The 55,085-nt window shown below is 67.7% G+C and carries 57 protein-coding genes and 1 pseudogene (1 of these 58 running past the window's edge); 29 read left to right on the top strand and 29 right to left on the bottom strand.

The features are described from left to right. On the bottom strand, positions 1-690 hold the 5' portion of the coding sequence (gene trpS / locus H162_RS0119550; RefSeq protein ID WP_020655185.1) for a tryptophan--tRNA ligase. Its footprint begins 333 nt before the window's first position; 690 of the gene's 1,023 nt are visible here — the first part of the coding sequence; it begins with the start codon at positions 688-690; the stop codon falls past the left edge of the window. Positions 691-1,006: 316 nt separating this feature from the next. Between trpS and H162_RS0119545 the strand changes: the two genes are divergently transcribed. The 3 genes from H162_RS0119545 (at position 1,007) to H162_RS0119535 (ending at position 6,055) form a co-directional block, all read left to right on the top strand. Then, a complete protein-coding gene (locus H162_RS0119545) occupies positions 1,007-3,328 on the top strand; it encodes a sugar nucleotide-binding protein (protein WP_020655184.1) in 2,322 nt (773 codons plus the stop codon). A gap of 180 nt (positions 3,329-3,508) precedes the next feature. Then, positions 3,509-5,266 carry a cation:proton antiporter domain-containing protein gene (locus H162_RS0119540; RefSeq protein WP_020655183.1) on the top strand — a complete coding sequence of 586 codons (1,758 nt, stop codon included), beginning with the start codon at positions 3,509-3,511 and terminating at the stop codon, positions 5,264-5,266. Between the two features lie 102 nt (positions 5,267-5,368). After that, complete coding sequence (locus H162_RS0119535; protein WP_156885705.1) at positions 5,369-6,055, top strand: hypothetical protein; 687 nt, start codon at positions 5,369-5,371, stop codon at positions 6,053-6,055. On the opposite strand, the gene H162_RS0119530 is transcribed toward H162_RS0119535, so the two are convergent. The 3 genes from H162_RS0119530 to H162_RS0119520 form a co-directional block, all read right to left on the bottom strand. Then, positions 6,042-6,329 carry a c-type cytochrome gene (locus H162_RS0119530; RefSeq protein ID WP_020655181.1) on the bottom strand — a complete coding sequence of 96 codons (288 nt, stop codon included), beginning with the start codon at positions 6,327-6,329 and terminating at the stop codon, positions 6,042-6,044. The genes H162_RS0119535 and H162_RS0119530 overlap by 14 nt on opposite strands. Before the next feature lie 131 nt (positions 6,330-6,460). Continuing rightward, positions 6,461-8,074: an NAD(P)-binding protein gene (locus tag H162_RS0119525; protein WP_020655180.1), complete on the bottom strand. Its 1,614-nt coding sequence runs from the start codon at positions 8,072-8,074 to the stop codon at positions 6,461-6,463. Next, the gene (locus H162_RS0119520) at positions 8,074-9,585 is read right to left on the bottom strand and encodes a polyamine aminopropyltransferase (RefSeq protein ID WP_020655179.1); all 1,512 of its coding nucleotides are present in this window, start codon (positions 9,583-9,585) and stop codon (positions 8,074-8,076) included. Before H162_RS0119520 ends, H162_RS0119525 begins: the two co-directional genes overlap by 1 nt. Positions 9,586-9,646: 61 nt before the next feature. Here H162_RS0119520 and H162_RS0119515 point away from each other — a divergent pair, with 61 nt between their 5' ends. From H162_RS0119515 to speD, 5 genes are read left to right on the top strand one after another with little or no spacing between them, the layout of a single operon-like run. After that, complete coding sequence (locus H162_RS0119515) at positions 9,647-10,033, top strand: DUF350 domain-containing protein (RefSeq protein ID WP_040787725.1); 387 nt, start codon at positions 9,647-9,649, stop codon at positions 10,031-10,033. A 39-nt stretch (positions 10,034-10,072) separates the two neighbouring features. Further along, complete coding sequence (locus tag H162_RS0119510; protein ID WP_020655177.1) at positions 10,073-11,098, top strand: SPFH domain-containing protein; 1,026 nt, start codon at positions 10,073-10,075, stop codon at positions 11,096-11,098. Between the two features lie 20 nt (positions 11,099-11,118). Further along, a complete protein-coding gene (locus tag H162_RS0119505) occupies positions 11,119-12,567 on the top strand; it encodes a DUF4178 domain-containing protein (protein ID WP_040787712.1) in 1,449 nt (482 codons plus the stop codon). Further along, positions 12,560-12,715, top strand: coding sequence for a hypothetical protein (locus H162_RS34175; RefSeq protein ID WP_020655175.1), 156 nt, complete (start codon positions 12,560-12,562; stop codon positions 12,713-12,715). Before H162_RS0119505 ends, H162_RS34175 begins: the two co-directional genes overlap by 8 nt. Next, a complete protein-coding gene (gene speD / locus H162_RS0119495) occupies positions 12,712-13,071 on the top strand; it encodes an adenosylmethionine decarboxylase (protein WP_020655174.1) in 360 nt (119 codons plus the stop codon). Before H162_RS34175 ends, speD begins: the two co-directional genes overlap by 4 nt. A 108-nt stretch (positions 13,072-13,179) precedes the next feature. Here speD and H162_RS0119490 read toward each other — a convergent pair whose 3' ends face one another. After that, the gene (locus H162_RS0119490; RefSeq protein WP_020655173.1) at positions 13,180-13,503 is read right to left on the bottom strand and encodes a hypothetical protein; all 324 of its coding nucleotides are present in this window, start codon (positions 13,501-13,503) and stop codon (positions 13,180-13,182) included. 136 nt (positions 13,504-13,639) lie between these two features. After that, entirely contained in the window at positions 13,640-13,843 is a 204-nt protein-coding gene (locus H162_RS0119485) for a hypothetical protein (protein ID WP_020655172.1), read from the bottom strand. Between the two features lie 175 nt (positions 13,844-14,018). On the opposite strand from H162_RS0119485, the gene H162_RS0119480 reads away from it, so the two are divergent. Further along, on the top strand, positions 14,019-15,137 hold the full coding sequence (locus H162_RS0119480; RefSeq protein ID WP_026354852.1) for an iron-containing alcohol dehydrogenase: 1,119 nt from the start codon (positions 14,019-14,021) through the stop codon (positions 15,135-15,137). Beyond that, positions 15,131-16,471, top strand: coding sequence for an amidase (locus tag H162_RS0119475; protein ID WP_020655170.1), 1,341 nt, complete (start codon positions 15,131-15,133; stop codon positions 16,469-16,471). The genes H162_RS0119480 and H162_RS0119475 overlap by 7 nt, the downstream gene beginning before the upstream one ends. Here H162_RS0119475 and H162_RS0119470 read toward each other — a convergent pair. Continuing rightward, positions 16,468-17,376, bottom strand: a complete 909-nt coding sequence (locus H162_RS0119470) for a LysR substrate-binding domain-containing protein (protein ID WP_020655169.1) — start codon at positions 17,374-17,376, stop codon at positions 16,468-16,470. The two genes, H162_RS0119475 and H162_RS0119470, sit on opposite strands and share 4 nt — an antisense overlap. Positions 17,377-17,599: 223 nt before the next feature. Here H162_RS0119470 and H162_RS0119465 point away from each other — a divergent pair, with 223 nt between their 5' ends. Continuing rightward, positions 17,600-18,205 (top strand): glutathione S-transferase family protein, encoded by a 606-nt coding sequence (locus tag H162_RS0119465; RefSeq protein ID WP_020655168.1) that lies wholly within the window; start codon positions 17,600-17,602, stop codon positions 18,203-18,205. Positions 18,206-18,241: 36 nt separating this feature from the next. Here the strand turns inward: H162_RS0119465 and wrbA are convergent, their stop codons facing one another. From wrbA to H162_RS0119450, 3 genes are all read right to left on the bottom strand, one after another. Then, on the bottom strand, positions 18,242-18,859 hold the full coding sequence (gene wrbA, locus H162_RS0119460; RefSeq protein WP_020655167.1) for an NAD(P)H:quinone oxidoreductase: 618 nt from the start codon (positions 18,857-18,859) through the stop codon (positions 18,242-18,244). A gap of 75 nt (positions 18,860-18,934) precedes the next feature. Beyond that, positions 18,935-19,882, bottom strand: a complete 948-nt coding sequence (locus tag H162_RS0119455) for a ring-cleaving dioxygenase (protein WP_020655166.1) — start codon at positions 19,880-19,882, stop codon at positions 18,935-18,937. A gap of 41 nt (positions 19,883-19,923) precedes the next feature. Beyond that, positions 19,924-20,607 carry a nitroreductase gene (locus tag H162_RS0119450; RefSeq protein WP_020655165.1) on the bottom strand — a complete coding sequence of 228 codons (684 nt, stop codon included), beginning with the start codon at positions 20,605-20,607 and terminating at the stop codon, positions 19,924-19,926. Between the two features lie 277 nt (positions 20,608-20,884). Here H162_RS0119450 and H162_RS0119445 point away from each other — a divergent pair, with 277 nt between their 5' ends. Beyond that, complete coding sequence (locus H162_RS0119445) at positions 20,885-21,778, top strand: tryptophan 2,3-dioxygenase (RefSeq protein WP_020655164.1); 894 nt, start codon at positions 20,885-20,887, stop codon at positions 21,776-21,778. Between the two features lie 45 nt (positions 21,779-21,823). Here H162_RS0119445 and H162_RS0119440 read toward each other — a convergent pair whose 3' ends face one another. From H162_RS0119440 to H162_RS0119420, 5 genes are all read right to left on the bottom strand, one after another. Beyond that, positions 21,824-22,723: a DUF4394 domain-containing protein gene (locus H162_RS0119440; protein ID WP_211223726.1), complete on the bottom strand. Its 900-nt coding sequence runs from the start codon at positions 22,721-22,723 to the stop codon at positions 21,824-21,826. Between the two features lie 257 nt (positions 22,724-22,980). Beyond that, positions 22,981-23,688: an anti-sigma factor gene (locus H162_RS0119435; RefSeq protein WP_020655162.1), complete on the bottom strand. Its 708-nt coding sequence runs from the start codon at positions 23,686-23,688 to the stop codon at positions 22,981-22,983. Next, complete coding sequence (locus tag H162_RS0119430) at positions 23,685-24,245, bottom strand: sigma-70 family RNA polymerase sigma factor (RefSeq protein ID WP_020655161.1); 561 nt, start codon at positions 24,243-24,245, stop codon at positions 23,685-23,687. Before H162_RS0119430 ends, H162_RS0119435 begins: the two co-directional genes overlap by 4 nt. A gap of 139 nt (positions 24,246-24,384) precedes the next feature. Beyond that, positions 24,385-25,980 carry a methyl-accepting chemotaxis protein gene (locus tag H162_RS0119425; RefSeq protein ID WP_020655160.1) on the bottom strand — a complete coding sequence of 532 codons (1,596 nt, stop codon included), beginning with the start codon at positions 25,978-25,980 and terminating at the stop codon, positions 24,385-24,387. Positions 25,981-26,192: 212 nt separating this feature from the next. After that, entirely contained in the window at positions 26,193-27,158 is a 966-nt protein-coding gene (locus H162_RS0119420; RefSeq protein ID WP_026354850.1) for a GlxA family transcriptional regulator, read from the bottom strand. 132 nt (positions 27,159-27,290) lie between these two features. Between H162_RS0119420 and H162_RS0119415 the strand changes: the two genes are divergently transcribed. Both H162_RS0119415 and H162_RS0119410 read left to right on the top strand, forming a co-directional pair. Further along, positions 27,291-27,908: a cysteine hydrolase family protein gene (locus H162_RS0119415; protein WP_020655158.1), complete on the top strand. Its 618-nt coding sequence runs from the start codon at positions 27,291-27,293 to the stop codon at positions 27,906-27,908. Positions 27,909-28,006: 98 nt separating this feature from the next. After that, positions 28,007-28,795 carry an SDR family NAD(P)-dependent oxidoreductase gene (locus H162_RS0119410; RefSeq protein WP_020655157.1) on the top strand — a complete coding sequence of 263 codons (789 nt, stop codon included), beginning with the start codon at positions 28,007-28,009 and terminating at the stop codon, positions 28,793-28,795. 16 nt (positions 28,796-28,811) lie between these two features. Here H162_RS0119410 and H162_RS0119405 read toward each other — a convergent pair whose 3' ends face one another. From H162_RS0119405 to H162_RS0119385, 5 genes are all read right to left on the bottom strand, one after another. Continuing rightward, positions 28,812-30,038 (bottom strand): MFS transporter, encoded by a 1,227-nt coding sequence (locus H162_RS0119405; RefSeq protein ID WP_020655156.1) that lies wholly within the window; start codon positions 30,036-30,038, stop codon positions 28,812-28,814. Next, the gene (locus H162_RS0119400; protein ID WP_020655155.1) at positions 30,035-30,907 is read right to left on the bottom strand and encodes a DUF6178 family protein; all 873 of its coding nucleotides are present in this window, start codon (positions 30,905-30,907) and stop codon (positions 30,035-30,037) included. The genes H162_RS0119405 and H162_RS0119400 overlap by 4 nt, the downstream gene beginning before the upstream one ends. 17 nt (positions 30,908-30,924) lie before the next feature. Then, a complete protein-coding gene (locus H162_RS0119395) occupies positions 30,925-31,701 on the bottom strand; it encodes a hypothetical protein (RefSeq protein WP_020655154.1) in 777 nt (258 codons plus the stop codon). Continuing rightward, entirely contained in the window at positions 31,698-32,207 is a 510-nt protein-coding gene (locus H162_RS0119390) for a hypothetical protein (protein WP_020655153.1), read from the bottom strand. Before H162_RS0119390 ends, H162_RS0119395 begins: the two co-directional genes overlap by 4 nt. Positions 32,208-32,271: 64 nt before the next feature. After that, positions 32,272-32,562: a DnaJ domain-containing protein gene (locus tag H162_RS0119385; protein ID WP_020655152.1), complete on the bottom strand. Its 291-nt coding sequence runs from the start codon at positions 32,560-32,562 to the stop codon at positions 32,272-32,274. Between the two features lie 231 nt (positions 32,563-32,793). Here H162_RS0119385 and H162_RS0119380 point away from each other — a divergent pair, with 231 nt between their 5' ends. The 3 genes from H162_RS0119380 to H162_RS31335 all read left to right on the top strand — a co-directional run bounded on the left by H162_RS0119380 (position 32,794) and on the right by H162_RS31335 (position 37,505). Then, positions 32,794-34,548 carry a glutamine--tRNA ligase/YqeY domain fusion protein gene (locus tag H162_RS0119380; protein WP_020655151.1) on the top strand — a complete coding sequence of 585 codons (1,755 nt, stop codon included), beginning with the start codon at positions 32,794-32,796 and terminating at the stop codon, positions 34,546-34,548. A 179-nt stretch (positions 34,549-34,727) separates the two neighbouring features. Next, the gene (locus H162_RS0119375; protein WP_229452153.1) at positions 34,728-36,581 is read left to right on the top strand and encodes a sensor histidine kinase; all 1,854 of its coding nucleotides are present in this window, start codon (positions 34,728-34,730) and stop codon (positions 36,579-36,581) included. A 246-nt stretch (positions 36,582-36,827) separates the two neighbouring features. Further along, positions 36,828-37,505, top strand: coding sequence for a glycine-rich domain-containing protein (locus H162_RS31335; protein ID WP_084677068.1), 678 nt, complete (start codon positions 36,828-36,830; stop codon positions 37,503-37,505). Between the two features lie 62 nt (positions 37,506-37,567). Here H162_RS31335 and H162_RS0119365 read toward each other — a convergent pair whose 3' ends face one another. The 3 genes from H162_RS0119365 to H162_RS0119355 all read right to left on the bottom strand — a co-directional run bounded on the left by H162_RS0119365 (position 37,568) and on the right by H162_RS0119355 (position 39,147). Further along, a complete protein-coding gene (locus H162_RS0119365) occupies positions 37,568-37,825 on the bottom strand; it encodes a hypothetical protein (RefSeq protein ID WP_020655148.1) in 258 nt (85 codons plus the stop codon). 187 nt (positions 37,826-38,012) lie between these two features. After that, complete coding sequence (locus H162_RS0119360; RefSeq protein ID WP_020655147.1) at positions 38,013-38,234, bottom strand: hypothetical protein; 222 nt, start codon at positions 38,232-38,234, stop codon at positions 38,013-38,015. A 22-nt stretch (positions 38,235-38,256) separates the two neighbouring features. Further along, a complete protein-coding gene (locus tag H162_RS0119355; protein WP_020655146.1) occupies positions 38,257-39,147 on the bottom strand; it encodes an NAD-dependent epimerase/dehydratase family protein in 891 nt (296 codons plus the stop codon). A gap of 159 nt (positions 39,148-39,306) precedes the next feature. On the opposite strand from H162_RS0119355, the gene H162_RS0119350 reads away from it, so the two are divergent. Both H162_RS0119350 and H162_RS0119345 read left to right on the top strand, forming a co-directional pair. Continuing rightward, positions 39,307-40,335 (top strand): CDP-6-deoxy-delta-3,4-glucoseen reductase, encoded by a 1,029-nt coding sequence (locus H162_RS0119350; protein ID WP_020655145.1) that lies wholly within the window; start codon positions 39,307-39,309, stop codon positions 40,333-40,335. Positions 40,336-40,432: 97 nt separating this feature from the next. Beyond that, positions 40,433-41,683, top strand: coding sequence for an MFS transporter (locus H162_RS0119345; protein WP_020655144.1), 1,251 nt, complete (start codon positions 40,433-40,435; stop codon positions 41,681-41,683). 157 nt (positions 41,684-41,840) lie between these two features. On the opposite strand, the gene H162_RS31330 is transcribed toward H162_RS0119345, so the two are convergent. After that, the gene (locus tag H162_RS31330; protein ID WP_020655143.1) at positions 41,841-42,392 is read right to left on the bottom strand and encodes a DUF2939 domain-containing protein; all 552 of its coding nucleotides are present in this window, start codon (positions 42,390-42,392) and stop codon (positions 41,841-41,843) included. A 142-nt stretch (positions 42,393-42,534) separates the two neighbouring features. Between H162_RS31330 and H162_RS0119335 the strand changes: the two genes are divergently transcribed. Then, entirely contained in the window at positions 42,535-42,909 is a 375-nt protein-coding gene (locus tag H162_RS0119335) for an HPF/RaiA family ribosome-associated protein (protein WP_020655142.1), read from the top strand. Positions 42,910-42,968: 59 nt separating this feature from the next. Here the strand turns inward: H162_RS0119335 and H162_RS0119330 are convergent, their stop codons facing one another. Then, entirely contained in the window at positions 42,969-43,781 is an 813-nt protein-coding gene (locus tag H162_RS0119330) for a helical backbone metal receptor (protein WP_040787709.1), read from the bottom strand. Between the two features lie 105 nt (positions 43,782-43,886). Here H162_RS0119330 and H162_RS0119320 point away from each other — a divergent pair, with 105 nt between their 5' ends. Both H162_RS0119320 and sbcB read left to right on the top strand, forming a co-directional pair. Beyond that, positions 43,887-44,849, top strand: coding sequence for a GGDEF domain-containing protein (locus H162_RS0119320; protein WP_020655140.1), 963 nt, complete (start codon positions 43,887-43,889; stop codon positions 44,847-44,849). A 58-nt stretch (positions 44,850-44,907) separates the two neighbouring features. Beyond that, positions 44,908-46,356, top strand: a complete 1,449-nt coding sequence (gene sbcB, locus H162_RS0119315) for an exodeoxyribonuclease I (RefSeq protein ID WP_026354849.1) — start codon at positions 44,908-44,910, stop codon at positions 46,354-46,356. A gap of 144 nt (positions 46,357-46,500) precedes the next feature. Here the strand turns inward: sbcB and pyrF are convergent, their stop codons facing one another. Then, positions 46,501-47,322: an orotidine-5'-phosphate decarboxylase gene (gene pyrF / locus H162_RS0119310; RefSeq protein ID WP_020655138.1), complete on the bottom strand. Its 822-nt coding sequence runs from the start codon at positions 47,320-47,322 to the stop codon at positions 46,501-46,503. A gap of 146 nt (positions 47,323-47,468) precedes the next feature. On the opposite strand from pyrF, the gene H162_RS0119305 reads away from it, so the two are divergent. Genes H162_RS0119305 through H162_RS0119295 form a run of 3 tightly spaced genes read left to right on the top strand, consistent with a single transcriptional unit; the run spans position 47,469 to position 49,433 of the window. Next, entirely contained in the window at positions 47,469-48,080 is a 612-nt protein-coding gene (locus H162_RS0119305) for a LemA family protein (RefSeq protein ID WP_020655137.1), read from the top strand. A gap of 1 nt (position 48,081) precedes the next feature. After that, the gene (locus tag H162_RS0119300; RefSeq protein WP_020655136.1) at positions 48,082-48,918 is read left to right on the top strand and encodes a TPM domain-containing protein; all 837 of its coding nucleotides are present in this window, start codon (positions 48,082-48,084) and stop codon (positions 48,916-48,918) included. Further along, positions 48,918-49,433, top strand: a complete 516-nt coding sequence (locus H162_RS0119295; protein ID WP_156885703.1) for a TPM domain-containing protein — start codon at positions 48,918-48,920, stop codon at positions 49,431-49,433. Before H162_RS0119300 ends, H162_RS0119295 begins: the two co-directional genes overlap by 1 nt. Positions 49,434-49,452: 19 nt before the next feature. Here the strand turns inward: H162_RS0119295 and H162_RS31325 are convergent, their stop codons facing one another. Beyond that, the gene (locus tag H162_RS31325) at positions 49,453-50,202 is read right to left on the bottom strand and encodes a hypothetical protein (RefSeq protein WP_020655134.1); all 750 of its coding nucleotides are present in this window, start codon (positions 50,200-50,202) and stop codon (positions 49,453-49,455) included. 244 nt (positions 50,203-50,446) lie between these two features. On the opposite strand from H162_RS31325, the gene H162_RS0119285 reads away from it, so the two are divergent. Both H162_RS0119285 and H162_RS0119280 read left to right on the top strand, forming a co-directional pair. After that, positions 50,447-51,145, top strand: coding sequence for a DNA-binding protein (locus tag H162_RS0119285; RefSeq protein WP_020655133.1), 699 nt, complete (start codon positions 50,447-50,449; stop codon positions 51,143-51,145). Between the two features lie 142 nt (positions 51,146-51,287). Then, complete coding sequence (locus H162_RS0119280) at positions 51,288-52,052, top strand: SDR family NAD(P)-dependent oxidoreductase (RefSeq protein ID WP_020655132.1); 765 nt, start codon at positions 51,288-51,290, stop codon at positions 52,050-52,052. Positions 52,053-52,789: 737 nt separating this feature from the next. Here H162_RS0119280 and H162_RS34170 read toward each other — a convergent pair. Further along, positions 52,790-53,140 carry a hypothetical protein gene (locus tag H162_RS34170; RefSeq protein ID WP_020655131.1) on the bottom strand — a complete coding sequence of 117 codons (351 nt, stop codon included), beginning with the start codon at positions 53,138-53,140 and terminating at the stop codon, positions 52,790-52,792. Between the two features lie 37 nt (positions 53,141-53,177). On the opposite strand from H162_RS34170, the gene H162_RS0119270 reads away from it, so the two are divergent. Both H162_RS0119270 and H162_RS32775 read left to right on the top strand, forming a co-directional pair. After that, positions 53,178-53,579, top strand: coding sequence for a VanZ family protein (locus H162_RS0119270; protein ID WP_026354847.1), 402 nt, complete (start codon positions 53,178-53,180; stop codon positions 53,577-53,579). 165 nt (positions 53,580-53,744) lie between these two features. Further along, complete coding sequence (locus tag H162_RS32775; RefSeq protein WP_020655129.1) at positions 53,745-54,296, top strand: hypothetical protein; 552 nt, start codon at positions 53,745-53,747, stop codon at positions 54,294-54,296. Between the two features lie 17 nt (positions 54,297-54,313). On the opposite strand, the pseudogene H162_RS35325 reads toward H162_RS32775, so the two are convergent. Next, a pseudogene (locus H162_RS35325) lies at positions 54,314-55,085 on the bottom strand (IS5 family transposase); the annotation flags it as partial.

Here is a 55,085-nt window from a genome sequence, read left to right as displayed (position 1 = left end):
ATAGACCATCTTGACCGCGGCGCGGATCTCGTCGGCGCTGGCGCCCAGGTTGATCGTGTTGCCGAGCGACTTGCTCATCTTGGCCTTGCCGTCGATGCCGGGCAGGCGGCCGACTTCCGGCACATAGGCCTTGGCCTCGACCAGGATGTCGCGGCCGGCGATGCGGTTGAACTTGCGCACGATCTCGTTGCACTGCTCGATCATCGGGATCTGGTCCTCGCCCACCGGCACCACGCTGGCCTTGAAGGCGGTGATGTCGGCGGCCTGGCTGGCCGGGTAGGTCAGGAAGCCGGCCGGGATGTCGCGCTCGAAGCCGCGCAGCACGATCTCCTGCTTGACGGTCGGGTTGCGCTCCAGGCGCGCCACCGTCACCAGGTTCAGGTAGTAGAAGGTCAGTTCGGTCAGTTCCGGGATCTGCGACTGGATCAGGATGGTCGTCTTGGCCGGATCGATCCCTACGGCAAGGTAATCGAGCGCCACTTCGACAACGTTCCGGTGTACCTTTCCGATGTCATCCATGTTGTCGGTCAGGGCCTGGGCGTCGGCCAGCATCACGAACTGGCGGTATTCGTCCTGGTAAGTGACGCGGTTACGCAGGCTGCCCACGTAGTGGCCGAGGTGCAACGGACCGGTCGGACGGTCGCCGGTCAGGATGATAGGCGTGGAAGCGGAAGGGGATTGCTGGCTCATCGGGTTTCCTCGGGTTTCTTTTTCCTATGCCCCGATCGTCCTGCGCCAACAAAAACGCCACCCGGATCGAGGCGGCGTTATGTGAAATGCACATCATTTCCTGTGGCCGCGCGCTGTCAGCGGCGCCACCAGGAAGGGAACAAACGATGTGCTTTCAGAAAATTCATGGACCGCATGGTTGCAGGTTGGCGGCCTGCTGTCAACCGCAACCGCGCCATGACACGGCAGGTTGGCTCCCCCAAGACTTTTTTTTCATCCGGGTTGCCACCTGAGTCGTTTATATTGTAAAAATACTAATAATTCATTGGTGAATGTTATGGATTCAAAAACGAGCTCGCACAACCCGACCCGTCCACTCGAACTGTGGGGCGGCCTTGAATGCACCGTCAATCGCGTACGCGACGAATATTTCAGCCAGCTGGACCGTAACGGTCATGCGGGCCGCGCCTGCGACATCGAACGCTTCGCCTCGCTCGGCATCCGCGCAATTCGCTATCCAATCCTGTGGGAACGCACCGCCCCCGACGGCCTTGCCAGCGCCGACTGGAGCTGGCCCGACGAACGCCTGCCCGCCCTGCGCGACGCCGGGGTCACCCCGATCGCCGGCCTGGTCCACCACGGCAGCGGCCCGCGCCACACCAGCCTGGTCGAACCCTGCTTCGCCGAGAAACTGGCCGAGTATGCCGGCGCGGTGGCCGCGCGCTATCCGTGGCTCGAGTACTACACCCCCGTCAACGAACCCTGCACCACCGCCCGCTTCGCCGGCCTGTACGGCGTCTGGTACCCGCACGGGCGCGACGACCGCACCTTCATCCAGGCCCTGCTGGTCCAGTGCCGCGCCGTGGTGCTGTCCATGCGCGCCATCCGCAAGGTGAATCCGGACGCCAAGCTGGTCCAGACCGACGACCTCGGCAAGACCTACGGCACGCCGGAAATGGCCCATGTGGCCGACTTCTACAACGAACGCCGCTGGCTGGCCTGGGACCTGTTGTGCGGCATGGTCGGCCCGGAGCACCGCCTGTGGAACTACCTGCTGGACACCGGCATCGCGCCCGACGAATTCCTCTGGTTCCGCGACAATCCCTGCCCGCCCGACATCATCGGCGTCAACTACTACGTCACCAGCGAACGCTGGCTCGACCACCGTCCGGAGCGCTATCCCGAACACCACCGCGGCATGACCGACGGCAGGCCCTGCGCCGACATCGAGGCCTCGCGCGTGCTGGCCACGCCGACGGCCGGCATCTCGCCGCTGCTGTCCGAGGTCTGGGACCGCTACCGCATCCCGCTGGCCGTGACCGAGGCCCACATCGACGCCAACCGCGAAGACCAGTTGCGCTGGCTGCTCGAGATCTGGGACTCGGCCCGGCAGTCGCGCGACAACGGCGTGGACGTGCGCGCCGTCACGGTCTGGGCCCTGCTCGGCTCCTTCGACTGGAACAGCCTGGTCACCCAGAACCGCGGCTACTACGAGCCGGGTCCGTTCGACGTGCGCTCGCCCATGCCGCGCCCGACCGCGGTGGCGAAGATGATGCGCGAGCTGTCGTCCGGCGCGCCGCTGTCGCACCCGGTGCTGCGCGGCCAGGGCTGGTGGCGCCGGCCGGGCCGCTTCCTGTGCCCGCCGATCGCCACGCCGGCCGCCCTCAGCTCGATCTCGGCCGACGGCCACCGCCTGGTCGGCACCGGCGCCGCCCCGATCCTGGTGCTGGGCGCGACCGGCACCCTGGGCCGCGCCTTCGCGCGCGTCTGCCAGAAGCGCAACCTGGCCTACCGGCTGCTGTCGCGCAAGGAGATGGACATCGCCGACCCCGACTCGGTCGAGCGCGCGCTGGCCCTGCACCAGCCGTGGGCGGTGATCAACACCTGCGGCTACGTGCGGGTCGACGATGCCGAGAACGAGGTCGAGCGCTGCCTGCGCGAGAACACCCTCGGCCCGGCGATCCTGGCGGCGGCCTGCGCGCGCCATGGCGTGCACCTGACCAGCTTCTCCAGCGACCTGGTGTTCGACGGCAGCCAGGACCGGCCGTATGTCGAATCCGACCCGGTGGCGCCGCTGAACGTCTATGGCCGCAGCAAGGCCGACGCCGAAGCCCAGGTGCTGGACAGGAACCCGTCCGCCCTGATGGTGCGCACCAGCGCCTTCTTCGGCCCCTGGGACCAGCACAACTTCGTCACCCTGGCGCTGGACGCGCTGCGGCGCGGCGAATCCTTCCAGGCGGCGAGCGACCTGACCATCACGCCGACCTATGTGCCGGACCTGGTGCATGCCTGCCTGGACCTGGCGATCGACCGCGAGAACGGCATCTGGCACCTGTCGAACGGCGGCGCGCTCACCTGGGCCGAGCTGGCGTTGCGCGCCGCGGAACGGGCCGGGGTCGACCCCAGCCGGCTGGAAGCCAGGCCGGTGGCGAGCTGCGGCTTCGCGGCGGCGCGCCCACGCTACTGCGCGCTGCACAGCGAGCGCGGGGTGCTGCTGCCCAGGCTCGACGATGCGCTGGGGCGCTACCTCGAACTGCGCGCGGGCGATCCGGTCGAGCTGGAGGAACTGCTCATGACCGCGGAAAGCCGGCAGCCGGTGGCGAGCGGGCATCGGCAGCAGGAGGCGACCGACGTGGCAGCGGTGCAGTCGGGGACCTGATAGGGGCCCGCAGCCTTTGCCTGTCATTGCTGCCACCGGCAGCAATGACTTGCTGCCACCGGCGGCGGTGACGGGTTGGGGTGCGGGCCGGAACGGGCTCTGACTTTTGCACCTGCCCGCCCCCCCGCCCCGCCAAGTTAAAATTCCGGCCAGACAATAACGCGACCCAGGCCCCTCCAAGTGCAAGAGCAACACGCATTCCCCTTCCTGCGGGAAATCCTCCTGTTCCTGATCCTCTCCGGCATCCTGATCCCGACCCTGCAGCGCCTGCGCATCAACCAGGTGCTCGGCTTCCTGGCGGTCGGCACCCTGGCCGGCCCCTTCGGCCTCGGCCTGCTGGCCGACGAGTATCCGCTGTTCTCCCACCTCACCTTCCCCAGCGGCCAGGGCGTCTCGATGCTGGCCGAGATCGGGGTGCTGTTCCTGATGTTCATGATCGGCCTGGAGCTGTCCGCCGCCCGCCTGTGGGCCATGCGGCGCTGGGTGTTCGGCGCCGGCAGCGCCCAGGTGGCCGCCAGCGCGGTCCTGATCGGCGGCGCGCTCTACCTGGCCGGGCTGCCGGGCCAGGCCGCCGTGATCCTCGGCCTGGTGCTGTCGCTGTCCTCCACCGCCGTCGTGATGCAGCTGATGGCCCAGCAGCAAAGCACCGGCACCCGCCTCGGACAGGCCGCCTTCGCCGTCCTGATGCTGCAGGACCTGGCCGTGGTGCCGATCCTGATCCTGATCGGCGCCCTCGGACGCGGCGGCGGCGACGGTATCGCCATGCTGACCCTGGTCACGATGGCCAAGGCCGCCGGCGCCATCGCCCTGATCTACCTGGTCGGCGGGCGCATCATCCATCCGCTGTTCCGCGCCTTCGCCCGGCACCGCCAGCCGGACGTGTTCATGGCCCTGATCCTGCTTTCCACCTTCGGCATCGCCGGCCTGTCGGCCGCCGCCGGGCTGTCGATGGCGCTCGGCGCCCTGATCGCCGGCCTGCTGCTGGCCGAGACCGAGTTCAAGCACGAGGTCGAACTCATGGTCGAGCCCTTCAAGGGCCTGCTCATGGGCCTGTTCTTCATGAGCGTCGGGATGCTCATCGATACCCGCCAGATCCTCGAAGCCCCGCTCTGGCTGGCCGCCTTCGTCGCCGGCCTGGTGCTGCTCAAGGCCCTGGTGGTCGCCCTGCTGTTCCGCGCCGGCGGCCTGTCCTGGGGCCGCGCCGTCGAAGGCGGCCTGCTGCTGGGCCAGGGCGGCGAATTCGCCTTCATCGTGATCGGCGCCGCCATGGGCGCGAAGCTGCTCGACCCGGCGCTGGGCGCGCGCGTCATGCTGGCGGTCGGCCTGTCGCTGTTCATCACGCCGATGCTGGCGCGCCTGGGCCGCTCCATCGGCGACCGCTGGGAACGCGACGAGCGCGAGCAGGCCGCCACCCAGGACGAGCGCGCCCTCGCCACGGCGCGCGGACGCATCATCATCGCCGGCTTCGGACGGGTCGGGCAGCAGCTCGCCAAGCTGCTGGACGAGCAGAAGATCCCCTACGTCGCCTTCGAGAACGACGCCAGGCTGGTGTCGAAGCTGCACGCCCAGGGCGTGCCGGTCTACTTCGGCAACGCCGCGCGCCCGGAACTGCTGCGCCGCGTGCACGCCGAGGAAGCGCCCGCGATCGTGCTGACGATGGACCACCCGGCGTCGGCCATGCAGGCGGTGCGCGGCATCCGGCGCGAATTCCCGCACGCGCGCCTGTTCGTGCGCTCGCGCGACGAAAAGCATGCGCGCGCGCTGCGCCTGGCCGGGGCCAGCGTGGTGGTGCCGGAGACGCTCGAAGCCAGCCTGCAGCTGTCCGCCTTCGTGCTGGAAGCGATGGGACTGGACGAGCGCGTGGTGGACGACATCGTCGACCAGGAGCGCGACCAGTTCGCCGCCAAGCTGCTGGAACCGCAGCAGCCGGCCGCCTGAGCCGCGCCCGCGACTGCCGAGTCGCGCACGCCAGACACGCCCGGGCCGGCGGCGCGCCGCCGCGCTATGCTCGATACCTCCATCACCGAGTCGAGGTGCGGCATGCCGGTCCGCTACGCTTTCGCTGTCGTCCTTGCGCTGGTCCTGTCCGGCCTGGCGCATGCACAGCAACCAGTCACGGTCACCCTGCGCAGTACCGGCACGATGACGGCCACCGAGCTGGTCCAGGCCGAACTCGGCTTGCCCGAGAGCTTCCGCTACGAGCTCGTCACGACCGCCCTGCTCGACCGCGACAAGGAATGGGGGCCGCTGCCGGCGATGGAGGGCGACCAGGCCGGCATGACGCTGATCGTCGGCGACCGCTCGATCCGCTTTCCGGACCGCGCCAGCCTTGCCACTACCTTCGCCACCTACGGTGCATGGGAGCTCGACGGCCGCCAGACCGGGTACTTCGAGCACGACTTCGACATCTTCACCCTGGACTGGTATTCGGTGGGCGGCTACCACCGCGGACACTGGCCCGACGGCAGCTTTCCCGGCTCCCAGGACTTCAGCCTTCAGGAATGGGCATTCGACGGGCCGCGCGCCGCCGACGTGTTCATCGTCCTGAGCACCAGCCTGACCGACCACGGCTGGCTGATCGGCGAGGCCGGGCATTTTTCCATGTCGATCAGCGCGGTACCGGAGTCGCGCCAGGGCATCCTGCTCGTTGCAGGCATGCTGCTGCTCGGTCTCGGCGGCGCCGTGCGCCGGGCGCGGCCCGCGCGGCCGCCGCTTACTTCAGCGTGAGGACCCACTTCGCCAGTATCCTGGCGTCGGCCTCGGATACTTGCGGATTGGCGGGCATGGGGACGGGCCCCCAGGCGCCGGTACTGCCTTTGAGCACCTTCGCCGCCAGCCTGGCTTCGGCGTCCGGCTGTCCCGCATACTTCGTGGCCACATCCTTGAGTGCAGGACCGACCACCTTGTTTGCAAGCGCATGGCAAGCCATGCAGTTCCTGGCCTTCGCCAGGTCGGCATTGGCCATTGCGCCCTGCGCCACGAACATCGTCATGGCGCCCATACCGACAATAAGAATACGCTTCACAGGTCCCCCGTTTCCATCTCGCGCATTCTAAGGTCTGGCGCGCTGCCTCGGCATTGATTCGATGAATGCCTGCCATTGACCGCACGCCGGCCGGATCCGCCGCGACCTCACCCCATGGCGGCCCGCTGCGCCGCCACGCAGCCCCACCACGCCGCTTCCTCGAACACCGAGAAGCCGGACAGGTCGCCGTGCGCGAACAGCAGCGGCCCGTCCGCCTCGCGCAGCGCGCGCAGGCCCGCATTCGCGCGGAAGCCCGGCTGCGGGATCGCCATCGCATGCGCGCGCACGGTGATGTCGACCCGCTCCACGCAAGGAGCCAGGGTCCAGCCATAGGCCTGCTTCAGGTCGGCGCTGGCCAGTGCCAGCAGTTCCTCCGCGCCCGCTTCCTGCAGCCAGCGCCGCGCGTCCCGGGGAGTGCGCTGCGACAGCGCCATGTAGGCGGTGAACACGGTCTTCGCGGGCGGGCGCACCCGGAGGTCCTGGTGGGTCGACACCACATAGCCCAGGCCCTGCCCCCCATGCACCACGTTGTCCCAGGACAGCGGCGCCTCGCCCAGCTCGCGCGGGAAATCGCGCATCAGGAAGTTGCTGACCATCCAGGGCGCGTAGGCCGGCAGGTGGCTGCCCGCATCGAAGCCCAGTTCGCCGATGCCTTCGACCACGCGCGCGGCGACGAACAGCGGCATCGCGCACACCATGCGGCGCGCGCGCACCAGGAAGCTGCGCGGCTTGCCGCCTTCCAGGGTGAAGCACAGGGCTTCCGCCCGGCCGTCCTTCACGCGCACGGAGGCCGCCGTTCCGGCGCGGCGCCGTCCCGCCGCGCGCGCCGCCAGCGCCTCGGCCAGCGGCGCCAGGCCGCCCGGCCAGGTCAGCAGCGCGTTCTCGTCCGCATTCGCGGCCTCGCCCCAGCGCCCGGCGAAGTAATGCACGCCGGCCCAGGCCGAGACGCGGTCGGCGGCCGCGCCATAGTCGTCGCGGCAGCAGTAGTCGAGGTACCAGCGCAGGCCGGGCGCGCGGTAGCCTTCGCGCTCCAGCCACTGGGCGAAGCTCAGGCGGTCGAGCTCCGCGAACGCCGCATCGTTCGACGACAGCACCGACGGGAACACGAAGCCGCGCCGCCCGTCGGCCCCGGCCTGGCGGCGCAGGCGCTCCATGTGCGCGAAGAAGCGCCGCTGCTGCGCCAGCTCGTCCGCGCTGGCGCCTTCCACCGGCAGCAGCCCGTCGTGCCAGCGGCCGTCGAGCAGCAGGCGTTCCCCGGGGCCGTGCAGGATGTAGCGCTCGTCGTAATAGGGCCGCGCGGCCATGGCATCGCGCCGGATCACGCCAAGATCGAGGAGCATCTCGCGCACATGGGCCGATTCCGGCCCCGGCAAGGGCAGGTAGTGCGCGCCGGTCGGGCAGGCGAATTCGCCGAAGCCGCTCCCGGCCGCGTTGCCGAAGGCTTCGGGGCCATCGAACAGCAGGAAGTCGCGCCGGCCCAGCCGGTCGAGCTTCCAGGCCGCGCTCAGTCCCGCGATGCCCGAGCCGAGGATGGCCACGTCGGTGTCGATGACTTCGGCAGGCGGCGGCAGTTGCGTGCGATCGCGCAGGACATGCCCTTCCACCCGTCCCGGATGGCTTACCTTGGGCGTGATCTCCAGCCAGTGCAGGAAACCGGCGCCGCCGGCCAGGCCGGCCAGCCCCGCCCCGCCGGCGGACATGAGGAAGGAACGGCGGTCCATCAGCGGATCACCCGGCTCCAGTCTTCCTCGAACTCGCGCACCAGCGACTGGCTGTCGAGGCGGTTGGGCGGCATGGCCAGGCGCTGCATGTCGGGCGGGAAGGCGAACATCGCGCGCGTGGTCTCGGCGTTCAGGTAGCGCATCGGCAGGCGATAGCGTTCGGGCAGTTCGAACCGTCCCTGCGGCGAAGCCAGCACGAAGCCCCATTCGCCGAAGGACGGCACGTACAGGTGGTAGGGCCAGGTGCGCAGGCCCACTTCGCGCAGGGTGGCGTCGATGGTCCAGTAGGCGTGCGGCGCGAAGAACGGCGAGGTCGACTGCACCGCGATCATGCCGTTGGCGGCCACGTGCTTGCGCAGCACGCCGTAGAACGGCACCGAGTACAGCTTGCCCAGCGCGAAGCTGGACGGATCGGGGAAGTCGACGATGGCCACGTCGTACATGCCGGCTTCGCGCTGCAGCCAGATCGCGGCATCGGCATTGACCACCTTGACCCGCTTGTCCTTCAGCGCGCCGGCGTTCAGCTTCACCAGCTCGGGCCGGGTGGCGAAGGCGCCGGTCATCTGCGGGTCGAGGTCGACCAGGGTCACTTCCTCGACCTGCGGATAGCGCAGCACCTCGCGCAGCGCCAGCCCGTCGCCGCCGCCCAGCACCAGCACCTTGCGCGCCCACGGCGCCGCATGCATGGCCGGGTGCACCAGCGCCTCGTGGTAGCGGTATTCGTCGCGCGAGGAGAACTGCAGGTTGCCGTTGATGTACAGGCGCAGGTCGTCCTTCCAGCGCGTGATCACCAGCCGCTGGTAGGGGGTGGTGGTCGAGTACACCACCTCGTCGCCGAACAGGCCGCGCTCGCCCCATTCGACCATCCGGTCCGACAGGCCGAAGCCCAGCGCCAGCACGAACAGCACCGCGCCGGCGCGGATCGCCCGCCCGCCCAGGTCGGCCAGCTCGGCGCGGAACACGTACAGGGTCCAGATGGCGACGCCGACGTTGAGCATCCCGAACAGGAAGCCGGTGCGCACCAGTCCCAGGTGCGGGGCCAGCACCAGCGGGAACAATAGCGACACGGCCAGCGCGCCAAGATAGTCGAAGGTCAGCACCCGGCTCACGATCTCGGCGAAGCCGGTGCGGCGCTCGTTCAGCGCGCGCATCACCAGCGGCACTTCCATGCCGACCATGGCGCCGATCAGGAACACGGTCACGTACAGCACGGTGCGGAACGGCGCCGCCATCCAGGTATAGGTGAAGAACAGCACGGCCGCCGACAGGCCGCCGATCAGGCCCACCGCCAGCTCGATGTCGATGAAGCGCGACAGCACGTCCTCGTCGCGTACATACTTGGAGACATGGGCGCCCACGCCCATCGCGAACAGGTAGCAGCCGATAATGGTGGAGAACTGCAGCACCGAGTCGCCCAGCAGGTAGCTCGACAGCGCGCCGGCGATCAGTTCGTACGCCAGGCCGCAGGACGCGACGACGAACACCGACAGGATCAGAATTTTTTTGGTCATCCAGGTTTTTTTGCTCTAAGATCGCGCTGCTGACAGTTTTATAATTTCTATGGAGAACGCCGTGCCCGCCATCCTAAACTATCTGCTGCACCTGACGACGGCTGTTGCATTGGTGATGGGATTTTTTGTGGTGTACACGCGGGTCACGCCCTATGATGAAGTCAACCTGATCCGCCAGGGCAACCGCGCGGCGGCGCTCTCGCTGGGCGGCACCCTGCTCGGCTTCTCGCTGACGATCGCCTCGGCCCTGATGCACACCGGCGATTACTACGAGTTCCTCGGCTGGGGCGCGCTCGGCATGCTGATCCAGGTGCTGGTGTACGTGATCGCGACGCGCATGCTGCGCATGTCGAAGGACCAGATCGAGGCCGACAACGCCGGCTTCGGCGGCCTGCTCGGCGCCATCTCGCTGTCGATCGGCCTGGTCAACGCCGGCAGCATTTCCTGATACAAGAAACACCCATCCCGCACGCATACGGAGGAGTCCATGTCTCTCGGTTCTTTCATCAAGAAGCAGTTTATCGACGTCCTGCAGTGGAACGAGGAGAGCGAGGGCGTGCTCGCCTGGCGCCACCCGATGGAGGACTTCGAGATCCAGAACGGCGCGATCCTGAACGTGCGCGAGTCGCAGGTCGCGGTGTTCGTGGACGAGGGCCGCATCGCCGACGTGTTCGGCCCCGGCACCCACCGCCTGACCACCAGCACCCTGCCGGTGCTGACCAACCTGAAGAACTGGGACAAGCTGTTCGCCTCCCCGTTCAAGTCGGACGTGTACTTCTTCAGCACCCGGGTGCAGACCGGGCGCCGCTGGGGCACCACCCAGCCGGTGACGATCCGCGACAAGGATTTCGACATGATCCGGGTGCGCGCCTTCGGCATGTATTCCTACCGTATCGCCGACCCGCGCAAGTTCTTCACCGAGATCAGCGGCACCCGCGCCCAGTACACCCGCGACGAGGTCGAGGACCAGCTGCGCGGCATCATGCTGGCGACCATGGCCAACTCGCTGGGCGCCTCGAAGATCGCCTTCCTCGACATGGCCGCCAACCAGACCCTGATGGCGCAGCAGATCCGCGGCGATCTCGGTGACGCCTTCGCGCGCTACGGCGTGGGCCTGGACGAATTCAACGTCGCCAGCGTCAGCCTGCCGGAAGAACTGCAGGGCGCCCTCGACGAGCGCATCTCGGCCGGCATGAAGGCCAGCCTGGGCGCCGACAAGATGGGCAGCTTCACCCAGTTCCAGGTGGCCAGCAGCATTCCGCTGGCGGCCCGGAACGAAGGCGGCATCGCCGGCATCGGCGCGGGCGCCGGCGCCGGCATCGCGATCGGCCAGGCCATGGCCCAGGGCATGACCGGCGCCTTCGCCCCGCCCCAGCCGCCCGCCGTTCCGGCATCCGGCGAATCGATCGAGGACCGCCTCGCCAAGCTCAAGGGATTGCTCGACAAGGGACTGATCTCGCAGGCCGACTACGACAGCACGAAAGCCGAGCTGCTCAAGAAGCTGATCGGCTGAGCGGCCGAACGACACACTCCATGCTGCGAGTTTCCTGCCCTTCCTGCGGCGCACCCGTCCAGTTCCGCTCGCACGCCTCCGTCATGGCGGTGTGCGAGTACTGCCGCACGACCGTGCACAAGGACGCCGGCGCGGTGCGCGACCTGGGCAAGCTGTCCGAGGTGCTGGAAGACTATTCGCCGATCCAGCTCGGCACCTCGGGCAAGGTGGGAGGACGCGGCTTCACCGTGATCGGCCGCATCCAGCTGCGCTATCCGGCGGGCCTGTGGAACGAGTGGTTCCTGATGTACGACGACGGCGCCAGCGGCTGGCTGGGCGACGCCTCGGGGCAGTACATGGTGACCAGCGAACGCCCGCTGCCGCCCGGGTGGCCGGCGTTCGATGCGATCCGGGTCGGCGGACAGCACGACCTGGGCGCCGGCCTGTACGTGGTCTCGGACAAGCGTACGGCCCGGTGCACCGGCGGCCAGGGCGAGCTGCCGTTCAGGGTCGGCGACGGCTGGCAGGCGCGCGTGGCCGACCTGCGCCTGGGCGCTTCCTTCGCCACCCTCGACTACTCCGACGGCGACACGCCGGTGCTGTACGGCGGCGTCGCCGTCACGCTGGAGAGCATGCAGTGCCAGCTGCTGCGCGACGACGAAGCCATCAAGGCCAGCGCGGGCCGCTACCGGGGCAGGGTCGCCCCGCTCTCCTGCCCCAACTGCGGCGCCGCCATCGCCTACCTGCCCGGCCTGGCGGGCAACCTGGTCTGCCAGGCCTGCGCCACCCGCATCGACGCCAGTGCGCCCGAGGCCGTGGTGCTGGAAACCGGCGAGCGCGCCGCCGCGGTGCCCCTGACCCTGGCGCTGGGCCAGGAAGCGAAGATCGGCGCGAACGACTACCGCGTGCTCGGCGCCATGAAGCGCATGGACGACGACGGCGAGGAATGGACCGAGTACCTGTTGTACAGCACCAAGGCGCAGTTCTTCTGGCTGGTGGAAACCGGCGAGGGCTGGTGGCGCTCGGACGTGATGGACGAGTGGCCCCTGCCGGGCACGCCGGCCGTGCCCGCGGCCACCCTGCAGCGCGTGTCCTACGAGCGCACGCTCGACTATCCGGCGCGCGTGACCTGGGCCGCCGGCGCCTTCAACTGGCGGGTGGCGGTCGGCGACCGCATGCGGGTGCGCGAATTCGAGCACGGCCAGGCCAGCCTGAGCGCCGAATCGAACGAGGAGGAACTGGGCTGGTCGCGTTCGACGCCGGTGGCCTTCGACCAGGTGCGCGCCTGGTTCAAGCTGCCCGCACCGCCCAAGCCGGTGAAGAAGGCGCTCGGCAAGGGCGACCTGAAATGGCGCTTCCTGCTGTGGATCGTCGGGCTCAACTTGATCCCTTTGCTCCTGAATTTCGGCGAGACCCTGGTCTGGCTGTGCGTGGCCCTGGCGGCGCTGTTCCTCCCGCCCGGCATCGTCAAGAAAGGCGAACATGAATAAGCGCTTCTTCGCCTACGCGCTGGCGGTGACCGTGATCACCACCATCCTCTGCTGGGTCAACATGTTCGATTCCGCGCGCAACAGCGGCGGCTTCCGGAGCGGCTACGGCTCGGGCGGCTCGACCTATTCGGGCGGCGGCCACAAGTGACGACCCCGCATCGCCCCGCCGGCATCCACCTGCTGGCCGACCTGGGCGGCGTCGACGCCGCCCTGCTCAGCGAACCGAGCCGGATCGATGCGCTGCTGCGCGAGGCGGCGCTGGCCGCCGGCGCCCGCATCCTGCACAGCCACTTCCACGCCTTCGGTCCCGGCATGGGCGTGACCGGGGTGCTGCTGCTGGCCGAATCGCACATCTCGATCCATACCTGGCCGGAACACGGCTTCGCGGCGGCCGACATCTTCATGTGCGGCGAGGCCCGGCCGCAGCGCGCGCTCGAGCTCATCGAGGAGGCCCTGCGCCCGGCCACGCGGACCGTCCGGACCGTCGAACGCGGCCAGCCATGATCGGTCTGCATCAAGCATCGATCGGCCGCATGACGCAATCCGGGACCGCTCCCTCCGCGCCGCCGCCCCTGCTCGGGCAGCACACCGAGGAGGGGCCGGGATGGTTCTTTAGTGCAGTTTGTGCTTGAAGTCGGACAGTTCGTCGTGCACGCGCATCACCATCGATGCGACCTGCGGTGACGGCTGGGCGCTACGGCAGACGCGCTTGGCCTCGTCGCCGATCGCTTCCAGGTTGTCGATGCACTCGATGATGTCGGACTCCTGGTTCGACTGCATGACGCTCTGGGCGCGGCCGGTTTCGTCGGCCAGTTTATGGATGCAGTCCCGGATCTCGCTCGGGATGCTCTGGTCGCTCTGGCAGACGCTTTCGGCCTGGTTCACGACTTGCTGGACTTGGCTGAAGCGCTGTTTGATTTCGGCAGGTTGCAACATGATTGACCTCCTGAAAGTTGTGCGGATTTCCGCTGGAGCTTACAAGCTGGTACCCCATCCGGTGCTTATCAAGCTCGCCACCGCATCGGTGGCGGGACAAAGACGGGGCATGACCTTCCCTGTTGACATTCCCCGGTCAGTCCCCGGGGCCCTCGCCCGGCATCGTGTCCGCCATCAAGCGTAGCTCTTCCGGCGTCAATTCTTCCGGTTTCTTGCCTTCCAGTCCGTCGAAGTTATCGGCGGACTGCACATGTGGCTGTACGTCCTGTTTCTGCTGCGGTTCCGGGGCCTGCGCCGGCGCGGCCGTTGCCGGATCCTGCGCTTGCTGATCATTGGCCATACCGTCCTCCTTCCTGCGATCCTCGACATCGAGCAGTCTGACACAGACGCGTCCCGGATGGCGTCCCGGTGACCATCGTCCAGATTTTCGGACGCACCGTTCCCGATTCACCGGCTTGTGAGGGGTGTAGCCAGCCCATATGCTTTTGAGCATCCTTCCCTGCGAGTCCTTCAACATGAATCAATTGAATTGCCTGCCGCAAAGCGCGGTATTCTGGGGCGCCGACATCCTGGCTCCCACCGTCGCCCGCTTCGGCGAATACGAGATCGAGCGTCCGATCACCTTCACGGTGGCGCCCCTGGAACAGCTGAACCGCATCCATGTCCAGCCGAATCTCAGGGACGGTGTCGGCAGCTTCGCCGACCTGCCGCCGCACGTGCCCGACGTCGCCGTCCGGAAAGGCCTCGAAGCCTGCCTCGAACGCGGGGCCAGGTCGATCATCGCCCTGGGTGGAGGCTCGGTGCTCGACGCCGCCAAGGCCGTCTCCCACCTGCACTACCAGCGAACCGGCCGCTTCCTGCCGATCGCGGCCCTGCCGACCACGCTGTCCGGATCGGAGTTTTCCCATTACTTCGGCATCACCGAGACCACCGGCAGGGAAAAGTTCAAGCGCAGCTACGCGATCCGCGAGACCGTCCCCAACGTGGTGGCGATCGATCCCGCCCTCATCCTCGATACCCCGCGCGCGCTGCTGCTGTCCTCGGCCATCAAGGGCATGGACCATGCGGTGGAAGGCATGCGCAAGGTGGGCGAGGACCATCCGCACGCGATCATGGCGGCCAGCGGACTGGAACGCTTCTTCACCGTCCTCGAGAAGTGGCCGCGCGAGCTCGAGACCCGCCGCGCCGTCGACAGCGGCCTGGTGACGGCCGAGGACCTGCTGCAGCTCCAGCTCGCCGCCTGGCAATGCTATTTCTCGCCAGCCTCGGTCCTCTATGGGCTCAGCCACCGCATCGGCCATATCCTCGGCGGCACCTTCGGCCTGCCGCACAGCGTCACCTCGTGCATCACCCTGGCCCCGGTGATCCGCGCCTGCGCCGGCTACTACGGTCCGAAGCTCGATGCGCTGGCGCCGCCGGCCGGCACGAACAGCGCCGCCGACCGGCTGGCCGACCGCATCGCCGCCCTGGTGTACTCGCTCGGCCTGCCCGACCGGATCAGCCATTTCGACATCGACAAGTCGCAACTGGGCGCGGTCGCCACCCTGCTCAAGCTGAACTACGCGAACGAGGTGGCCGACCTCGGCAGCGACGCCTCCGCCAAGCTCGAGGCCCTGCTGGAGAGCCTGTGGTGAGCGGCCGTCCGCTGGCGCTGGGGCAGGCCCGTTCTGCGCTGGCCGAGGGACGCCTGAGCGCCACCGCCCTGGTGCAGGAGGCACTGGCCGCCGCCGACGCCAGCCAGGACAGGATCAGGGCGTTCGCCGCGATTGCGCGCCAGGAGGCGCTGGCGGCCGCCGCCGAAAGCGACCGCCGCCTCGCCACCGGCACCGCCCGGCCGCTCGAAGGCTTGCCGATCGGCGTCAAGGACCTGATCGACACCAGGGGCATCGAGACGCGCTACGGCTCGGCCGCCTACGTCGGCAACGTTCCCCGGGCAGACGCCGCCATCGTGCGCACCCTGGTCGAGCAGGGTGCGATCGTGATCGGCAAGACCGCGACCCACGAATTCGCCTGGGGCGTCACGACCGCCAGCAGCGCGTTCGGCAGCACGCTCAATCCGCACGATCCGCGCCATATCCCGGGCGGCTCCAGCGGCGGCGCGGCGGCGGCGATCGCCTGCGGCGCGGTCGCCGCCGGCCTGGGCACCGATACCGGCGGCTCGGTCCGCATTCCGGCGGCCCTGTGCGGCGTGGCCGGATTCAAGCCGACCCGCGGCGTGCTCCCGACCCAGGGCATCTTCCCGCTGGCGCCCAGCCTGGACCACCCGGGCCTGCTGGGCGCCGGCGTGGCCGACATCGTGCTGCTGGCGGGCGCCCTCGGCATCGGGCTCGGCGAGCATGCCGCCGCCGCGCTGCGCCTGGGGGTGATCGACGCCATCGCGCCGGTTCCGCTGGAGGACGGCGTGGCCGCGGACATGGCGGACGCGCTCGCGCTCCTGGGCCGGGTCCATGCCTGCGGCGCGATCGACAGCGCCGGCCTGTTCGACGGCGCCTTCCAGACCTTCGCCGGGATCGTCCTGGCCGAGGGCGGCATGGTCCACTTCGGACGCAGCGACTGGGACTTCATCGCCGCGCGCTACGGCGCCGAGACGGTCGACCGCCTGCGGCGCGCCAGGGGCGTGGCGCTGGGCGACTACGCGCACTGGCAGCAGGAACGGCGCCGCTTCGCGCCCCGGCTCGAGCGCGCCATGCGCGATGTCGACTACCTGGTCCTGCCGACCTGCCCGTGCGCGGCGCCGCGCGTGGAACAATCGAGCGTGACGATCGGCGCCTGGACCGGCACCGAGCGCGAGGCGCTGATGACCTATACCGCGCCGTTCAACCTGGCCGGCTTCCCGGCGATCTCGATTCCCCTGCCCGCACGTCCGGGCCGCCTGCCCACAGGGCTGCAGCTGGTCGGCCGGCCCGGGGACGACGGCGGCCTGCTGCGGCTGGCGCTGCGGGTCGAAGCCCTGCTGGCCGCGGGCTAGCCGTCGAAGGCCGTCGCCTTGGGAATCTCGACGGCGAGGAAGTCGACCAGGGCGCGCACGGCCGGCAGCATGCCGGTGCGGGAAGGCATCAGGGCCGTGATGCGGGCGTCCGCGGCCACCCATCCGGGAAGGACCGGCAGCAGCGTACCGGCCCTGAGCTCGGCCTTGCAGATATATGCGGGCAAGGCGGCGATCCCCAGGTTGGCGCAGGCCGCCTCCTTGATCGCGATCATGTCGTTGCTCTGGAAGCGGGGCGCCATCGGGATCGTCGCTTCCTCGCCGGCGGGTCCGCGCAGCTGCCATTGCAGCGGTCCGTCGCGCACGATCGAGAGGGTCGCATGACCGGCCAGGTCGTCGACATGCGCCGGCATGCCCGTCTTCGCCAGGTATTCGGAGCCGGCGAACAGGGACCAGGGCACGCGCGCAATGGCGCGCTGGACCAGGGTCGAATCCTGCAGGTCCGCGACATGCCCCCGGATCGCCAGGTCGAATCCCTCGCCGATCATGTCGACCAGCCTGTCGGTCGAGATCTGCACGATCTGCACCTTGGGATGGCGGTCCAGGAACACCGGCAGCAGGTCGCGCAGTGCGAATTGCGCGAGTTCGGCGGGGGTCGTGACGCGGATGACGCCACTCGGTTCCAACAGCCTTTGCCGCACGGCCTCCTCCGCAATCTCCGAGCTGCTCAGCATCGCCAGGGCGTATCGATAGAATTCGCTGCCGATGTCCGTCATGCCGAACTGGCGCGAGGTGCGGTTAATCAGGCGCACGCCGAGGTAGGATTCCAGTTCCTGGATCCGGTGGCTGAGCGTCGACTTGGGCAGGCGCAGGCTCGATCCGGCAGCGGTGAAACCGCCGCGGTCGATGACCTGAACGAAGTAATAGACGTCTTTTAAATCTAACATCTGGCCCTTGCGTGTGGAGTGATGACGGCATGCCTGGCGCGGCCGTTCGATGATATCAAGCAGCCGGCTTGCCGCCCATCCCGCTTGAGTGGCGGTTCAGCTGTTTGGCAGTTTTTATCGGGAACTTGTCAGTCGCCGGGGCGAGATGACTCATTAAAATCGTGGTGCGGGCCGATCGATCGGCGCATGATGCGATCGACACCGTCGTGAAGGGAACCAGACCATGTTGCGCCTGTTTGATAGCCGGCTATCCGGAAACTCGTGGAAAGTACGGATCCTGCTGAACCAGCTCGGGCTCCCGTACGAACGGATCACGCTGGAGCTCGAGGAAGGCGCGGCCGGCACCCCCGAGTTCCGCAAGCTCAGCCGGTTTGCGCGCGTCCCGGTGCTCCAGCTCGAAGACGGGCGCGCGCTCGTCGAGTCGGGCGCCATCCTGCTCTACCTGGCGAACGGCACGCGCTACCTGCCCGACGACCCCTACCTGCGTGCGGACATCGCCAGCTGGCTGCTGTTCGAGCAGGGCGACCTGCAAAGGGCGCTCAGCCTGTGCCGCGTCTACCACCTGCGCGGCCTGGCCGAGCGGATGGCGCCGCAGATCGAGCGCCTGCACACGGAAGGCTACCTCGGGCTCGAGAAACTCGACCAGTGGCTGCAAGGGCGCCACTGGCTGGTCGGCGACGGCTACACGGTCGCCGATCTCGGCGTCTTCGCCTACGTCGCACTGGCCGCGCAAGGCGGCTTCGAGATGAGGAAGTTCGCCGCCATCGGACAGTGGATGGCGCGGGTCAGGCAGCAGCCCGGCTGGATCGACCTGTCGCATGCCGCCTGAACGGCGCGCGGCCGCGCGGCCGCGCCCCGCCCTCCATCACGCCGCCCGCGGATCACGCAGGGCGCGGGCGACCGAGGTGACGCGCCGGCCCTGGTATTGCGCGACCGCCAGGTGGTCCCCGTCCGGCGTCAGCGCATCCTGGTTCGACACGTGGGTGGCGCCATACGGGGTGCCGGCCTTGAACATCGCAGGGTCGGCGTAACCGAGCGGCACGATGATCAGGCCCAGGTGGGCCATCGGTCCGTAGAGCGACAGCAGGGTCGCTTCGTTGCCGCCGTGCCTGGACGAGGTCGAGCCGAACACCGAACCCGCCTTGCCATTCAGCTTGCCCGCGAACCACAGGCCGCCCAGGCTGTCGATATAGGCCTTCAATTCGGAGGAGACGGAGCCGAAGCGGGTCGGCGTGCCGAAGACGATGGCGTCGGCCCACTCGGCGTCGGCCTCGGTCGGCGCCGGGTATTGTTCGTTCATGGCGTCCGCCGCGTCGACCCAGCCGGGCACCTGCTGCATGAGGTCGCGGCCGACGAGTTCGCGGGCCCGGCGCAGGCGTACTTCGGCGCCTTCCGCCGCTGCTCCTCGCGCGATCGCGTTGGCGAGGATCTCGGTCGAGCTGTTGCGGGAATAAAAAACGATCAGGATTCTTGGTTTGGACATGGTGTTGGCTGTGGATGAAAAACGTGGGCTGCGCATGCCTGCGCGGCCGTGGGATGAACCGGCTGCCAGGCCGGCCTAGACGGCAATCGGTTCGAGCCGGCCGAGCAGTTCGTCCTTGCGCTCCTTCAGCCAGGGCGGCAACTGGAACTCGGCGCCGAGCGCTTCCCGCGGCTCGTCGATCAGGAATCCGATGTCGGTGGTGGTCGCCTCGAACATCACGCCGCCCGGCATCTTGAAGTACATCGAGCGGAAGTAGTTGCGATGCACCGATTCGGAGGTATCGATATGGCCCATCGACATCAGCCTGTCCTTCAGGACCATCTGCTGGTCGACGTTATCGACCGCGAAGGCGACATGGTGGATCGTGCCTTCGCCATAGATCGACGAACCTTGCAGGCGATCCGGCTCATGCTGGAATTCGACGACGGTTCCCGGTCCGCCGCCGGCGATCTCGAAACGGTGGTAGGGCCCCTCTTCTCCCACGTAGCGGAAGTCGAGCGCCTCCTTCATGAAGATGATCGACTCGGCGACCTCGCGCAGCGACAGCGTGATGCTGTGCACGCCGCGAATCGCGAACTGCTCGGGGATGTCGCTGGCCACGCAGGCGGGACGGGTGTCGCGCTCGGTCGCGACCAGGTCGAACTCGATGCCGCAGGGATGCTGGAAGCGCAGGCGCTGTTCGCCGAAGCGCGTGCTCACGGTTTCGAATGGAAGCTTCCTGGCCGCGAAACGGGCCTGCCAGAAATCCAGCGAATCCCTGGGCACCGAATAATTGATGACCCTGATCTGGCCCGAGCCCGGACGCGCCTTGACGCCCCGCTGGCGGAACGGGAAGGACGTCACGAGCGTGCCGGCATCGCCATTGGCGTTGCCGTAGTAGAGGTGATAGATCGGTTCGTCGCCGTCCAGCAGCACCGTCTTCTTGACCAGGCTTTGTCCCAGCAGTTTCACATAGAAGTCGATATCTTCTTGCGCTCCGCTGACGCCGGCGGTCAGGTGGTGAAAACCCTTGATTAATGACATGTGTATCTCCTGTTTCTGTTTGTTGAAGGAAGGGGGGAACCTCAATCGGCGACGAAAGTCACGAATTCGTCGAGCGGCAGCCTGGGCACCGTCATCCGGTTTTCCGGCAGGCTGTCGTCGGCCCAGCCGAGCGACATGCCGGCCACGACCATCTGCTCCTCGGCGAGCCCGAGTTCGGCGCGCAGCAGCGGGTGCTGCAGCGACCAGATCTGCTGGGGACAGGTATCGAGCCCCCTGCCCCGCGCCGCCAGCATGATGTTTTGAAGGAAGCCGCCGTAGCACAGGAAGCTTGCCCATTCGAGCCGGCGGTCCATCGTGAAGATGATGCCCACCGGCGCATCGAAGAAGCGGAACTGGCGCTCGACGTCGCGCCGCCGCTTGACCTTGTCGCTCCTGCAGCAGCCCTGCGCATCGCCTAGCTGGCCGCGGAAGCCGTTGAAGCGGCTCGCATACGGCTCGTGCAGCGGCTGGGGGAAGAAGGGATATTCCGGCGCCTGCCCGTCGGGCGCGGCGCGGTAGGCATCGACGGCCAGCGTGGTGATGCGTTCGCGCGCCGCGCCGGTGATGACATAGCAGCGCCAGGGCTGGCTGTTGCTCGAACTGGGCGCGCTGCCCGCCGCCGCGAGAATGTCCTTCACCATCGCCATGTCGACCGCTTGATCCAGGAAGCCGCGCTTGGAGCGGCGCTTGCGGATCACCTCATCGATGAACGGATTCGTCTCCATATAGTCTCCTTGCCGGGGTGTGGCGTGAGGCCGTCCCCGTTTGTTGGGTGTCTGTGACGGGACCTAGCTTAGGAGGATTTTTTTGGAGCGGGAAGCCGCTGGGCTTGTACGCATGGTTCCGGATTCGCGAACGATGAAAACCGCATCGAATCGTTCCAGTTCCTGGACGCAGCGTCCGGGAGCGCCGGCTTGTGGCTGTGTAAAGCGGTGCTTATGCTGTCGTCACGATCAGGCGCCAGCACAGCGCACCGACCGACATCGACAACATGGAGACGACATGAGCGATACCGCGACCCTCGACAGCCACCAGGCGGCCACCCCTCCCGACGGGCACACACCCTATAGTGCGTGGCTGCAGACCGACCTGCTCCACTCCCTGCAGCGCACCCTGACCGATCATCCCGGCGAACACGCCTGGAACACGCATGTGCAGGTGACCGAACTCTACTGGATGCTCATCATCAGGGAACTCCAGAGCGCGCAACGCTGCCTGCGCGCCGACGACCTGGCGCAGGCCTGCCGGACCCTGCGCCGCATCGTCGCGCATCACGAGGCGCTCGACGCCAACTGGCGCCTGATCGAATGGATGACGCCGAACGACCTGTTCGCCATCCTGACGCGCGTCGTCGCCACCTACGGCAAGGATACGGCGCTGCAGGGCTGGACCTATCGCCAGATGGTCTACCTGCTGGGGATCAAGCAGGAAGAACACCTGCAGCATTTCACGCCGCAGCCCCGGCGCCGGGAACAGCTGGACCGGGCGCTGGCGGAACCCAGCCTGTATGACGATGTCCTGGCCTATTTCAGCCGCATCGGCATGGAGGTGCCGAAGGCCTTGCTGGAGCGCGACCTGCGCGCGCCCTATGTCCCGGACGGGCGGGTCGAGCAGATATGGCGCGCCATTTATGCCGAGCCGAATGCGCATGCCGGACTCCAGCAGCTCGGCGAAACGCTGGCCGATATCGCGCAAGGATTCTGCCAGTGGAAGTACCGCCACCTGATGGCGACCCGCCGCACCTTCGGTGCGCGGCCCGCCTACTTCGGCACCGAAGGCGTCGCATGGCTGGCGCCGACGCTGGACGAGATTCCGTTCCCGGAACTGTGGTCGGCGCGCACCCATATCGGCACGCCGCAGGCGGCCTGTCCGCACCAGGCCAGCCGGGAGCGCTGACGCGCGCGACGCCTCCCTGCGCCGGCGGGCGCAGGGAAGCCGCCCTTACAGCTGGTTCAATGGAATGGCGATGCCGATCACCTTGTACTGCTTCGGAAAGGCCCCGCGCACGGTGGCCTTGCCGGTCGACAGCTTGATGCTGTACAGCTTGTTCCCCTCTTCCGAGTAGAGCGAGGCCAGCGCCTGCACGTCGACCGTCACGCCGGCGCGTACCGTGCTGTAGATATCGAAGCCGACCGCCGGCGCGGCGTCGCTTCCCAGCTTGCCGGTGGCCGCCAGCGTGCCGTCGTTCGGCGGCGATTGCAGCGCGACCTGGTCCAGCAGGGTGTCGAGCGCATACAGGGTCGTGGCGGTGAGCGGGGACAGGTCGTTGTTGGTGTACGCCGACCCGGTGACCTGGGTCGCGGCCGGGCCGACCGCGTTCACCGGGGTGGCGGGCGGATAGTCGAGGGGATCGTCGACCACGGTGACGCCGCCCGTGTTGACGTTGTGCCGCAGGTTCTGGCCGGTATCGCTGACGATGCGCAGGCGGTCCGCGGCGGGATTGAAATCCACGCCGAACGCGCTGCCCTGCAGCGGCACCGACAGGTTGTTCACCTTGGTGGCCACCGCGTTGCGCAGGTTGATCACGTACACGCCGCCGGTCCTGCTGACGCCGTACAGCCTGTTGTCCTGTACCCGGAAATCGATCCCCACCAGCTCATCGCCCCGCATCAGGCCACTGATGGCGCCGATGCTGCGCGCGTTGCCGGGGCGATGTTCGCTGAAGCACACGAGCCGCATGTCGTCGGTCAGGCCGATGACCCGCAAGGCACCCGACTGCCAGCGCTTGTCGTCGGTGTCGCAACCCGGGCGCCAGCGGTCCTTCGAATCGTCGTCGGCCATGGCCGGCAGGGACAGGGCGGCACAGGCCGCGGCAACTGCTATCTTGGCTATCTTCTTCACAATGCTTCTCCCAGAAAATGCTGTCTGCCCACGCCGAAGCGCTCGTGCTGCGCCGTGGGACGAGGAAGGTGTCGCGGCGTGATGGACGAGCCGGCGGCGCAACACGATGACCGGAGCGCGATGGATCCGATACCCTGACTACGCGGGACGGCGGCCGCTGGATGCAGCCGGATCAAAATAAATCGGAAGGCGTTTCCGGGAGGAAGGAAGTTGGCAAGGCCGAGGAATGCCGGAAGCACGCGAACAGCCGCGCGCGCCTACATCCTGACCGCGCGGCCGATGTACAGGATCGGCCCGGTGGGCCGGCCGATCGGCGAGCCGCTGGCCGGTTCCAGCGTGATCTCGAACAGCTGGTTCGGCTGCACCGGCGGCAGCTTGTCGAGGCGCACGTCGACCGCCTGGCCCGGCGTGACCAGGCCCAGCGACACCGGCCCTTTCCAGTCGTCGGCCTTGGTCCACAGCTGCAGCGCGCGCTGGTCCGGCAAGGCCGTCCTGGCCAGCGGCTCCAGGCGCAGGGTGCCGGCGCCGGTCATCCTGATCACCCAGCCGGGCGCCATGTCCTGCGGCGCGGCCAGCACGACCATGTAGCGCGGCTGCTCGACGGCCTGCATGCGCACCCCGAGCACCGCCGCCATGATCGCGGCGGCCGCGAAGCCGCCCGCGGCCAGGCCGCGCCAGAGGTTCAGCCGGTTCCACCAGCCCGCCGCCTGCGCCGCCTGCCCCGCCTCGCCCAGCGGCGCGGGCGGCGCCAGGCTGTGCTCGATGCGCGCCCACAGTCCGGCGGAAGGCGCGACCGGTTCCGCCAGGCTGGTCAGGGGCAGCAGGCGTTCTTCCCAGTATTGGACGGCGGCGCGCAGCGCGGCATCGTCGCGCAGCGCCTGCTCCACTTCCCGGCGGCGCTCGGCCGACAGGGTGCCGAGGACGTATTCCCCGGCCAGTTCATGGGGGTCGCGTACCGGGCTCATTGCATGCACTCCCGCAGCGCGTCCAGGCCGCGCCTGATCCATGCCTTGACCGTCCCCAGCGGCGACGCCAGGCGCTCGGCGATTTCGCTGTGCGTGCAGCCGTCCACGTAGGCGAACAGGATGCTGTTGCGTTTTCCGGTCTCGAGCTGCTTCAGGCAATCGTGGAGCCGCCCGAGGTCGGCGCGCAGTTCGAACGGATCGGCATGGCGGGCGTCGGCCGCGGCATCGTTGCCGATGGCTTCCATGGCCTCCTCGTCGACCAGGACTTCGTGCGCCTTGCGCCGGACCGCGTCCAGCGCCTGGTGCCGCACCACGGCATACATCCAGCCGCGGCCGGCGCCGCGCCTGGGGTCGAAGCTGCCGGCCCGGGTCCAGATGCTGACGAAGGCGTCGTGCAGCACGTCTTCGGCCGCCTGCCGTTCGCGCACGATGCGCAGCGCCACGCCCAGCAGGCGCGCGCCTTCCTGGTCGTAGAGGCGGCGCAAGGCCTGCCGGTCCCCACGGGCACAGGCGCTCAGGGCGGCGTCATAGTCGAACTCGTCGGGGGCGCTGGTCACGGCAGCTGGTCCGCAGGGGTGGGCCGGGGCGGAGGGCCCCGGTGTCGATGCATTATAGCGAATCGGGTCCGCCACGGATGGGCGCACCGTGCGCCGCGGCGCACGCCCCGTCAGCGCAAGGCCGGCCGGGCGAGGATCTTCAGGCCGCGATGGCCACCCGCGGCTGCGGCGCCGGGACGGCCGGCGCGGCATGCGTCGACGCCAGCTTGAAGGTGCTGACCACGCGCGCCAGGTCGCCGGATTGCTCCTGCATCGATTCGGCCGCCGCGGCGGCCTCCTCGACCAGGGCCGCGTTCTGCTGCGTGACCCGGTCCATCTCGGCGATCGCGCGGTTCACCTGTTCGATGCCGGCGCTCTGCTCTTCGCTGGCATGGGCGATCTCGCTCATGATGGCGGTGACGTCGGCGATGCTCTTCACGATCCGGTTCATCGTGGCCCCGGCCTGGTCGACCTGCTGCGTGCCCGCCCCGACCTTGCCGACCGAGTCGTCGATCAGCGCCTTGATCTCCTTGGCGGCCGTCGCCGAGCGCTGCGCCAGGTTGCGCACCTCGGTCGCGACCACCGCGAAGCCGCGGCCCTGGTCGCCCGCCCGGGCGGCTTCGACGGCCGCGTTCAGCGCCAGGATGTTGGTCTGGAAGGCGATGCTGTCGATCACGCCGATGATGTCCACGATCTTGTGCGACGAGGCGTTGATCGAGCCCATGGTCGCCACGACCTCGGCCACCGCGCGGCCGCCGTCGGCGGCGATCGCGGCCGCGTCGCTGGCCAGCCGGTTGGCCTGGCGGGCGTTGTCGGCATTCTGCCTGACGGTGGAAGTCAGTTCTTCCATCGACGATGCGGTCTCTTCGAGCGAGCCGGCCTGCTGCTCGGTGCGGGCGGACAGGTCCTGGTTGCCGGACGCGATCTCGCTCGAGGCCAGAGCGATGGCGCCGGTGCCGGCGCGGGTGCGGCCCACGATGTCGGCGAGGCTGTCGTTCATGCTGCGCAGGGCCTGCATCAGCTGGCCGGTTTCGTCCCTGCTGCGCACCACGATGCGGCTGGTCAGGTCGCCCGAGGCCACCATCTCGGCCACCTTGACCGCTTCATGGATCGGCGCGGTGATCGAACGGGTGATCCACCAGGCGCAGGCGGCGCCCAGCACCAGGGCCGCGATGCCCAGGACGATCACGATGATGCGGGTGCTCGCATAGGAGTCCAGGATCGTCGAGGCGACGACGTCCGAGGCCGTCACCTGCATCGTCGCCAGCTTTTCCATCGAGCCGAGATAGGCCCCGCTGGCCGGCACCAGCTGTTCGCGATAGAGGCTCGCCGCCAGCTCGTTGTTCCCTTCCAGCTTGGCCTTGAACACGGCGTCGCGCGCGGCGACATACCCCTGCCGCGACTGCTTCACGAGCTGGAACTGGAGCTTCACGCCCTCGTTGCGCAGGGATTTCTCCAGCTCTTCCTGGTAGCTGCTGGAATGGACGGAGGACGCCTTCATGCGCTGCTGGATCTCGCCCACCATCGCCAGGTCGGTGGCGACGGCGACCGTTTCCATCCTCGCGCTGTTGAGTTCGATCAGCTTGCGCCAGTCCGCCAGGGTGCGCTGGTTCTTGATGCTGGTGTAGACCAGGCGGTGGGTCAGGTCGCCGGCGAACTGCATGCGGGTCAGCGCGGTGACGGTGACGGCGGCCAGCAGGGCCAGGACAATGGCAAATCCGATGCCGAGCCGGGCACCGATCTTCAAATTCTTCACGGAGGGAATCCTTCTGTCGAGACTTGATCTCACGGCCATGCGTGAGCGTGATGGCGTGAGCTTGATAAAGAGGGCGAATGAATCGCACGGACAGTATAACCGCTGGGAATGGATTTTTCGATGCCGTGCGGCAATAATGCAACACGTAAAGACATCAGGAGGCATGGCGATTTAACATTTCCGCCCCAACGCGCCGAGGTACGGCGCACCGGTCAGGCAGCGCCGGCGTCGTCCCGTGCGGCACGAAACTGCCTGCGGTAATCGGACGGCGAGGTATGCAGGCTGGCCCGGAAATGCTGGCGCAGCGACAGCGCGCTGCCGAATCCCGCCTCTTCCGCGACCACCTCGATCGACGCATCCGTGGATTCCAGCATCCGCCGCGCCTGCGCCAGCCGCTGGCTCAACAGCCATTGCTTGAACGAGGTGCCCGTCGCCTGCCGGAAATGCCGGGTGAAGTGGCGCCGGCTCATGGCCGCGCGCTGCGCCAGCGCATCGATGCCGTGGGGCTGGGCCAGGTGACGCAGCACCCAGTCGAGCACCTCGGCAAAGCGCCCTTCGCTCTGGCTCGACGGCAGCGGATGCTCGATGAACTGCGCCTGGCCGCCCTGCCGGTGCGGCGCGACCAGCAGGCGCCGCGCCACCCGGTTGGCCGCCTCGGCGCCGCGCAGTTCGCGCAACAGGTACAGGCAGCAGTCCAGGCCCGCGGCCACGCCGCCGGAGGTCAGGACCTGGCCCTCGTCCACATACAGCACGTCCCGGTCGACCTCGACCTTCGGGTACATCCCGCCCAGCGCAGCGGCCTGTTCCCAATGCGTCGTCGCCTTCCTGCCGTCCAGCAATCCGGCCTCGGCCAGCGGGAAGGCGCCCAGGCACAAGCCCACCACGCGCGCGCCGCGCCCGTGCGCCCGGCGCAGGGCGTCCAGCAAGCCGGGCGGCGCCGGACGGCAATCCTCATGCCAGGTGGGCATGATGACGATGTCGGCCTCGTCGATCGCCGAGAGATCGCGCTCCACCGCCAGCCCGAAGCCGGCCGAGGTCCGCAGCGGCGCCCGCTCGGCGGCGCAGACCAGCACCTCGAAGGCGGCAGCGGGCTCGCCCGGGCTGCTGCCGAACACGAGGCAAGGCACGGACAGGTGAAACGGCGTCATGCCGTCGAATGCGATCACGGCAATTCGCAGCGCAGCACTGGAGGTGGGGGTGGGAGCCATGGCCCGATTATATCGAATATAGACCTTCGGGCCGCTGTTCCGGAACGCGCCGGCAGCCGATCATGTCGACTCCATGCCACCCGCCACCACAGGAGTTTCGCCATGTCCACACCCCGCCGCGCCCTGCTCGTCATCGATGTGCAGAACGAATACTTCGACGGCAACATGCCCATCGAATACCCGCCCGTCGCCGAATCGCTGCCCAACATCGTACGCGCCATCGAGGCCGCGCGCACGCACGGGGTCCCGGTCGTGATGGTCCAGCACGATACGCCGGAGGGGTCGCCCGTGTTCGCCAGGGGATCGCACGGCTGGCAGCTGCATCCGCAGGTCGCCGGGCAGCCGTACGACCATCACGTCAACAAGACCATGGCCAGCGTCTTCGCCGGCACGGACTTGCGCGACTGGCTCGCAAGCCATGCGATCGACACCCTGGCCATCGTCGGCTACATGACCCACAACTGCGACGCGTCGACGATCTACCAGGCCTCGCACGATGGCTTCAAGGTCGAGTTCCTGGCCGACGCCAGCGGCTCGCTGCCGTACCGGAATGCCGCCGGCAGCGCCAGCGCCGAAGAGATCCACCGCGTGTTCAGCACCGTGTTCCACTCGAACTTCGCGGCGGTGACCGGCACGGCCGGATGGATCGCGGCCGTGCAGGAAGGCAAGTCCCTCGAGACCGACAACATCTACCAGTCGAACCTGCGCGCCCGGACCTGAATGCATGCCGCACGTCGATCCGCCGGGAGCATTACCATGCTTCCATCGCCATGCAGGCATGGTGCCTGCCCGGCGGACCAACTCGGAAAGGACTCATCATGCACATCGACTTGACGGGCAAGACCGCCATCGTGACCGGCTCGACGCGGGGCATCGGCCATGCCATCGCGGCGGGGCTGGCGCGCACCGGCGCCGACGTCGTGATCACCGGCCGCAAGCAGGACGACGTCGACCGCGCCCTCGCCTCCCTGCGCAGCGCGGCGCCGGGCGCGCGGGTGCGCGGCGTGGCGGCCGACCTGGGCAGCGCGGAAGGTTTCAGGGTGCTGACGGCGGCCGAGCCGCAGGCGGACATCCTGGTCAACAACGTCGGCATCTTCGCCGTCCAGCCCTTCGCGGAGATCCCGGACGAGGAATGGACCCGCTTCTTCGAGGTCAACGTGATGTCCGGGGTGCGCGCCAGCCGCGCCTATCTCCCGGGCATGCAGCGCAAGAACTGGGGCCGCATCGTCTTCATTTCTTCCGAGTCGGGCTTGAACATTCCCGCCGACATGATCCACTACGGCTTCACCAAGACCGGCAACCTGGCCATCTCGCGCGGGCTGGCCAAGAGCCTGGCGGGCACCGGCATCACCGTCAATGCGGTCCTGCCGGGGCCGACCCTGTCCGAAGGCGTGCAGGACATGCTGGGCTCGGGCGGCGACCGCGCCGCCGCGGAAAAGCTGGCCAACGAATTCGTCCGCGAGCACCGCAGCTCCTCGATCCTGCAGCGCGTCGCGACCACGGAGGAAGTCGCCAACATGGTGGTGTATGCCTGCTCGATGCAGGCCTCCGCCACCACCGGCGCGGCGCTGCGCGTCGACGGCGGCATCGTCGAAAGCATCGCCTGACGGCCTGCTTCCCCGGTCAGGCGCCGGGACCGGGCGACGGCGGCACCGGCACCGGCGCCAGGCTGCGCAGGCGCAGCGCGATCAGCATGCCGAGCATCAGGATCGCCCCCAGCATGGCCACCACGCCGGTCCAGGCCCAGTGTTCCCACACATGGCCGGTGAACCACCCCACCACGCTCGAGCCCAGGTAGTAGGAGAACAGGTAGATGCCCGAGGCCAGCGCCTGCGGCGGCCTGGCGCGCCGCCCGACCCAGCTGCTGGCCAGCGAGTGCGAGGCGAAGAAGCCGAAGGTGGCCAGCCCCACGCCCAGCACCACCGCCACCACCGAATCGTGCAGGGTGACCAGGAGTCCCAGGATCATCACACCCATCATGAGCCACAGCACGTTGCGCCGCCCCAGCCGGTCGCCCAGCTTGCCGGCCCACATCGAGCTGAAGATGCCCAGCAGGTAGAGCAGCGACAGCGCGCCGACCGCGCTCTGGCGCAGGCCGAACGGCGGCGCCAGCAGGCGGTAGCCGATGTAGTTGTACAGGCTGATGAAGGCGCCCATCAGCAGGAAGGGCAGCAGGAACAGCCAGGGCAGCCCGGCATCGCCCAGGTGGATGCGCAGGCCGTCGCGGAAGCCCGGACCGCGCGCGGGCCTGGTGCCCGCATGGCGCGAGGGCGGCAGGCTGCGCGAGAATTCCCAGGCCGCGTACAGCCCGGCCACCCCCAGCAGCCCGACCGCGATGCGCCATGAGGCGAAGTCGCTGACCAGGGCCGACAGCACCCGCCCGCTCATGCCGCCGAAGGCGCTGCCGCTGATGTACATGCCCATCGACAGGCCGAGCGAAGTCGGCTCGATCTCGTCGCTGAGGTAGGCCATCGCCACCGCCGGCAGGCCGCCCAGCATCAGGCCGAGCAGGCCGCGCACGGCCACCAGCTGGGCATAGTCGAGCGTGAGCGCGGACAGCACGGTCAGGACCGCGCCGCCATACATCGAGGCCACCATCACGGTCTTGCGGCCGAAGCGGTCGGCCACGCCGCTGGACGCCAGCAGCGCCAGCGCCAGGGTGGCGGTGGACACCGACAGCGCCAGGCTGCTCTGGGCGGGGGTGAGGAGGAAGTCCTGCGCCAGCAGCGGCATCAGCGGCTGGACGCAGTACAGCAGGGCGAATACCGAAAAGCCCGCGAACGCCATCGCGCGGTTGATGCGCCGGAAGTCGGGACTGCCGGCGGCCACCTTGCCGCGCGCCGCGCTCACGGATAGTCCGCGTCGAGTTCCGACCCGGCGTAGTTCTCCAGTTCGGCGAACAGCTGCTTGATGCCGGCCCTGGTGCCGATGCTCTGCAGCAGCGTGCAGCTCTTGCGGTAGGTATCGATGCGCTCGGCGATGATGCCCTGGTGGGCCGCGGGAATGCGCGCCATCAGCTCGGCCCAGCCGGCCTCGAAGTCGGGCTTGTTCCTGCGCACCGAAGCGACGAAGCGCTCGAATTCCTTCTGCCCGGCGCGCGCGGTGATCCGGCCGCCGCCTTCGACCGCGAAGATGATCGCCAGCGCGATCACGCCTTCGGCGTTCAGGTCGGGGTCGTTGATCGGGCCTTCGTAGTGGTGGCGGCGCAGCCACTGGGCGGCGCGCACGATGGCCTGCACTCCCTTGCGCTGCTCCAGCTGGCCGAGGTAGCGCTCGTAGCCGGACCAGGACTCGCCCGGATCGGCGGTGCAGATGTCGACGAACAGCTCCTTCAGGCGGCGCTGCGAGTAGACCGGGTCGTTGTCGTATTCGCCGACCAGGCTGTCCTCGGGCAGCGCGGCCAGTTCGCGGATCAGGCGGAAGCCGGTCTGGAACACGTGCTCGGCGCCCTCCCCGATCAGGATGTCGAGCGCGGGGAGGTCGTCCTCGCCCTCGACCAGGTGCTCGAGGCCGAGCGAGACGCCGCCCACGGTCAGCAGCAGCGCGCGCTGGATGCCTTCCGCGGTGCGGTCGTTGGTGAATTTCTCGGCCACCATGGCGGTGATCCCGGACAGTTCGTCCGCCAGGACCGCCGCCTCCTCGTGCGTGGCCTCGCCGGGCAGCAGCCTGACCGCGCGCACCAGGCGCGGCGGCTTCTCGATGACGATGGCTGGCAGCATTGTCGCGCTCGCCCCGCTCACGAGAAGATGTCCGTGCCCAGGCTCTTGCGGGTGCCGCGGCGCGGCATGCTGCGCACCGACGGCACCTGCTTGCGCAGGCGGTACAGCAGTTCCCGGGTCGTGCGCTGCATGACTTCGGATTCCTCGTCCGGATCGTCGGGCAGTTCGGCATCGGCCAGGTCGGCGCTGTGGCGGAATTCCGGGAACAGCTCGATCAGCGAACGTTCCCAGCCATCCTCGCTGGCCTTGGCCAGGTCGATCGCCAGCGGCACGATGTCGCTGTCGCCGGTGGTCTGGCCGGTCACGTAGCGGCCCTTCGAGATGATCTCGCCGGCCACTTCCAGGATTTCCTTGGGCGCCAGCGACCACAGGATCGCGAACACGGTCGCGCCATGGTCGGTCGCCGAGGCTTCGGCCAGCAGTTCGTTGCGGCGGTCCTCGCCGTCCTGGGCGTAGACGATGCCGTGCACGTGGTTGAACAGGTTCTCGGCGATCCGCTCGGGATCGTCCTCGATCATGTCGTCCGGCCAGGTGGCGGCGATGTAGGCCAGGCTGTCGGCCCAGGCCTTGGCCGGCACCAGCATGGTCGCCAGCGAGGTCTTGGAGCCGTCGAAGCCGGACAGGTGCAGGGCGGTGACCTGCGGGGGCAGGCTGGCCAGCACCTCGGTCACGGCGTAGTCGCCGTGCTCCTCGGCCGCCTGCGAGAACGCCTCTTCGGCGTGCTCCAGCGAGCCGGCCAGCACCAGTTCGCTGACCTGCTTGGTCAGCGCGGGAAGCTTGCTCTTCTCACTCATTCGCGATCCCCTCCTTCCGGATCGAACAGCTGGGTGAAATCGTCGGTCGCGGCGCTGTCGTCCATGTCGTCGTCGCCGTCGTCGTCCCGGCCGAGCTGGTCGAGCGACCGGTCTTCGTCATCCCAGCGGCCCTGGTTCTTGTACAGGAAAGCGGTGATGATCGCCTGGCGCGCCAGGTCCGGGTAGTTGGCCGTCATCGACTCGTACATGGCCTTGCCGTCCTCGCCGTTGCACTCCGCCATCGCGAACACCCGCGCCGGATCGCCGCCTTCGTAATCCGCCGCTTCCCGCATCAGGCCCTTGGCGTCCAGGAAGCGGATCTTGTCGACCAGCGCGAACGCCATCAGGTTGATGTCGTCCAGGCCGGAGCCGCCGGCGTATTCGGACACCAGGGCGCCGACCATCATGTCGTAGTTCTTGCGGTTGGGCGGATCGCCCAGCGTGCCCTCGATCTGCCCTTCCAGTTCACGCGACTGGAAGGAGAATTCGGGATGTACGTGTTTCATTGTTCTATCCTGTTGATGTAATGATGCGCAACCGGCGGACCTGCCGGCGCGGCGGCCGTGCCGACTAGACCTGCAGGTTCACGCCATTGAGCGCGAACAGCGAACGCCACAACTCGAAGGCCTCGGCCTCGGCATCGAGTACGATGCGGTGGTTGACGCTCTGGTTGTATTCCTCGCGCCTGGCGGGATCGGACAGGACCTCGTAGGCCTTGGTCACGGCCTTGAAGCGCGCTTCCGCGCCCGGCGCGTGGTTGCGGTCCGGGTGGTAGCGCATGGCCAGCGAACGGTAGACCTTCTTGATCTCGTCGTCACTGGCATTCGGCGCGACGCCGAGGATCGCATACAGATTTTCCACTTGAACTCTCCCGGCAACAGCCGCAAAACGGGCAAAAAGGAGATTATCCTATAGAAAACGATTACGTGGCAGGCATGCCGGATGCATCATTGAACCTTGCAAGGGATCATCGAGGCCCCCAAGTATGTCCCGCCAGGTGTCGCCGGACCGTGCGCTTCACCACATACAAGGGACCAAGCGGCCCTGTCTACGGTAAAATGCCCGCAACTTACCCATCGAAAACACTTTTTCATGAGCAACGACAAGAAAAACCCGGCGGCGGGCAACGCGCCCTCGTCGAACTTCGTACGTGCGATTGTCGACAACGACCTCGCAGCAGGCACCCACAAGCGCGACGGCATGCCGGAGGTGATCACCCGCTTCCCGCCGGAGCCGAACGGCTACCTGCACATCGGCCACGCCAAGTCGATCTGCCTGAACTTCGGCCTGGCGCGCGACTACGATGGCCGCTGTCACCTGCGCTTCGACGATACCAACCCGGAGAAGGAAGACCAGGAATACGTCGACACGATCATGGACAGCGTCAAGTGGCTCGGCTTCTCCTGGGAACAGGGCGGCACCGAGTACCTGCACTACGCGAGCGACTATTTCGGCAAGCTGTACGAGATGGCCGAGTACCTGATCCGGACCGGCAAGGCCTATGTCGACAGCCAGAGCGCCGAGGAGATGTCGAAAAACCGCGGCAACTTCGGTACGCCCGGCACCAACTCGCGCTTCCGCGACCGCCCGGTCGAGGAATCGCTGCAGATCTTCCGCGACATGAAGGCCGGCAAGTACAAGGATGGCGAACACGTGCTGCGCGCGAAGATGAGCGAGGACGCGATGGCCTCGCCGATCATGACCAACCGCGACCCGGCCCTGTACCGGATCCGCCACGCGCATCACCACCGCACCGGCGACGACTGGTGCATCTACCCGATGTACGACTACACGCACCCGGTCTCGGACGCGCTGGAAGACATCACCCATTCGCTGTGCACCCTGGAGTTCCAGGACCACCGTCCGTTCTACGACTGGCTGGTCGAGACCCTGGCCGACGGCGGCTTCTTCCAGCGCCCGGTGCCGCGCCAGTACGAATTCGCGCGCCTGAACCTGACCTATGTCGTCACCTCCAAGCGCAAGCTGCGCCAGCTGGTCGACGACGGCGTGGTGACGGGCTGGGACGACCCGCGCATGCCGACCATCGTCGGCCTGCGCCGCCGCGGCTACACGCCGGAATCGATCCAGCTGTTCTGCGACCGCATCGGCGTCTCGAAGGCCGACGGCTGGATCGACATGGGCACCCTCGAAGGCGCGCTGCGCGACGACCTCGATCCGAAGGCGCCGCGCGCGATCGCCGTGCTGCGTCCGCTCAAGCTGATCGTCGATAACTTCCCGGAAGGCGAAGCGCACGCATGCAGCTCGCCGGTCCACCCGCACCATCCGGAATGGGGCAACCGCAGCTTCCCGTTCACCCGCGAGCTGTGGATCGAGCAGGAAGACTTCATGGAAACGCCGGCCAAGGGCTACTTCCGCTTCACCCCGCCGGTCGACGGCCAGCCGGGCAGCCGCGTGCGCCTGAAGTACGGCTACGTGGTCGAGTGCACCGGCTACGACAAGGATGCCGACGGCAAGGTCACCGCCGTCTACGTGAACTACTTCCCGGACTCGAAATCGGGCACGCCGGGCGCGGACAACTACAAGGTCAAGGGCAACATCACCTGGGTCAGCGCCGCCACCGCGCTCGAAGCCGAGGTACGCCTGTACGACCGCCTGTTCCTCGAGCCGCAGCCGGACGCCGGCGGCAAGGACTTCAAGGCCGCGCTGAACCCGAACGCGCTCGAGACCGTGACCGCCTACCTGGAACCGGGCATGAAGGACGCCGTGGCCGACCAGCGCTTCCAGTTCGAGCGCCACGGCTACTTCGTGGCCGACCGCGTGGACTCGCAGCCGGGCAAGCCGGTGTTCAACCGCGTCACCACGCTGAAGGACAGCTGGGGCAAGTAATCGCCACTCCCCGCAGGGATCCCGCCCCGGTTCGCGCCGCGGCGGGATTTTTTTCGCCTGGCACATGACTGTTGCTTTTCCGCAAAACCTAGCAGGCCTGCTAGGGCACATCGGTAAATACATTGCTTAGCGTAGCGGGATCGGTACGCCACGACGTGCCAGTTCGCGAGACCAGGACGATGAAACCACCCCGCCATCCCGCCGGCGCGATTGCCTTGCCGGCGACCTTGCTGAGCGGAGCGCTGCTGTCGCTCGGGTTCGGCGCGGGCAGCTACCTGGCCACCGCCGAGGCGATCGAGAGCGATGCGCGCACGCGCTTTCGCAGCATGGCGCGCTCCGCCCAGTACACCATCGATGCGCGCATCAAGAGCTACAGCGACGTGCTGCGCGGCGCCGCCGGCCTGTTCCGCGCCGATCCCGACGCCAGCGCCGACCAGTTCCGCCACTACGTCGAGCAGCTCGACATCGAGCGCAACTTCCCCGGCATCCAGGTCATCAACTATGCGCGCGCGGTGCCCGCCTCCAGCCTGCCGGCGCTGGACCGGGAACTGCGCGAACGCATGCGGGCGCTCGGCCTGGCGCATGGCGCCGAGCCGCTGGCGGCGCTGCCGGGACGCGACTCCTACACGGTGCTGGTCTACATCGAGCCGCGCCTGCGGCCTTCGCTCGACAAGCTGGGCATGGACCTCGAGGCGCGCAGCCATACGCGCCGGGTGCTGGCGCGTGCGCGCGACACCAACAGCGTGAGCGCATCCGGCACCCGGGTCGCCCTCCTGCCCGGGCCGAACCAGAGCGGACTGGCGCTGCGCCTGCCGGTCTACCGCAGCGGCCTGCCCGCCGCGACGCCCGAAGAGCGGCGCCTGGCCTACGTGGGCTCGGTCGGCATCGGCTTCGGCGTGGCCAGGCTGGTGAGCGGGGTGCTGGACGAATTCCCGGTCAAGGGCGCGCGCCTGGTGCTGACCGACCTCACCGAAGTGCCGCCCGAGCCGGGCGAGGAGCCGCCGCGCGCGGTCCTGTACGACAGCCTGGCCAGCGCGTCCCGCCCCGCCCCGCCGCCGCCGCAGGCGGGCGACGGCAGCATGTTCGCCGCCAGCCTGCCGATCGAGTTCAACCAGCGCCTCTGGCGCGCCGATTTCAGCATCGCCAAGTCGGCCCTGTACACCAGCTTCGACATGTACTACCCGTGGCTGGCGGCGTTCGCCGGCGCGATGAGCACCGCCCTGCTGTATGCGCTGTTCCAGACCATGGCCTCGTCGCGCCGCAATGCGCTGCGCATGGCCGAGGAGATGACGCGCGAGCTGCGCGCCAGCCAGTCCAAGCTGCAGGCCAGCCACGAGAAGCTGCGGCTGCTGGCCGCGCACGCCGAGCAGATCAAGGAGGGCGAGCGCAAGCGCATCGCGCGCGAGATCCACGACGACCTGGCGCAGAACCTGCTGGCGCTGAAGATCGAGGCCGAGTTCCTGGCCAACCGCACCCGCGGCCCGCACCGCCGCCTGCACGCGCGCGCCGAGGCCACGGTGCGCCAGATCGACATCACGATCCGCAGCGTGCGCCAGATCATCAACGACCTGCGCCCGAACGTGCTGGACCTGGGACTGAGCGCGGCGGTGGACTGGCAGGTGGCCGACTTCGCGCGCCGCACCGGCATCGCCTGCGAGCTGGTCGACGACGACGGCGACTACCGCATCGACGACCATTGCGCCACCGCCTTCTTCCGCATCCTGCAGGAGTCGCTGAACAACGTCGCCCGCCATGCGCATGCGACGCGGGCCTGGATCGACCTGCGCCAGCATGCCGACATGCTGACCATGACCATCCGCGACAACGGCGTCGGCATGCTGCCGGGCAGCCGCAACCGCAACGGCTCCTTCGGCCTGGTCGGCATCGAGGAAAGGGTCGGCATCCTGGGCGGCTCGTTCTCGCTCAGCAGCGGCCCCGACACCGGCACCACGATCGTCGTCACCATCCCCTTCACCGGCAGCTTGCCCGCCGCGCAGGCCGAGCGGACGGCCAGCGTCCCCGAAGCAGCCTGAGACCTCCTCTAAATTACCCTCAAGCATTTGTAATTAAAAAATAACACCTGTTATTGCTTGAGCAAACTCAACATTTCTCCTGACCATACACAGGAAAATGGATATCGCTGTCACCGGTCAAGGACACCGTCTTCGATCGGGCCGTGATCCGCTTCATGCAGGAGGACCAACCGTAAGGTATCGAGCAGGACAGAACCAGGGATGCCATGCACCACCCCCACAAACTCCAGACAAGAGGTGAATACGATGTCGACGAAATCCGAAGTTGAAACGCTTGCAGTGTTCGAAACGTTCGAAGCGCTGGACCTTGCGCCCATCAAGATGAAACTGATGCATGTGGAATCGGGCGAAGGATGGTCCGAGGTCCGCGCCGCCGCCGTGGAAGCCGAGTACCGGCGCTTCCTGTTCCTGATGAAGAAGTACCCGGACTCCCAGGCTTCGCCGACGGTCGACGTCGACACCTTCTGGCATTACCACATCCTGGATACGATGAAGTACGCGCGCGACTGCGAGCAGGCGTTCGGCTACTTCCTGCACCACTACCCGTACGTCGGCATCGGCGCCGGGGCCGACGAAGGCGAACAGGCGCGCGCGGGCGAGCGCATGCGCGCGCTGTACGAGGCCGAGTTCGGGATCCCCGCGACCGGTCAGGAAGCATGGTGCGCGTTCCCGGGCAAGTCGCTGGCCGAGGCCTGGTGCGCTTCGCCGGGCAAGGCGCTGGTCGAGGGCAGCGAGGCCGCGTGGTGCGCCTCGCCGGGCAAGGCGCTGGCCAAGGGCAGCGAGGCCGCATGGTGCGCCTCGCCGGGCAAGGCCGTGGCCAAAGGCGGCGACATCGCCTGGTGCGCTTCGCCGGGCAAGGCGCTGGCGCAAGGCAGCGCCAGCGCCTGGTGCGCCTTCCCCGGCAAGGCCCTGGCCGCCGCCTGATCGTCCCCTGACGTCGCGGCCGGCGCGGCGGACTCGAACCGCCGCCCCGGCCGCGGGCGTTTTCAGGCCGGAGCGCCGTCCGGCTTGACCATCAGCGCGCGCAGTTCGCGGATGCTGTAGTCGCTCACTTCATGCATGCGCAACAGGATCGTCGCGCCGATCGGCAGCGCGCTGTGGCGGATCTTGCTGATCACCGGCGGCGCCACTTCGAGCACGCGCGACAGCGCGGCGTCGTTCTTCAGGCGCAGTTTGGCAATGATGGCGTCGAGGACGCGGTTGGGGTCGTACTCCGCACCGGGCGGCAGTCGGCGGATGGGCATGGCGGGGCTTTCAGGAATGTTATAAATTTTTCACTAATGTTGTTTCGCAGCGAAAAATTAGTACCTGAAGCATGAATGGCACCATTTATACGGCTTTTTTCGCGGAATGCGAAATCATACACAGAGTCGTTATTTGTTGCTGACGAGCGTGAGATTTCGCTTCCGGGACGGCAGCGCCGCCGGCTTCCTACTTGCGGCGCTGGGCCTTGGCCAGCGGGCTGGCCTGGTATAGTGTGCGCGCATCGGCGTGGGCGCGGTCGAGGGTGCGCATCGCCGCGTTGTCGTCGTGGGCGACGAAATAGTCCTTGTCCTGGGCCGCGACCACGATCTTGATCGCGGCGGCGTCGTCGACGCCATATTTCTCGACGATCAGGGTGGTGACTTCGTCCAGGTATTCTTCGTAGGTCATGGGTGCCTCTCCAATGGGGCCATCATTGTACGGCCAGCATGCGGCCAAGCGCCATGGCGACGTCGGGATGGCGCAGGCGCATCCGCAGTTCGCGCTTCAGGCGCGTGTTGTCGAGCCGGCGCGACTCGGACATGAAGGACAGCAGCATCGGCGACACGGCGGCCTGGAGCTGTTCGCGCGGCAGCCGCGGCGGGCGCGCCAGGCCGAAGGCATCGGCGACGGCATCGAAATAGTCGCCCATCTTCATGCGCGTGTCGTCCACCGCATGGTAGACGCGCCCGGGCCGGCCGCGCAGCAGCGCCAGCAGCGCGATGCGCGCCAGGTCGTCGGCGTGCACGTGGCTGGTGTAGACGTCATCCTCCGGGCGCAGGGCCGGGGTGCCCTGCTCCAGGCGCTTGAGCGGCAGGCGCCCGGGCGCATAGATGCCCGGCACGCGCAGGATCGCCAGCTGCGCGCCGGTCGCCAGCGCCCAGGCGCGCAGCACGCGCTCGGCGTCCACGCGCCGGCGCGCGCGCGCATTGCGCGGCGCCACCGGCCGGCTCTCGCTCACCAGCGCGCCGCCGCAGTCGCCGTACACGCCGCTGGTGCTCACGTACACCATGCGCCTGACCTGGTCGCCGAGCGCCGCCGCGAGGCGGCGCGTGCGCCGGTCCTGGTCGCCGTCCGGCTGGGGCGGCGCCAGGTGGATGACCCACGGCGCCAGGTTGCGCAGGCGCGCGAGCGTCTCCGGGCGGTCGAGGTCGGCCAGCACCGGCACCGCGCCCGCGGCGCGCAGTTCAGGACGGCGCTCCGGCTGGCTGGTCAGGGCGAACACGCGGAAGCGCTCGCGCACCAGCGGCAGCAGGCGCATTCCGACGTCGCCGCAGCCGACGATGAGCAGGCGCGGACGGTCAAGGGCAACGGACCGGGTCATGACGTAAAGAGTGGTTCCAAAGCCCGGTACTCTAGCACAGCGTCCCGTGCCGTGTTTTCCGGCAAAAGCGGGGCCGGTGTAGAATGGCGCCCTGTCACGCGGCAAAACCGCCTCAAGATCAACAGCTTGCGCCAGCGGCGCACAACCATCCGATATCGCATGAGTTTCCAGATTACCGTCCAGCCGAGCGGCCACCAGTTCACCTGCGAGGCCGATGAAACCGTCCTCGCCGCAGCGATCCGCGCCGGCATCGGCCTGCCGTATGGCTGCAAGAACGGCGCCTGCGGCTCGTGCAAGGGCAAGGTGCTCGACGGCGCGGTCGGCCACAAGCCGCACCAGCAGCGCTCCCTGACCGATCTCGAAAAGACCCAGGGCATGTCCCTGTTCTGCTGCGCCGTGCCCGAGGGCGACCTCGTGATCGAGGCGCGCGAGGTCGGCGGCAGCTCCGACTACCCGGTGCGCAAGATGCCGACCCGGATCGCGGGCATCCGCCGGGCCGCGCCGGACGTGACCATCCTGAACCTGCAGCTGCCGGCCAACGAGGCGCTGGCCTACCGCGCCGGCCAGTATCTCGAATTCCTGCTCAAGGACGGCAAGCGCCGCGCCTACAGCATCGCCAACGCGCCGTCCTTCGACGGCCCGCTCGAACTGCACATCCGGCACATGCCGGGCGGCCTGTTCACCGACCACGTGTTCGGCGCCATGAAGGAGCGCGACATCCTGCGCTTCGAGGCGCCGCTGGGCACCTTCTTCCTGCGCGAAGAGTCGGACAAGCCGATCGTGCTGCTGGCCTCGGGCACCGGCTTCGCGCCGGTCAAGGCCCTGGTCGAGCACCTGATGCACCTGAAGTCGGCCCGTCCCGTGCGCCTGTACTGGGGCGGCCGCCGTCCGCAGGACCTGTACATGGACGAACTGTGCCGCGCATGGGAAACCACCCTGCCCGACTTCGGCTACGTGCCGGTGGTGTCCGAGGCGCTGCCCGAGGATGCCTGGCAGGGCCGCACCGGCTTCGTGCACGCGGCCGTGATGCAGGACATCCCCGACCTGTCGGGCTACCAGGTGTATGCCTGCGGCGCCCCGGTCATGGTCGACTCGGCCCGCCGCGACTACGTGGAACGGTGCGGCCTGCCGGCGGACGAGTTCTTCGCCGACGCGTTCACTTCGGAAGCCGACCTGGCGCAACCGTGAGGCTGGGCGCCACCGCGGCATGAACATGGCCGCCAGCAGGTAGTCGTTGTTTCGGGCACAATGTCGAGTTCACCTCCGCATCGTCCCGAAAGCTCCCATGTCCCTGGTGTCGCCATCCGGCCTGGCCATCCTGCGCAACCGCAACCTGTCCTTCTACCTCTCCGCCCGCTTCCTCGGCACGCTCGCCATCCAGATGCAGAGCGTCGCGATCGGCTGGCAGGTCTACCAGATCACCGGCAGCCTGTTCGACCTCGGCCTGATCGGCCTGGCCCAGTTCGCGCCCTTCCTGGTACTGATCCTGTGGGCGGGCCACGTGGCCGACCGCTACAACCGCCGCATCATCGTCCTGCTGTGCATGGCGACCCAGCTCCTGTGCAGCGCCATGCTGATCGCCTTCACCGCCAGCGGCAGCAAGGTGGTCTGGCCCGTGTTCGCGATCCTGGTGCTGTTCGGCAGCGCGCGCGCCTTCATGATGCCGGCCTCGCAGGCGGTGCTCAAGAACCTGGTGTCGGACCGCGAATTCAGCCAGGCCGTCGCCCTGGGCTCCTCGAGCTTCCACGTGGCCGTGATCGCCGGCCCGATCGTGGGCGGCCTGCTGTACGCCTTCGGGCCGCAGACCGTGCACATGATGTCGGCCAGCCTGCTGGCGGTGGCGGTGCTGCTCATGTCCGGCACCCGCAGCATCTCGCAGACCATCAACAAGGCCCCGGTCAGCTGGCACAGCCTGCTCGAGGGCCTGCGCTTCGTGTGGTCGCGGCCCATCGTGCTGGGCGCGATCTCGCTCGACCTGTTCGCGGTGCTGTTCGGCGGCGTCACCGCCATGCTCCCGGCCTATGCGCACGACGTGCTGCACGCCGGCCCCACCGGCCTGGGCCTGCTGCGCACCGCGCCGGGCCTCGGCGCGGCCCTGTGCTCGATCACGCTGGCCTTCTTCCCGATCACGCGCCGGGTCGGGGCCTGGATGTTCGGCGGCGTGGCCGTGTATGGCCTGTGCACCCTGGCGCTGGGCTGGACCAGCAGCTTCCCGCTGGCGCTGGGCGCCCTGTTCCTGCTCGGCGCGGGCGACATGGTGAGCGTCTACATCCGCCACCTGCTGGTACAGTACGAGACCCCGGACGAGATCCGCGGCCGCGTCAGCGCCGTCAATTCGGTCTTCATCGGCGCCTCCAACGAGCTGGGCGAATTCGAGTCGGGCGTGACCGCCGGCTGGCTGGGACTGGTGCGCTCGATCCTGCTGGGCGGCGCCGCGACCCTGGCCGTCACCGGGCTGTGGGCGGTGCTGTTCCCGGTGCTGTCGAAGATGGACCGCTTCCCCCACCACGAGAAGGAACAGGCCAAGGCCGCCTAGTGGGTCACTTGGCAACGGGAGTGGCCAATAAAAGCGATGGATTTTTGCGCCAGGCCAGGCGCAAACCGCAGCGATAGCTGGCTATCGCGAGGATTTGCAACAACGCCTGGCGCAAGAAGAAGCGCTTTTATGCCCCGATCTGTTGCCAAGTGACCCACTAGGTCCCGGGGGGCAGCTCGATGCCGGCCAGCTTCCAGTGCCACACGCCGTAGCGCCTGAGGATGAAGCTGCCGCCGTCGCCGCCCTTGCGGGTGAGCGCGACCCGGTCCCAGCCGCGGTAGGACAGCGCGTAGTCGACCTTTTCCGCATCCCGGCCCGGCCGATCCGCCGGCGCCGGGCGCTCCGGTTCCTGGCCGGGCCTGGGCAGGCTGGTCTTCCCGCGTTCCATCATGACCATCACGCCGCCCGGCGTCACCACCATGTCGACCAGGGGATCGATCAGGACGCCCGCCATGGCCTGTCCGAAGGCGGCGAGCGGATTCCCGTCCGCGCCCTCGCCGCCCAGTTCCGCGCGCATCGCGCCCTTCAACTGCTCCTTCATGCTGGCGCGCAGCAGCGGATAGTCGACCCGCTCGGAAAATGCCTGGGCGTCGCGCTCCTCGACGGCGGAGCGCAGGCGGTGCAGCGCCCAGTAAGGACTCGCGGCGACGGACATCGCGAGCAGGCCCGCGGCGACGGCGCCGGCAACGAATGCAGCTTGTCGTTTCATGTCTGGTTTCAAATGATCAGGGACCACCATGATAGCCAATGAGCCCGCCATGAGCTTGCCTCTTGTGCAAGATGCCAGGGAGGACGCGGAGAAACCGCCAGTCGGTGTAAGATGGGGTCGACATGACAACAGGAGCGTACATATGCAAATCAATGTCAATACCGACCGTACCATCGATAAACACCAAGGCCTGGACGAGCACGTTGCATCCATCATCCGTTCTTCCATCGAGCGTTTCGGCGAACAGATCACCCGCGTCGATGTACACCTCAGCAATGAGAACAAGCAAAAGAAAGCAGACGGCGGCAACGACTGCATGATGGAAGCGCGCGTCAGCGGCTACGCGCCGGTGGTCGTCCACGACCATGCCATCGACCTGCACCAGGCGATCCAGAATGCGGGCAACAAGCTCGCGCGTGCGCTCGACAGCGCGCTCGGCCGCCTGCAGGACAAGAACAAGCACACTCCGCCGGTGCTCGACGACCCGACGGCCGACAAGCACCTGACGGATTCCTGACCCGCTTCAGCGATCCTCGCAGGAACGTCCGCAGGGCGCGCCTGCGAGGGCGCAGCCCACTAGCCTCCCGTCCCCTCCAGCATGGCGCGCAGCACGCGCAGGTAGCGCAGGCCGGCCAGCGCGCGGCTGCCATACCACGACATCATTTCTCCATCGACCAGGAATACCGGGATGCCGATCTGCTTCTCGAGCGCGTCCGCATGCGCTTCCGTGAAGCGGTAGGGCTCGGTCGACAGCAGCACCGCGTCGAGCCCGTCCACCAGCCGCTCCGACCACTCGAAGCGCGGATAGCGCTCCTCTCCCAGGCTGGGTACGCGCCAGCCCAGCTCCGCCAGCATGGCGGCGATATAGGTGTCCTGCGAAATGCTCATCCACGGGTCTTGCCAGATGCAGTACAGCACCGTGCGGCCCGGTCCCGGCGGCAGCGCGCGCAGCGTCGCGTATTCCTCCTCGAAGGCCGCGCACCAGGCTTCGGCGGCGGCCCCGGCGCCGAAGATGCCGCCCATCAGGCGCGCCAGGCCGAGGTTGTCGCGCGGCGCCAGCGGGTGGGTCACCACGATGTGGGGCACGAATTCGGCCAGCAGGTCGACGGTCGGCTTTTCATTCTCGTCGATGTTGACCACCACATGGGTCGGCGCCAGCTTGCGGATCTTGTCGATATTGACATCCTTGGTGCCGCCCACCTTCGGGATCGCGGCGAGCGTCTCGCGCGGGTGGATGCAGAAACCGGTGCGGCCGACCAGCTGCGCGGCCAGTCCGAGATCGCACAGCAGTTCGGTAATGGACGGCACCAGGGAAACGATGCGCGCACCCGGCGCCGGCGCATGCACCCGGCCGATGGCGTCCGTCAAGGAGGAGATGGAAGTTGTCATGGCCGTTATTGGAACACTGTTGTTTATGAAACGCCAGCCTCCGCTCAGCTATTGCAATGCGTTATTATTCGTTGCTGTCACGATGCCCCCCGCTTGAGGATCCCCTTGGAACAGATCGGCACCTTCGGTGCTTCCCGCTACACCGTCCGCGACCTGCAGCTGTTTCGCGACGAATACGACGCCTCGGTCGCCGCGACCCTGGCGGCATGCGCGGTCGTGCGGGTCGGCCGGGGACGCCGGATCGAGGATGGCGTGCGGGCGCGGCTGTACATCGTGCTGGCCGGCCAGCTCGAAGTGGCGTCCGACACCCATGCGGGCGACGATGGCGGCACCATCCGCATCCTGCCGGGCGAGAGCGTCGGCGAGCAGGCGGTGCTGGACGACGCGGTCAACCTGGCCGCCATCACCGCGCTGGAAGACAGCGACCTGCTGGTGATCGAGCCGGATCTGGTGTCGGACCTGATCGACCGCTCGAACGTCCTCGCGCGCAACCTGCTGCGCCTGCTGTCCTTCCGCATCCGCGCCGCCAACGCCCTGCTGCGCCGGCGCCAGAAACTGGGCGAGTTCTACCGCCAGCTGTCGCTGAACGACGGCCTGACCGGGCTGTACAACCGCGCCTGGCTGAACGAGATGCTGCCCAAGCTGGTGGCGCGCTCGCGCCAGGAAGACAGCCCGCTGTCGCTGGTCATGATCGACCTCGACCACTTCAAGCGCTTCAACGACACCCACGGCCACCTGGCCGGCGACGCCGCGCTGGAGGCCGCCGCGAACGTGATCCGCGGCGCGCTGCGCCCGTCCGACTTTGCGGTGCGCTACGGTGGCGAAGAAATGATGGCGGTGCTGCCGGACACCAGCGCCCAGCTGGCCGGCGTGGTGGCGGAGCGCCTGTGCCGGCGCCTGCGCGCCACGATCGTGTTTCCCGACATGCGCCTGCCCCTGCCCCACATGACCGGTTCCTTCGGCGTGGCCAGCCTGGCGCCCGGCGCCGACGAGGGCGCGCTGGTGGCTGCCGCCGACGCGGCGCTGTACCGGGCAAAAGAAGCGGGACGCGACCGCGTTTGTCTCTAACACGGCCGGCAGGTTCTGTGCCACCATGGCGCCGGACCGCTTCAACACAGAAAAACAGATGAGCACGCATACCTTTCTCTGGCACGACTATGAAACCTTCGGCGCGACGCCGCGCCGCGACCGCCCGGCCCAGTTCGCCGCCATCCGCACCGACGCCGAGCTGAACGAAATCGGCGAACCGATCATGCTGTACTGCCAGCCGGCCAACGACTTCCTGCCGGATCCGCAGTCCTGCCTGATCACCGGCATCACTCCGCAGCAATGCCTGGAGCTGGGCGTGCCCGAGCACGAATTCGCGCGCCGGATCGAGGCCGCGTTCAGCGAGCCGGGCACGGTGGGCGTGGGCTACAACACGATCCGCTTCGACGACGAGTTCACGCGTTTCCTGTTCTGGCGCAACCTGATCGATCCGTATGCGCGCGAATGGCAGAACCAGTGCGGGCGCTGGGACCTGCTGGACGTGGTGCGCATGGTGCATGCGCTGCGCCCGGACGGCATCGAATGGCCGCGCCGCGAGGACGGCAAGCCCAGCTTCCGGCTGGAGCACCTGACCGCCGCCAACGGCCTGGCGCACGAGTCCGCGCACGATGCGCTGTCCGACGTGCGCGCGACGATCGCCCTGGCGCGCCTGATCCGCGACAGGCAGCCGCGCCTGTTCGACTTCTGCCTCGAGCTGCGCCGCAAGGACCGGGTGGCGGCCGAGATGGGCCTGCACCTGGACCCGGCCCAGCGCCAGCCCTTCCTGCACGTGTCCGGCATGTTCCCGGTCGAACATGGCTGCCTGGGCCTGGTGTGGCCGCTGGCCCAGCACCCGACCAACAAGAACGAGATCCTGGTCTGGGATTGCCGCCACGATCCGTCCGAGCTGTTCCGCATGGATGCCGAGACGATCCGGATGCGCATGTTCACGCGCAACGCCGACCTGCCGGAGGGCGTGACGCGGCTGCCGGTCAAGAGCGTGCACCTGAACAAGTCGCCCATGCTGGTGGGGAACCTGAAGACCTTGCGGCCGGACCTGGCCACGCGCTGGGAGATCGACCTGGAGCGCGGCCGCGCGCATGCGGCGCTGGCGGCGGGCGGGCGCGACATGAAGGCGGTGTGGGCGCAGGTGTTCCAGAAGCCGGCGGCGGCCGAGGAAGTGGACGTGGACGAAGACCTGTACGGCGGCTTCGTCAGCAACGGCGACCGCCGCAAGCTGGAGGCGCTGCGCGCCGAACCGCCGGCGGCGCTGGCCGGGCGGCGTCCGGGCTTCGAGGACGAGCGCCTGTCCGAACTGCTGTTCCGCTACCGCGCCCGCAATTTCCCGCACACGCTGTCGGAGCAGGAAATGCAGCGCTGGGAAGAGCATCGGGCGGCGCGGCTGTTCGATGGCGCCGCCGGGGCGCGCACGGTGGACCAGCTGTTCATGGAGATCGATGCGCTGTCGGAGACGGCGGATGAGCGCGGGGAAGAGATACTGGGGGCGCTGTACGATTATGCGGAGGGGATCGCGCCCTCGCGGTATTGAGTCCCGGTAGCGTGGACAGCTTTGCTGTCCACGCGGTGATCGTTGGCGGTGCCGATATCGGGCGCGATGATCGCGCCGCCAACCATCAGCGCGTGGGCGGGAATCCGCCCACGCGCTGATCTCAGCGGTAACTTGATGCCTTGATCAGCCGCGCACGGCATTGATCGCATCGCGCGTCTCGGTCGCCACCCTGCGCGCCGCCGCCGCGAAATCCTCGCCGTCGAGCGGCTTCGCATACAGGATCGCGCGCGACGAATTGATCATCATCCCGGTCCCGTCGGCGGTACACCCCGCCTTGACGGTGGCCGCGATATCCCCGCCCTGCGCGCCGATGCCCGGCACCAGCAGCGGCATGTCGCCGATCAGCTTGCGCACCTGCGCCAGTTCTTCCGGGAAGGTCGCGCCCACCACCAGCGCGCACTGGCCGTTGCGGTTCCACTTCTCGGCCACCAGCCTGGCCACGTGCTGGTACAGCGGCTGCCCGTTCACGTCCAGGAACTGCAGGTCGGAACCGCCCGCGTTCGAGGTGCGGCACAGCACGATCACGCCGCGGTCCGCCCATTCCATGTAGGGCTCGACCGAATCGAAACCCATGTACGGGCTGACCGTCACCGCGTCCGCGCCGTAGCGGTCGAAGGCTTCGCGCGCATACTGGTGGGCGGTGGCGCCGATGTCGCCGCGCTTGGCGTCCAGCACCAGCGGGATGTGCGGATAGTTCTCGCGCAGGTAACGGCAGATCTCTTCGAGCTGCGCCTCGGCGCCCAGCGCCGCGAAGTAGGCGATCTGGGGCTTGAAGGCGCAGGCCAGGTCGGCCGTCGCATCGATGATCGCCTTGCAGAACTGGGCGATACCGTCCGGCTGACCCTGCAGGTGCGCCGGCAGGCGGGACACATCCGGATCGAGACCGACGCACAGCAGGGAGTTATTGCGGGTCCATGCCGCGGAAAGCTTATTGATGAAAGTCACGTCGGGCCCCTTGTATCTTTGAAAATGCAAACCCATTATTGTACCCGGCAGCCGCCCCTGTCGGCATGTTCGTCCACCGGATGCGCCAACCGGTGTTGGATTCAGGTATATTTTAACCATTCGACAACTTGTACGGACAATCGACCATGACGCATTCCTTCATTTCCCACCTGGCCCGACTCATTACCGCAGCGGTGTTCGCCGGCACGCTGCTGTCCGGCTGCGGCTACAACGAGTTCCAGACCAAGGACGAGGCGACCAAGGCGTCCTGGGGGGAAGTCGTGAACCAGTACCAGCGCCGTGCCGACCTGATCCCCAACCTGGTCAACACCGTCAAGGGCTATGCCGCGCATGAGCGCGAGACGCTCGAAGCGGTCACCCGTGCGCGCGCCGCCGCCACCAGCTTCCAGATCACGCCCGAAGTCCTCAACGACCCTGCCGCCTTCCAGAAGTTCCAGCAGGTCCAGGGCGAACTGTCCGGCGCCCTGTCGCGCCTGATGGCGGTCTCGGAAAAATACCCCGACCTGAAGGCCGACACCAGTTTCCGCGACCTGCAGTCTCAGCTCGAAGGCACGGAAAACCGCATCACGGTCGCGCGCCAGCGCTACATCGCCTCGGTCCAGGACTACAACATCACGGTGCGCAAGTTCCCGACCAACCTGACCGCAATGGTGTTCGGCTACGAGACCAAGCCTTCGTTCACCGTCGAGAACGAGAAAGCCATCTCGACCGCACCGTCGGTCGACTTCGGCAAATAAGATGCCGAGCCTGCTGCGTACCCTGTGGACCGTGGCGCTCGCGCTGGCGCTGGCCGTGCCGGCGTTTGCGCAGCTCAAGGAAGTGCCGCCGCTGACCGCGCGCGTCATCGACCAGGCCGGCATGCTCGAGGCCACCCAGGTCCAGCGCCTGGAAGCCGTGCTGGCCGACTACGAGGCCAAGACCGGCAGCCAGATCGCGGTGCTGCTGGTCAAGTCCACCGAGCCGGAAGCGATCGAGCAGTACGGCATCCGCGTCACCGACGCCTGGAAGCTCGGCCGCAAGGGCGTGGACGACGGCGTCCTGCTGCTGGTCGCGCGCGACAACCCGAGTGCGCTGCGCCGCCTGCGCATCGAGGCCGGGCGCGGGGTCCAGGGCGTGCTGACCGACGCCCAGTCCAAGCGCATCCTGCAGGACGTGATCGCCCCGCACTTCCGCCAGAACCACTTTTATGAAGGCCTGGTCGCCGGCGTCGGCGCCATCGCCACCCTGCTCAACCAGGAAGCCTTCCCGGCGCCGGCCCAGCAGCCGCAGCGCCAGGCGGCGCCGGCCGACGACGGCGGCTTCCCCTTCTTCGCCATCCTGGTGATGCTCATCGGCATCACCTTGCTGCGCTCGATCTTCCGGCCGCGCCGTCGCGGCGGCCTGTCGAGCGGCGGCTGGGGACGTAGTAGCGGCCTGGGCGGCGCGACGACCGGCTTCATCCTCGGCAACATCATCGGCAACATGAATCGCGGCGGCGGAGGCGGTTTCAGCAGCGGCGGCGGCGGCTTTGGCGGCGGCGGATTCTCCGGCGGCGGCGGGAGTTTCGACGGCGGCGGCGCCTCGGGAGACTGGTAATGAGGCAATCGATGGGACAACGCATCCGGCGCGCATGGCGCCACCTGAACAGCAGCGCGGCCGAAGCGCGCCGCGCCTTTCCCGACGAGACCCTGGGCGCCATCGCCCAGGCGATCGACGCCGGCGAACGCACCCACCGCGGCGAGGTGCGGCTGATCGTCGAGAAAGGCCTGCCCTTCGACGCGGCCTGGGACGGCGTGACCAACCGCCAGCGCGCCCTGGCCCTGTTCGCCGACTACGGCGTGTGGGACACCGAGGACAATTGCGGGGTGCTGATCTACGTGAACCTGGCCGAGCACAAGGTCGACATCGTGGCCGACCGCGGCATCGACCGCAGGATCGACAGCGCGACCTGGCAGGCGGTGTGCCGTACCATGACCGACGGCTTCCGCCAGGGCCGCTTCCACGAGTCGACCCTGGCCGCCATCGAACAGGTCAACGCCCTGCTGCGCCAGCATTTCCCGGCCGAGGGCGAGCGTCCGAACGAGCTGCCCGACCATCCCGTGATGCTGTGAACCGGCTTGCGCAGCGCTCCTACAGGACCTCGTTCCAGGACGGATTCGCTGCGTAGTAGCCCTTGTACTGGCAAACCATGCCGTCGTATTCGGACACCGTCCTGCCGGCGTCCTTGAGCACGTAATGGAGCTGCCTGCACGGCGTGTCGCCGATCGGATGCGCGCCGGTGGCGGTGATCGACACGTGGTACTTGTTGCCCTTCCATCCCACGCTTTCTCCTTCCTTCAGGGCGGCCAGCAGCTTGGGGAATTCCTTCGAATAGTCGCCGCTTCTGACCAATGAACGGCCGCCCCAGGCGTCGAAGGCATAGCCGCCTTCGCAGTCGTTGCAGCGGATCTTGCTCGCCTCGCGGAACGCGGTCTTGGCCGCCCTGGCCTGTTCGAACTTCAGGTCCATGAAGCTGCCCACCGGGCATGCCGTATTTTCCGGCCACAGGCTGGCCGGCTGGAAGGATTCGGGGCGGGGGCCGACCATCAGGTTGGCGCCCTTCATCCGCTTGCAGCCGCCCGGGAGGGCCGGCGCCCTGGCTGCGGCCGGCGCGCCCGGATCGGGCGTGGCGGCGGCGGGCTGGTCCGCCTCGGCCGCCTGCGGGGCGGCCGCTCCGGCCGCCTGTCCGACGGCGCCGGTGAGCGCCTGTTCGAGCTTGCCCGACACGACCTTGCGGGCCGCTTCGGTCGCGCTGGACTTCAGGAAATCGCCAAGCGACTGGGCCTGGCTGCCCGCCGACAGGCAGGCGCCCGCCAGCATCAGCATCTTCAGTGTCTTCATGGTGCGCTCCGTGTGGAATGAGGCAGCTGCGCGGCGGCGCTGCGCGCAACGAGCCTGGAAAGTCGTTCCCAGGCCAGTGCACAGTGTCCTGCCTCGGGATGGCGCTGTCTCCCATCACCAGTGGGGGGACTTGCACCAGCGCCGGCAGCGCGGCGAACGTCAATACACGGTTCAAATCTGGCCGCCTGGATGAGATAATGCCCGCAGGAAATCTTTCTGTTACTTAACACCAGGGACGTGCACAATGAATCATGCAGAACACCACACCATCCCGTCGCCCCTGGAGACGGATTCGGCAAGCGCGGGCGTGAGCTTCGACGAGGTCGCGGCGGCCGCCGCCAGCCTGCGGGACGAGGGCGCCCGCGTCACCATCGAGGCCGTGCGCGAGCTGCTGGGCGCAGGCTCGCCCGGCGCCATCCACCAGCACCTGGCGGCCTGGCGCGCCGGCCAGGCCGCGGCGCCGCAGCTGGACATCCCGGAGTCGCTCATCGCCGCCCTGAACAGCTGGGTCCAGCAGGTCGCGCAGGAAACCAGCGCCCCCGTGCGCGAGGCGCTGGCCGATTCCGAGAGCGACATGGAAGCCCTGCTCGCCTCGGGCGAACGGCTCGAGACGGAGCGGCACCAGGCCGCGAAGGCGGTCGCCGAGCGCTCCGCCGAGATCGAGCGCCTGACGATCGAACTGCGCGACGCCCGCCAGATCGCCACCGAGGCCCTGGTCGGCAAGGCGAAGGACCAGCTGGCCATCGAAGGCAAGGACCGCCAGCTGACCGACCTGCGCGCCCAGCTCGAACGCAACGTGGCGGCGTCGGCGGCGGAATCGGATGCGCGCCTGGCCGCCGAGATGGAGCTGGTCGGCGCCGTCACCGCGCGCAACGAGTTCGCGCACGAGATCGAGAGCCTGCGCACCCAGCTCGAGGCCCTGCGCGGCGCCAGGCCTGCGTGAAGGGCTGAACCGCCCTCAGTCGCGCCAGAGTCAGCGCAGGGAATCGGCCAGGATGGCGCTTTCACCTCCGAAGATAATCCGCCGACGCAGCTTGCCCGGCTGTTGATAGAATGGCAGCCTTCCGCCCCTATGAAAGCCTGCCATGAAACTAGCCCAGAAGATTGCCATCGTTACCGGCGCCAGCCAGGGCATCGGCCTTGCCTGTGCCCAGCGCCTGGTGCGTGAAGGCGCCCGCGTGATGCTCGTCGACCTCAAGCCGGAGGGCGAGCAGGCCGCCGCCGGCCTCGGCGAGGCGGCGCGCTTCTTCCGCGCCGACGTCAGCCGGAAGGCCGAGGTCGACGCGATGGTGCAGGCGACCCTGGACGCCTTCGGACAGATCGATATCCTGGTCAACAATGCCGGCGTCACCCACGCCGCCGACTTCCTCGACCTGGCCGAGGAAGACTTCGACCGCGTCCTGCGCATCAACCTGAAATCGATGTTCCTGTGCAGCCAGGCCGTGGCGCGCACCATGGTCAAGCGCGGCAGCGGCTGCATCATCAACATGTCGAGCGTCAATGCCGAACTGACGATCCCGAACCAGGTGCCCTACGTCGTGTCGAAGGGCGGCGTCAACCAGCTGACCCGCGTCGCCGCGATCGGCCTGGCCCAGTACGGCATCCGCGTGAATGCGATCGGCCCCGGCACCATCCTCACCGAACTGGCCAAGCAGGCCGTGCTCGGCAGCCCGGAAGCGCGCCATACGATCCTGTCGCGCACGCCGCTGGGCCGTTGCGGGGAACCCGAGGAAATCGCCGCCATCGCCGCCTTCCTGGCCAGCGACGACGCCTCCTACATGACCGGCCAGACGCTGTACGCCGACGGCGGACGCATGGCGCTCAACTATACGGTGCCGGTGCGCGACTGATGCGCGACGAGGGACAGGGTGGAGATATTGATGAAACGCATGTCCGGTATCTGAATTGCAAATTGGACATATATTTCGCGACGCAACATAATGCATCTGTCTCCACTATTCTCCTCCAAGAAAATAGTTTTAAGCCCGCACAAAGCGGGCTTTTTTTTGTTTCAGGGTCAGGTCTGTCATTCGGACATGGACGCACAACCCTTGCGAAATCTCAGAACGGTTTCACGAATGCTGAGGATTCTTTGCTCTTTCCGACATGGTGAGCTGAGCATTGGCGAGTTTGGGATAAACAAAGCAGCATTGTGAGATGGAGCAAAGGTGCTCGATCGCTGTCCGAATGACAGACCTGACCCTGAATGCCGCAGGCGCTCGATCCCATGCGACAGGGTTCCCAGGGCGCTTCACGTCCTTGCGCCCTGTCATGGCCAAGTCACAATCCCATCCTATACTTGATTCACCTGCGATACACGCAACCGATATGCGTGATTGCAGCAGGTGTGGTGCGCTTGGGGCGCAGCACACCAACCGATTTCGCGTCTCTTGGCCCTGATCTTGGGTTGTGCCCGCCAGATTCTGGTGGGCATTTTTTTCTGCGTGTTAGCAACACAGCCAGAAAAAGTCGCGGTAGAGCTTGCAGCCAGCGCCAGTTTGGCTATCATGAAGTTCGCACTCCTTTTTCCTGAGCTGGAGCAGGAGTTGTGTACAACGAGACGATTACGGGAGCCTGTCCTATGAGTTTACGTGTACTTCGAACTGTATCGCATCCGCCCAGTCATCAACCCGAGCCCGGCCGGCGGCACAATGAGGCTGGAGACCTTGTTCTCAGCGAACTGAATCCGCATGCCGTTGTCGACGACATCGACGGCGACGTGGAGCCCCTCAACCTGCTGACCTTCGGTAGCGTGCGGGAAGTCTGCCCGAAATGCCAGCAAACCCACCTGAAACTGGTCCTGCGACAGCATAGCGTGCGCATGGCCCACTTGTTCTGCGCCGACTGCGCGAGCTGTTTTGACGCTCACTACGCCGACGGCGAACCAGCTCTCACTATCTGACAGCAACAAGCGTGTAAGCAAAGGATCGGATGGCATGGTATTGTTAGTGTTTTTTTAACTTTCATTACCTGCCATGCCTGCCCTGATCTCGCTGCTGTCCCTTGAACCGAGATACCGTCTTGCCCTGCGTACGGTTGCCCTGGCCTTGTTCGCCGGCATCGTGATCACTGGCTCGATCCCTGGTGCACGTGCCGAAGCCGGTAAATTTGCCTCGGGCGTCGTGCTGCATGGCATGACCTATTCCTTCCTGACCCTGCTGTGGTTCCTCGGGAGCAGCGGCAGTGTTGCCTCACGTGCGCTGAAAGCGGTGCTGGCGATCGCGCTGATGGGCGCCGCCGATGAGCTGGTGCAGAGTTTCCTGCCCTACCGCTCCGGCGATGTGCGCGACTGGCTGGTGGATGTCACCGCGGCCACGACGACGTCGTTCCTGCTGGCCCTGCTGGCGTTCCGGGCCGTCCCGGCAAGGCAGCAATGACGGCAGTACCTGCCTGAAGTTCGGCAGCTTTTTCTTCTCCTTGATCCAGTCCTGTTCAGCCCGGGTCAGCTGGAACACACGCCCTGTTCCCGCCTCTTGACAGTGTGGTGCGCTGCATTCCGCGCACCCACTCTCCGACTATCCATATCGAAAGAGGAGTAGAACATGAAGCAACAACACCAGAACCTGGCCCTGGCGGGCCTGCTGGCGCTGGCCCTCGGGCTGTCCGGCTGCGCCGCCACCAGCGGCGACCAGGCTGCGGACAGCGCGGGCGGCGGCATGTCGCACGGCGCGAGCGGCAGCGCTGGCCAGTCGGCAACGGGGTCCGGGGCCGCGGGCAAGCCCGGCGGCACGGACGCTTCCGGCAGTTCGGGCACGATGGGGACCGGAAGTTCGGGCAGCCCGGAAACCACTACCCCCGTCGAGGATGGCCGCACCTTTGGCGCAGCCGGCAACGCCGTTCCCAACAGCACGGTCCAGTCGATCGAGATCGTCCCCAGCCAGGCTGCCGGCGCGAGCAGCTCGGCCGGTTCGGCCAGTTCGGCGATCGGTAGCAGCGGCGCGGCCGGCGCCACCGGCAGTTCGCCTTCCAGCGAGGTCTACCGCATCACCTTGCGCATGGACGACGGCAGCACCCAGGTCGTCACCCAGGACAGCGCGCCCGGGTTTCGCAGCGGCGACCGCGTCAGCACGGCCGGCGGGGTGATCCGGCGCTAGGGTCTGTCTGACTGACCTCATAGGAGCCACAACATAATTGTTGCGACCATGACTGCGGCTAAGTAGTTATAGCCGCGCTTGTCATAGCGTGTTGCGACAGCACGGAAGTCCTTCAGGCGGTTGATGGCGCGCTCGACGACATTGCGGCCTTTGTAGGCGTCGGCATCAAAACGCGGCGGCGCGCCGCCACGGCGACCTTTGCGGAGCCGGCTTTTCTGCGCATCGAGGCGCTCCGGACAAACACAGCGTATGTGACGGCATTGAATTTGTCGCCGGTAGTGCCGAGCTCCATAGGCCCGATCCACGCGCAAGCTCGATGGGCGTTTGCGCGGACGTCCCCTGCCACAACGTGGCACGCAGATCGCATCGAGCACCGCTTCAATCTGGGCCGCATCGCTGCATTGTCCGGCCGTGATCACGATGGACAAAGGCAAACCGTGCCCATCAACACACAAGTGGATCTTGCTGGTGATGCCGCCGCGTGAGCGGCCCAACCACTCGTCAGCTATGGCCCCCTTTTTTCGGATGGCGGAAGTTTCTTTCGTGCCCCAGCCGCGCTGCGGTGCGCCTTGATATGCGTGGCATCGAGTGCAGCGCCATCCCAATCAATCAGACCGGCTTGCTCGGCTGCTGCTTGCATCACCTTGAGCAGGCGTTGCCAAGTGCCGTCGCGCGACCAGCGAACAAACCGGTCATAGCAGGTTTGCCAAGGCCCGTAGCGGGCAGGTATGTCGCGCCAGGGCGCTCCTGTGCGCAAACGCCAAAGTATTCCGTTGATCACATGCCGAT

The organism is Massilia niastensis DSM 21313 (genome assembly GCF_000382345.1).
Lineage (GTDB): Bacteria > Pseudomonadota > Gammaproteobacteria > Burkholderiales > Burkholderiaceae_D > Telluria > Telluria niastensis.
This window is presented reverse-complemented; position numbering and strand designations above follow the sequence as displayed.

What these genes read in the sequence shown, in the direction of transcription:
- H162_RS0119545 (WP_020655184.1), top strand. Translation starts at nt 1,007, where the DNA reads ATGGATTCAAAAACGAGCTCGCACAACCCGACCCGTCCACTCGAACTG.
- H162_RS0119535 (WP_156885705.1), top strand. Translation starts at nt 5,369, where the DNA reads ATGCCGGTCCGCTACGCTTTCGCTGTCGTCCTTGCGCTGGTCCTGTCC.
- H162_RS0119530 (WP_020655181.1), bottom strand. Translation starts at nt 6,329, where the DNA reads ATGGGCGCCATGACGATGTTCGTGGCGCAGGGCGCAATGGCCAATGCC.
- H162_RS0119525 (WP_020655180.1), bottom strand. Translation starts at nt 8,074, where the DNA reads ATGGACCGCCGTTCCTTCCTCATGTCCGCCGGCGGGGCGGGGCTGGCC.
- H162_RS0119520 (WP_020655179.1), bottom strand. Translation starts at nt 9,585, where the DNA reads ATGACCAAAAAAATTCTGATCCTGTCGGTGTTCGTCGTCGCGTCCTGC.
- H162_RS0119510 (WP_020655177.1), top strand. Translation starts at nt 10,073, where the DNA reads ATGTCTCTCGGTTCTTTCATCAAGAAGCAGTTTATCGACGTCCTGCAG.
- H162_RS0119505 (WP_040787712.1), top strand. Translation starts at nt 11,119, where the DNA reads ATGCTGCGAGTTTCCTGCCCTTCCTGCGGCGCACCCGTCCAGTTCCGC.
- H162_RS34175 (WP_020655175.1), top strand. Translation starts at nt 12,560, where the DNA reads ATGAATAAGCGCTTCTTCGCCTACGCGCTGGCGGTGACCGTGATCACC.
- H162_RS0119490 (WP_020655173.1), bottom strand. Translation starts at nt 13,503, where the DNA reads ATGTTGCAACCTGCCGAAATCAAACAGCGCTTCAGCCAAGTCCAGCAA.
- H162_RS0119485 (WP_020655172.1), bottom strand. Translation starts at nt 13,843, where the DNA reads ATGGCCAATGATCAGCAAGCGCAGGATCCGGCAACGGCCGCGCCGGCG.
- H162_RS0119480 (WP_026354852.1), top strand. Translation starts at nt 14,019, where the DNA reads ATGAATCAATTGAATTGCCTGCCGCAAAGCGCGGTATTCTGGGGCGCC.
- H162_RS0119470 (WP_020655169.1), bottom strand. Translation starts at nt 17,376, where the DNA reads ATGTTAGATTTAAAAGACGTCTATTACTTCGTTCAGGTCATCGACCGC.
- H162_RS0119465 (WP_020655168.1), top strand. Translation starts at nt 17,600, where the DNA reads ATGTTGCGCCTGTTTGATAGCCGGCTATCCGGAAACTCGTGGAAAGTA.
- wrbA (WP_020655167.1), bottom strand. Translation starts at nt 18,859, where the DNA reads ATGTCCAAACCAAGAATCCTGATCGTTTTTTATTCCCGCAACAGCTCG.
- H162_RS0119455 (WP_020655166.1), bottom strand. Translation starts at nt 19,882, where the DNA reads ATGTCATTAATCAAGGGTTTTCACCACCTGACCGCCGGCGTCAGCGGA.
- H162_RS0119450 (WP_020655165.1), bottom strand. Translation starts at nt 20,607, where the DNA reads ATGGAGACGAATCCGTTCATCGATGAGGTGATCCGCAAGCGCCGCTCC.
- H162_RS0119445 (WP_020655164.1), top strand. Translation starts at nt 20,885, where the DNA reads ATGAGCGATACCGCGACCCTCGACAGCCACCAGGCGGCCACCCCTCCC.
- H162_RS0119435 (WP_020655162.1), bottom strand. Translation starts at nt 23,688, where the DNA reads ATGAGCCCGGTACGCGACCCCCATGAACTGGCCGGGGAATACGTCCTC.
- H162_RS0119415 (WP_020655158.1), top strand. Translation starts at nt 27,291, where the DNA reads ATGTCCACACCCCGCCGCGCCCTGCTCGTCATCGATGTGCAGAACGAA.
- H162_RS0119410 (WP_020655157.1), top strand. Translation starts at nt 28,007, where the DNA reads ATGCACATCGACTTGACGGGCAAGACCGCCATCGTGACCGGCTCGACG.
- H162_RS0119400 (WP_020655155.1), bottom strand. Translation starts at nt 30,907, where the DNA reads ATGCTGCCAGCCATCGTCATCGAGAAGCCGCCGCGCCTGGTGCGCGCG.
- H162_RS0119395 (WP_020655154.1), bottom strand. Translation starts at nt 31,701, where the DNA reads ATGAGTGAGAAGAGCAAGCTTCCCGCGCTGACCAAGCAGGTCAGCGAA.
- H162_RS0119390 (WP_020655153.1), bottom strand. Translation starts at nt 32,207, where the DNA reads ATGAAACACGTACATCCCGAATTCTCCTTCCAGTCGCGTGAACTGGAA.
- H162_RS0119380 (WP_020655151.1), top strand. Translation starts at nt 32,794, where the DNA reads ATGAGCAACGACAAGAAAAACCCGGCGGCGGGCAACGCGCCCTCGTCG.
- H162_RS0119375 (WP_229452153.1), top strand. Translation starts at nt 34,728, where the DNA reads ATGAAACCACCCCGCCATCCCGCCGGCGCGATTGCCTTGCCGGCGACC.
- H162_RS31335 (WP_084677068.1), top strand. Translation starts at nt 36,828, where the DNA reads ATGTCGACGAAATCCGAAGTTGAAACGCTTGCAGTGTTCGAAACGTTC.
- H162_RS0119365 (WP_020655148.1), bottom strand. Translation starts at nt 37,825, where the DNA reads ATGCCCATCCGCCGACTGCCGCCCGGTGCGGAGTACGACCCCAACCGC.
- H162_RS0119360 (WP_020655147.1), bottom strand. Translation starts at nt 38,234, where the DNA reads ATGACCTACGAAGAATACCTGGACGAAGTCACCACCCTGATCGTCGAG.
- H162_RS0119355 (WP_020655146.1), bottom strand. Translation starts at nt 39,147, where the DNA reads ATGACCCGGTCCGTTGCCCTTGACCGTCCGCGCCTGCTCATCGTCGGC.
- H162_RS0119350 (WP_020655145.1), top strand. Translation starts at nt 39,307, where the DNA reads ATGAGTTTCCAGATTACCGTCCAGCCGAGCGGCCACCAGTTCACCTGC.
- H162_RS0119345 (WP_020655144.1), top strand. Translation starts at nt 40,433, where the DNA reads ATGTCCCTGGTGTCGCCATCCGGCCTGGCCATCCTGCGCAACCGCAAC.
- H162_RS31330 (WP_020655143.1), bottom strand. Translation starts at nt 42,392, where the DNA reads ATGAAACGACAAGCTGCATTCGTTGCCGGCGCCGTCGCCGCGGGCCTG.
- H162_RS0119335 (WP_020655142.1), top strand. Translation starts at nt 42,535, where the DNA reads ATGCAAATCAATGTCAATACCGACCGTACCATCGATAAACACCAAGGC.
- H162_RS0119330 (WP_040787709.1), bottom strand. Translation starts at nt 43,781, where the DNA reads ATGACAACTTCCATCTCCTCCTTGACGGACGCCATCGGCCGGGTGCAT.
- sbcB (WP_026354849.1), top strand. Translation starts at nt 44,908, where the DNA reads ATGAGCACGCATACCTTTCTCTGGCACGACTATGAAACCTTCGGCGCG.
- H162_RS0119305 (WP_020655137.1), top strand. Translation starts at nt 47,469, where the DNA reads ATGACGCATTCCTTCATTTCCCACCTGGCCCGACTCATTACCGCAGCG.
- H162_RS0119300 (WP_020655136.1), top strand. Translation starts at nt 48,082, where the DNA reads ATGCCGAGCCTGCTGCGTACCCTGTGGACCGTGGCGCTCGCGCTGGCG.
- H162_RS0119295 (WP_156885703.1), top strand. Translation starts at nt 48,918, where the DNA reads ATGAGGCAATCGATGGGACAACGCATCCGGCGCGCATGGCGCCACCTG.
- H162_RS31325 (WP_020655134.1), bottom strand. Translation starts at nt 50,202, where the DNA reads ATGAAGACACTGAAGATGCTGATGCTGGCGGGCGCCTGCCTGTCGGCG.
- H162_RS0119285 (WP_020655133.1), top strand. Translation starts at nt 50,447, where the DNA reads ATGAATCATGCAGAACACCACACCATCCCGTCGCCCCTGGAGACGGAT.
- H162_RS0119280 (WP_020655132.1), top strand. Translation starts at nt 51,288, where the DNA reads ATGAAACTAGCCCAGAAGATTGCCATCGTTACCGGCGCCAGCCAGGGC.
- H162_RS34170 (WP_020655131.1), bottom strand. Translation starts at nt 53,140, where the DNA reads ATGCCATCCGATCCTTTGCTTACACGCTTGTTGCTGTCAGATAGTGAG.
- H162_RS0119270 (WP_026354847.1), top strand. Translation starts at nt 53,178, where the DNA reads ATGCCTGCCCTGATCTCGCTGCTGTCCCTTGAACCGAGATACCGTCTT.
- H162_RS32775 (WP_020655129.1), top strand. Translation starts at nt 53,745, where the DNA reads ATGAAGCAACAACACCAGAACCTGGCCCTGGCGGGCCTGCTGGCGCTG.